62 protein-coding genes and 2 tRNA genes (1 of these 64 cut by a window edge) are annotated in these 57318 nt (G+C 35.2%); 34 read left to right on the top strand and 30 right to left on the bottom strand.

All coding sequences use genetic code 11. The features are described 5' to 3' along the window. Window positions 1-115 precede the first annotated feature (115 nt). The 3 genes from O5637_RS09430 (at window position 116) to O5637_RS09420 (ending at window position 4142) form a co-directional block, all read left to right on the top strand. Window positions 116-340, top strand: a complete 225-nt coding sequence (locus O5637_RS09430; RefSeq protein ID WP_269604487.1) for a hypothetical protein — start codon at window positions 116-118, stop codon at window positions 338-340. Window positions 341-428: 88 nt separating this feature from the next. Next, on the top strand, window positions 429-2846 hold the full coding sequence (locus tag O5637_RS09425) for a UvrD-helicase domain-containing protein (protein ID WP_269604485.1): 2418 nt from the start codon (window positions 429-431) through the stop codon (window positions 2844-2846). Between the two features lie 39 nt (window positions 2847-2885). Then, window positions 2886-4142, top strand: coding sequence for a CCA tRNA nucleotidyltransferase (locus O5637_RS09420; protein ID WP_269604483.1), 1257 nt, complete (start codon window positions 2886-2888; stop codon window positions 4140-4142). On the opposite strand, the gene selD is transcribed toward O5637_RS09420, so the two are convergent. Further along, on the bottom strand, window positions 4139-6316 hold the full coding sequence (selD, locus tag O5637_RS09415; RefSeq protein WP_269604482.1) for a selenide, water dikinase SelD: 2178 nt from the start codon (window positions 6314-6316) through the stop codon (window positions 4139-4141). The two genes, O5637_RS09420 and selD, sit on opposite strands and share 4 nt — an antisense overlap. Between selD and mtnP the strand changes: the two genes are divergently transcribed. Next, complete coding sequence (mtnP, locus tag O5637_RS09410) at window positions 6302-7234, top strand: S-methyl-5'-thioadenosine phosphorylase (protein WP_269606975.1); 933 nt, start codon at window positions 6302-6304, stop codon at window positions 7232-7234. The genes selD and mtnP overlap by 15 nt on opposite strands. Window positions 7235-7307: 73 nt before the next feature. Here the strand turns inward: mtnP and O5637_RS09405 are convergent, their stop codons facing one another. The 5 genes from O5637_RS09405 to O5637_RS09385 all read right to left on the bottom strand — a co-directional run bounded on the left by O5637_RS09405 (window position 7308) and on the right by O5637_RS09385 (window position 9460). Then, complete coding sequence (locus O5637_RS09405) at window positions 7308-7505, bottom strand: photosystem II reaction center protein J (protein ID WP_011294298.1); 198 nt, start codon at window positions 7503-7505, stop codon at window positions 7308-7310. Window positions 7506-7516: 11 nt separating this feature from the next. Then, window positions 7517-7636 (bottom strand): photosystem II reaction center protein L, encoded by a 120-nt coding sequence (locus tag O5637_RS09400; protein ID WP_011294297.1) that lies wholly within the window; start codon window positions 7634-7636, stop codon window positions 7517-7519. A 29-nt stretch (window positions 7637-7665) separates the two neighbouring features. Beyond that, window positions 7666-7914, bottom strand: a complete 249-nt coding sequence (gene psbE, locus O5637_RS09395; RefSeq protein ID WP_011294296.1) for a cytochrome b559 subunit alpha — start codon at window positions 7912-7914, stop codon at window positions 7666-7668. Between the two features lie 107 nt (window positions 7915-8021). Then, window positions 8022-9038 carry a photosynthesis system II assembly factor Ycf48 gene (locus O5637_RS09390; protein ID WP_269604475.1) on the bottom strand — a complete coding sequence of 339 codons (1017 nt, stop codon included), beginning with the start codon at window positions 9036-9038 and terminating at the stop codon, window positions 8022-8024. Then, the gene (locus tag O5637_RS09385; protein ID WP_269604474.1) at window positions 9035-9460 is read right to left on the bottom strand and encodes a rubredoxin; all 426 of its coding nucleotides are present in this window, start codon (window positions 9458-9460) and stop codon (window positions 9035-9037) included. The genes O5637_RS09390 and O5637_RS09385 overlap by 4 nt, the downstream gene beginning before the upstream one ends. A gap of 84 nt (window positions 9461-9544) precedes the next feature. On the opposite strand from O5637_RS09385, the gene O5637_RS09380 reads away from it, so the two are divergent. Genes O5637_RS09380 through O5637_RS09370 form a run of 3 tightly spaced genes read left to right on the top strand, consistent with a single transcriptional unit; the run spans window position 9545 to window position 11187 of the window. Continuing rightward, window positions 9545-9907 carry an NAD(P)H-quinone oxidoreductase subunit 3 gene (locus O5637_RS09380; protein WP_269604472.1) on the top strand — a complete coding sequence of 121 codons (363 nt, stop codon included), beginning with the start codon at window positions 9545-9547 and terminating at the stop codon, window positions 9905-9907. Next, window positions 9898-10647 carry an NADH-quinone oxidoreductase subunit NuoB gene (nuoB, locus tag O5637_RS09375; RefSeq protein ID WP_269604470.1) on the top strand — a complete coding sequence of 250 codons (750 nt, stop codon included), beginning with the start codon at window positions 9898-9900 and terminating at the stop codon, window positions 10645-10647. The genes O5637_RS09380 and nuoB overlap by 10 nt, the downstream gene beginning before the upstream one ends. An 18-nt stretch (window positions 10648-10665) precedes the next feature. Then, window positions 10666-11187, top strand: a complete 522-nt coding sequence (locus O5637_RS09370) for an NAD(P)H-quinone oxidoreductase subunit J (RefSeq protein WP_269604468.1) — start codon at window positions 10666-10668, stop codon at window positions 11185-11187. Between the two features lie 2 nt (window positions 11188-11189). Here O5637_RS09370 and O5637_RS09365 read toward each other — a convergent pair whose 3' ends face one another. Next, entirely contained in the window at window positions 11190-12587 is a 1398-nt protein-coding gene (locus O5637_RS09365; RefSeq protein ID WP_269606973.1) for a gluconeogenesis factor YvcK family protein, read from the bottom strand. 127 nt (window positions 12588-12714) lie between these two features. Here O5637_RS09365 and O5637_RS09360 point away from each other — a divergent pair, with 127 nt between their 5' ends. Together O5637_RS09360 and O5637_RS09355 are read left to right on the top strand one after the other, a co-directional pair. Continuing rightward, complete coding sequence (locus tag O5637_RS09360) at window positions 12715-13500, top strand: ABC transporter ATP-binding protein (protein ID WP_269604466.1); 786 nt, start codon at window positions 12715-12717, stop codon at window positions 13498-13500. A gap of 4 nt (window positions 13501-13504) precedes the next feature. Continuing rightward, on the top strand, window positions 13505-14350 hold the full coding sequence (locus O5637_RS09355) for an MlaD family protein (RefSeq protein ID WP_269604464.1): 846 nt from the start codon (window positions 13505-13507) through the stop codon (window positions 14348-14350). 13 nt (window positions 14351-14363) lie between these two features. Here the strand turns inward: O5637_RS09355 and bchD are convergent, their stop codons facing one another. Next, a complete protein-coding gene (gene bchD / locus O5637_RS09350) occupies window positions 14364-16517 on the bottom strand; it encodes a magnesium chelatase ATPase subunit D (protein ID WP_269604463.1) in 2154 nt (717 codons plus the stop codon). A 47-nt stretch (window positions 16518-16564) separates the two neighbouring features. Here bchD and folK point away from each other — a divergent pair, with 47 nt between their 5' ends. The 3 genes from folK (at window position 16565) to O5637_RS09335 (ending at window position 19253) form a co-directional block, all read left to right on the top strand. Beyond that, window positions 16565-17146 carry a 2-amino-4-hydroxy-6-hydroxymethyldihydropteridine diphosphokinase gene (gene folK / locus O5637_RS09345; RefSeq protein ID WP_269604462.1) on the top strand — a complete coding sequence of 194 codons (582 nt, stop codon included), beginning with the start codon at window positions 16565-16567 and terminating at the stop codon, window positions 17144-17146. 68 nt (window positions 17147-17214) lie between these two features. After that, entirely contained in the window at window positions 17215-17775 is a 561-nt protein-coding gene (locus O5637_RS09340) for an NUDIX hydrolase (protein WP_269606971.1), read from the top strand. Then, a complete protein-coding gene (locus O5637_RS09335; RefSeq protein ID WP_269604460.1) occupies window positions 17772-19253 on the top strand; it encodes a cryptochrome/photolyase family protein in 1482 nt (493 codons plus the stop codon). The genes O5637_RS09340 and O5637_RS09335 overlap by 4 nt, the downstream gene beginning before the upstream one ends. A 1-nt stretch (window position 19254) precedes the next feature. Here the strand turns inward: O5637_RS09335 and O5637_RS09330 are convergent, their stop codons facing one another. Together O5637_RS09330 and O5637_RS09325 are read right to left on the bottom strand one after the other, a co-directional pair. After that, entirely contained in the window at window positions 19255-20424 is a 1170-nt protein-coding gene (locus tag O5637_RS09330; RefSeq protein WP_269604458.1) for a DegT/DnrJ/EryC1/StrS family aminotransferase, read from the bottom strand. A gap of 52 nt (window positions 20425-20476) precedes the next feature. Beyond that, entirely contained in the window at window positions 20477-21097 is a 621-nt protein-coding gene (locus tag O5637_RS09325; protein WP_269604456.1) for a thioredoxin family protein, read from the bottom strand. 120 nt (window positions 21098-21217) lie between these two features. On the opposite strand from O5637_RS09325, the gene fabI reads away from it, so the two are divergent. From fabI to O5637_RS09310, 3 genes are all read left to right on the top strand, one after another. Next, window positions 21218-22000, top strand: a complete 783-nt coding sequence (gene fabI / locus O5637_RS09320; RefSeq protein ID WP_269604454.1) for an enoyl-ACP reductase FabI — start codon at window positions 21218-21220, stop codon at window positions 21998-22000. Between the two features lie 30 nt (window positions 22001-22030). Continuing rightward, window positions 22031-22642, top strand: coding sequence for an imidazoleglycerol-phosphate dehydratase HisB (hisB, locus tag O5637_RS09315; RefSeq protein ID WP_269604452.1), 612 nt, complete (start codon window positions 22031-22033; stop codon window positions 22640-22642). A gap of 89 nt (window positions 22643-22731) precedes the next feature. Further along, a complete protein-coding gene (locus O5637_RS09310; protein ID WP_269604450.1) occupies window positions 22732-24228 on the top strand; it encodes a carotenoid oxygenase family protein in 1497 nt (498 codons plus the stop codon). Window positions 24229-24258: 30 nt separating this feature from the next. On the opposite strand, the gene rdgB is transcribed toward O5637_RS09310, so the two are convergent. Further along, entirely contained in the window at window positions 24259-24849 is a 591-nt protein-coding gene (rdgB, locus tag O5637_RS09305) for an RdgB/HAM1 family non-canonical purine NTP pyrophosphatase (RefSeq protein WP_269604448.1), read from the bottom strand. Next, the gene (locus O5637_RS09300) at window positions 24842-26302 is read right to left on the bottom strand and encodes a phosphoglucomutase/phosphomannomutase family protein (RefSeq protein WP_269604446.1); all 1461 of its coding nucleotides are present in this window, start codon (window positions 26300-26302) and stop codon (window positions 24842-24844) included. The genes rdgB and O5637_RS09300 overlap by 8 nt, the downstream gene beginning before the upstream one ends. A gap of 52 nt (window positions 26303-26354) precedes the next feature. On the opposite strand from O5637_RS09300, the gene O5637_RS09295 reads away from it, so the two are divergent. Beyond that, complete coding sequence (locus O5637_RS09295; RefSeq protein ID WP_269604444.1) at window positions 26355-27809, top strand: TM0106 family RecB-like putative nuclease; 1455 nt, start codon at window positions 26355-26357, stop codon at window positions 27807-27809. Between the two features lie 16 nt (window positions 27810-27825). Here O5637_RS09295 and O5637_RS09290 read toward each other — a convergent pair whose 3' ends face one another. Together O5637_RS09290 and pyrE are read right to left on the bottom strand one after the other, a co-directional pair. Next, window positions 27826-28674, bottom strand: coding sequence for a folate-binding protein YgfZ (locus O5637_RS09290; protein ID WP_269604442.1), 849 nt, complete (start codon window positions 28672-28674; stop codon window positions 27826-27828). Next, entirely contained in the window at window positions 28674-29252 is a 579-nt protein-coding gene (pyrE, locus tag O5637_RS09285; protein ID WP_269606969.1) for an orotate phosphoribosyltransferase, read from the bottom strand. Before pyrE ends, O5637_RS09290 begins: the two co-directional genes overlap by 1 nt. A 108-nt stretch (window positions 29253-29360) precedes the next feature. Here pyrE and O5637_RS09280 point away from each other — a divergent pair. From O5637_RS09280 to O5637_RS09270, 3 genes are all read left to right on the top strand, one after another. After that, window positions 29361-29433 (top strand) — tRNA-Ile (locus O5637_RS09280). A gap of 14 nt (window positions 29434-29447) precedes the next feature. After that, complete coding sequence (locus O5637_RS09275; RefSeq protein ID WP_269604441.1) at window positions 29448-30728, top strand: hemolysin family protein; 1281 nt, start codon at window positions 29448-29450, stop codon at window positions 30726-30728. Window positions 30729-30749: 21 nt separating this feature from the next. Then, window positions 30750-31772, top strand: coding sequence for a Gfo/Idh/MocA family protein (locus tag O5637_RS09270; RefSeq protein ID WP_269604439.1), 1023 nt, complete (start codon window positions 30750-30752; stop codon window positions 31770-31772). A 134-nt stretch (window positions 31773-31906) separates the two neighbouring features. Here O5637_RS09270 and O5637_RS09265 read toward each other — a convergent pair whose 3' ends face one another. Both O5637_RS09265 and tgt read right to left on the bottom strand, forming a co-directional pair. After that, on the bottom strand, window positions 31907-32050 hold the full coding sequence (locus tag O5637_RS09265) for a photosystem II reaction center protein K (RefSeq protein ID WP_269604438.1): 144 nt from the start codon (window positions 32048-32050) through the stop codon (window positions 31907-31909). Window positions 32051-32084: 34 nt separating this feature from the next. Further along, a complete protein-coding gene (gene tgt, locus O5637_RS09260; protein ID WP_269604436.1) occupies window positions 32085-33215 on the bottom strand; it encodes a tRNA guanosine(34) transglycosylase Tgt in 1131 nt (376 codons plus the stop codon). Between the two features lie 73 nt (window positions 33216-33288). Here tgt and O5637_RS09255 point away from each other — a divergent pair, with 73 nt between their 5' ends. Next, window positions 33289-34071 (top strand): adenosylcobinamide-GDP ribazoletransferase, encoded by a 783-nt coding sequence (locus tag O5637_RS09255; protein WP_332299762.1) that lies wholly within the window; start codon window positions 33289-33291, stop codon window positions 34069-34071. On the opposite strand, the gene O5637_RS09250 is transcribed toward O5637_RS09255, so the two are convergent. Next, a complete protein-coding gene (locus tag O5637_RS09250; protein ID WP_269604434.1) occupies window positions 34052-35173 on the bottom strand; it encodes a sensor histidine kinase in 1122 nt (373 codons plus the stop codon). The two genes, O5637_RS09255 and O5637_RS09250, sit on opposite strands and share 20 nt — an antisense overlap. Window positions 35174-35486: 313 nt before the next feature. Between O5637_RS09250 and O5637_RS09245 the strand changes: the two genes are divergently transcribed. Beyond that, entirely contained in the window at window positions 35487-35855 is a 369-nt protein-coding gene (locus tag O5637_RS09245; protein WP_011294267.1) for a DUF3155 domain-containing protein, read from the top strand. On the opposite strand, the gene O5637_RS09240 is transcribed toward O5637_RS09245, so the two are convergent. Next, window positions 35852-36457 carry an alpha/beta hydrolase gene (locus O5637_RS09240; protein ID WP_269604432.1) on the bottom strand — a complete coding sequence of 202 codons (606 nt, stop codon included), beginning with the start codon at window positions 36455-36457 and terminating at the stop codon, window positions 35852-35854. The two genes, O5637_RS09245 and O5637_RS09240, sit on opposite strands and share 4 nt — an antisense overlap. Before the next feature lie 64 nt (window positions 36458-36521). Here O5637_RS09240 and purH point away from each other — a divergent pair, with 64 nt between their 5' ends. After that, window positions 36522-38078 carry a bifunctional phosphoribosylaminoimidazolecarboxamide formyltransferase/IMP cyclohydrolase gene (purH, locus tag O5637_RS09235; protein WP_269604431.1) on the top strand — a complete coding sequence of 519 codons (1557 nt, stop codon included), beginning with the start codon at window positions 36522-36524 and terminating at the stop codon, window positions 38076-38078. Window positions 38079-38140: 62 nt separating this feature from the next. On the opposite strand, the gene O5637_RS09230 is transcribed toward purH, so the two are convergent. The 4 genes from O5637_RS09230 to sfsA form a co-directional block, all read right to left on the bottom strand. Further along, a complete protein-coding gene (locus tag O5637_RS09230) occupies window positions 38141-38674 on the bottom strand; it encodes a DoxX family protein (protein ID WP_269604430.1) in 534 nt (177 codons plus the stop codon). A 62-nt stretch (window positions 38675-38736) separates the two neighbouring features. Then, the gene (locus O5637_RS09225) at window positions 38737-39939 is read right to left on the bottom strand and encodes a 4-hydroxy-3-methylbut-2-enyl diphosphate reductase (RefSeq protein ID WP_269604427.1); all 1203 of its coding nucleotides are present in this window, start codon (window positions 39937-39939) and stop codon (window positions 38737-38739) included. 119 nt (window positions 39940-40058) lie between these two features. After that, on the bottom strand, window positions 40059-41549 hold the full coding sequence (locus tag O5637_RS09220) for an ammonium transporter (protein ID WP_269604425.1): 1491 nt from the start codon (window positions 41547-41549) through the stop codon (window positions 40059-40061). 255 nt (window positions 41550-41804) lie between these two features. After that, a complete protein-coding gene (gene sfsA / locus O5637_RS09215) occupies window positions 41805-42578 on the bottom strand; it encodes a DNA/RNA nuclease SfsA (RefSeq protein ID WP_269604423.1) in 774 nt (257 codons plus the stop codon). 75 nt (window positions 42579-42653) lie between these two features. Here sfsA and murJ point away from each other — a divergent pair, with 75 nt between their 5' ends. Further along, the gene (gene murJ / locus O5637_RS09210) at window positions 42654-44261 is read left to right on the top strand and encodes a murein biosynthesis integral membrane protein MurJ (RefSeq protein WP_269604421.1); all 1608 of its coding nucleotides are present in this window, start codon (window positions 42654-42656) and stop codon (window positions 44259-44261) included. Here murJ and O5637_RS09205 read toward each other — a convergent pair. Together O5637_RS09205 and O5637_RS09200 are read right to left on the bottom strand one after the other, a co-directional pair. After that, window positions 44248-44496 (bottom strand): hypothetical protein, encoded by a 249-nt coding sequence (locus tag O5637_RS09205; protein ID WP_011294259.1) that lies wholly within the window; start codon window positions 44494-44496, stop codon window positions 44248-44250. The two genes, murJ and O5637_RS09205, sit on opposite strands and share 14 nt — an antisense overlap. Window positions 44497-44536: 40 nt before the next feature. Then, complete coding sequence (locus O5637_RS09200; RefSeq protein WP_269604419.1) at window positions 44537-44833, bottom strand: DUF3181 family protein; 297 nt, start codon at window positions 44831-44833, stop codon at window positions 44537-44539. Window positions 44834-44962: 129 nt separating this feature from the next. Here O5637_RS09200 and O5637_RS09195 point away from each other — a divergent pair. From O5637_RS09195 to O5637_RS09175, 5 genes are all read left to right on the top strand, one after another. Beyond that, window positions 44963-45036 (top strand) — tRNA-Arg (locus O5637_RS09195). A 122-nt stretch (window positions 45037-45158) separates the two neighbouring features. Next, a complete protein-coding gene (gene glyA, locus O5637_RS09190) occupies window positions 45159-46394 on the top strand; it encodes a serine hydroxymethyltransferase (RefSeq protein WP_269606965.1) in 1236 nt (411 codons plus the stop codon). Continuing rightward, entirely contained in the window at window positions 46381-47673 is a 1293-nt protein-coding gene (locus O5637_RS09185) for a competence/damage-inducible protein A (protein WP_269604417.1), read from the top strand. The genes glyA and O5637_RS09185 overlap by 14 nt, the downstream gene beginning before the upstream one ends. Window positions 47674-47696: 23 nt before the next feature. Continuing rightward, window positions 47697-49106, top strand: coding sequence for a 3-isopropylmalate dehydratase large subunit (gene leuC / locus O5637_RS09180; RefSeq protein WP_269604415.1), 1410 nt, complete (start codon window positions 47697-47699; stop codon window positions 49104-49106). Window positions 49107-49130: 24 nt separating this feature from the next. Next, window positions 49131-49742 carry a 3-isopropylmalate dehydratase small subunit gene (locus O5637_RS09175; protein ID WP_269604413.1) on the top strand — a complete coding sequence of 204 codons (612 nt, stop codon included), beginning with the start codon at window positions 49131-49133 and terminating at the stop codon, window positions 49740-49742. A 5-nt stretch (window positions 49743-49747) separates the two neighbouring features. On the opposite strand, the gene O5637_RS09170 is transcribed toward O5637_RS09175, so the two are convergent. The 3 genes from O5637_RS09170 to O5637_RS09160 form a co-directional block, all read right to left on the bottom strand. Continuing rightward, entirely contained in the window at window positions 49748-51754 is a 2007-nt protein-coding gene (locus O5637_RS09170; RefSeq protein WP_269604411.1) for a DUF3769 domain-containing protein, read from the bottom strand. A gap of 80 nt (window positions 51755-51834) precedes the next feature. After that, complete coding sequence (locus O5637_RS09165; protein ID WP_011294252.1) at window positions 51835-51963, bottom strand: photosystem II reaction center protein I; 129 nt, start codon at window positions 51961-51963, stop codon at window positions 51835-51837. Between the two features lie 182 nt (window positions 51964-52145). Further along, window positions 52146-52283 carry a hypothetical protein gene (locus O5637_RS09160; RefSeq protein ID WP_269604407.1) on the bottom strand — a complete coding sequence of 46 codons (138 nt, stop codon included), beginning with the start codon at window positions 52281-52283 and terminating at the stop codon, window positions 52146-52148. Window positions 52284-52325: 42 nt separating this feature from the next. Between O5637_RS09160 and psbH the strand changes: the two genes are divergently transcribed. The 4 genes from psbH to O5637_RS09140 all read left to right on the top strand — a co-directional run bounded on the left by psbH (window position 52326) and on the right by O5637_RS09140 (window position 53713). Further along, entirely contained in the window at window positions 52326-52523 is a 198-nt protein-coding gene (psbH, locus tag O5637_RS09155; protein ID WP_011294251.1) for a photosystem II reaction center phosphoprotein PsbH, read from the top strand. 33 nt (window positions 52524-52556) lie between these two features. Continuing rightward, the gene (locus tag O5637_RS09150) at window positions 52557-52772 is read left to right on the top strand and encodes a TatA/E family twin arginine-targeting protein translocase (protein WP_011823102.1); all 216 of its coding nucleotides are present in this window, start codon (window positions 52557-52559) and stop codon (window positions 52770-52772) included. Between the two features lie 61 nt (window positions 52773-52833). Further along, entirely contained in the window at window positions 52834-53442 is a 609-nt protein-coding gene (gene pth, locus O5637_RS09145; protein ID WP_269604403.1) for an aminoacyl-tRNA hydrolase, read from the top strand. Window positions 53443-53455: 13 nt separating this feature from the next. Beyond that, entirely contained in the window at window positions 53456-53713 is a 258-nt protein-coding gene (locus O5637_RS09140) for a DUF3146 family protein (RefSeq protein WP_038651123.1), read from the top strand. Here the strand turns inward: O5637_RS09140 and O5637_RS09135 are convergent. From O5637_RS09135 to ntcA, 3 genes are read right to left on the bottom strand one after another with little or no spacing between them, the layout of a single operon-like run. Continuing rightward, window positions 53697-54134, bottom strand: coding sequence for a hypothetical protein (locus O5637_RS09135; RefSeq protein ID WP_269604401.1), 438 nt, complete (start codon window positions 54132-54134; stop codon window positions 53697-53699). The two genes, O5637_RS09140 and O5637_RS09135, sit on opposite strands and share 17 nt — an antisense overlap. Beyond that, window positions 54135-55061 (bottom strand): DUF3084 domain-containing protein, encoded by a 927-nt coding sequence (locus O5637_RS09130; RefSeq protein WP_269604400.1) that lies wholly within the window; start codon window positions 55059-55061, stop codon window positions 54135-54137. 55 nt (window positions 55062-55116) lie between these two features. Continuing rightward, on the bottom strand, window positions 55117-55848 hold the full coding sequence (ntcA, locus tag O5637_RS09125) for a global nitrogen regulator NtcA (protein ID WP_269604399.1): 732 nt from the start codon (window positions 55846-55848) through the stop codon (window positions 55117-55119). A gap of 319 nt (window positions 55849-56167) precedes the next feature. Here ntcA and O5637_RS09120 point away from each other — a divergent pair, with 319 nt between their 5' ends. Both O5637_RS09120 and dcd read left to right on the top strand, forming a co-directional pair. Further along, the gene (locus O5637_RS09120) at window positions 56168-56764 is read left to right on the top strand and encodes a cob(I)yrinic acid a,c-diamide adenosyltransferase (protein ID WP_269604398.1); all 597 of its coding nucleotides are present in this window, start codon (window positions 56168-56170) and stop codon (window positions 56762-56764) included. Beyond that, a protein-coding gene (gene dcd / locus O5637_RS09115; RefSeq protein WP_269604397.1) for a dCTP deaminase crosses the window boundary here: on the top strand, window positions 56765-57318 show its 5' portion. 40 nt of this gene lie beyond the right edge of the window; only the first 554 of its 594 coding nucleotides appear in the window; it begins with the start codon at window positions 56765-56767; its stop codon lies beyond the right edge, outside the window.

Below are 57318 nucleotides of genomic sequence, written 5' to 3'. Positions count from 1 at the left end.
CGCAATGCTTCTTAACTGTAAAAAGAATTTTCACTAAAATCATTCATAGAGTTATCTCAAAAAGCTTATAAGCAAAGGGGATATCACTAATTTGAGCTATTGTTGAGATAAAAAAATGCAAAGCCCTACAGAAGAAGAGTTGGAAGAATCAATTAAGGAACTAACCGAGTACAAAAATCGTCTAGAAAAAGAAGTGGTAACTATTTCAAATAAGCTGAAAATGCCTCAGAAAAAAATCAACGCAATTATCAAAACTCATTCAGAGCTTAATCAAATCAAGATAATACTTTCCAAACTAAATAAACAAAAAGAAAATATGACTTCTAGCTTGATAACATAACTTTATTTTATCTGCTTAAATAATATAAAATTATCTTTATTAATATAGCTAAAACTAAATTTAAATTAATGTATTTTCAGTCTATAAAATGAAAAAATCAAACAATATATTTTTAAATGGATTAAACCAGGCTCAGTCTCAAGCAGTTGATCATTTTCATGGTCCATTGTTAGTTATAGCAGGGGCAGGGAGTGGAAAAACCAGGGCTCTTACTCATCGAATTGCACATTTAATTATTGAATATAAAGTTGATCCAAGCTCTATTCTTGCAGTCACTTTTACCAATAAAGCTGCAAGAGAAATGAAAGATAGACTTGAAATACTTTTAGCAAAAAGATTAGCAAATGTCATTCATGGCAAGACCTGGTCAGCCTTACAAGTTGCAGAACAAAGACAAATTCGTAATCGTATATACCGTGAAATAAGCCGTGAATTATGGATAGGAACTTTTCACGCCTTATTTGCAAGATTGTTACGTTTTGACATTGACAAATTCAAAGATACTGAAGGATTAACCTGGACTAGACAGTTTTCAATATATGATGAAACAGATGCACAAAGTCTTATCAAAGAAATAGTTACACAAGACCTACAATTAGACCCTAAAAGATTTGAACCCAAAAAAGTCCGCTGGGCCATAAGTAATGCCAAAAATCAATGTTTACTTCCTGATGATTTATCAAAGAGTGAAGAAGGTCAGAGAGGAAAATTAGTCGCTGAAACTTATAGACTTTATAGGAAAGCTTTAGCTGCTAATAATGCATTAGATTTTGATGATCTTCTATTAATACCTGTTCAATTACTAAAGCAAAATGAACAAATTAGAACTTATTGGCACAATCGTTTTAGACATGTTTTAGTCGATGAATATCAAGATACTAATTGGACCCAATACGAATTAATTAAACAATTGGTTACCAATGGTAAAAATCCATCTTCTTTTAAAGATTGGAATAAGCGATCAGTTTTTGTTGTTGGCGATGCAGATCAAAGCATTTATAGCTTTAGAGCTGCGGACTTTAGGATACTAATGGGATTCCAAGAGGACTTTGGGAAGAAAAGCCAGGAGAATACAAATGATTCAACTCTTGTAAAACTTGAAGAAAATTATCGGTCTACCTCTACCATCCTCGAAGCAGCAAATTCACTAATTTCCAACAATAAAGAAAGAATAGATAAAGTTCTTAGAGCTACTAGGGGAGAAGGTGAGCCTATTAAATTAACAAGATGTGACGATGAAATAGCAGAGGCAGAGGCAGTTATTCATAGGCTAAGAATTTTAGATGCCTCGAATCCAGAATTAAATTGGGGAGATATGGCTATTCTTTATAGAACTAATGCTCAATCAAGAGCAATTGAGGACTCATTGGTCCGATGGAGTATCCCATACATAGTGGTTGGAGGATTGCGTTTTTATGACAGAAGAGAAATTAAAGATCTGCTAGCTTATTTACGACTTTTAATTAACCCATCTGACAGTATAAGCCTTCTAAGAGTTTTAAACGTTCCTAAAAGAGGGATAGGTAAAACAACAGTCCAAAGATTGAGCGATGCTGCTAGTCAATTAAAAATTCCTCTTTGGGAAGTTGTTAATGACCCCGAGGCTGTTAGATCTCTCGCTGGAAGATCTGCTAAAGGTCTTTTGATTTTTAGTGAACTTATCAATGAATTACAAAGTCATCTTCTTTCTTCAAGCCCTGCTGAGTTAGTTCAATTAGTTTTAGAAAAAAGTGGCTACTTAAGTGAATTAATTGCAACAGGAACAGATGAGGCAGAGGAAAGAAGGCGCAATCTTCAAGAATTAGTTAACGCTGCTTTGCAATATCAGGAAGAAAGTGAAGATGCAAATTTAGAAGGTTTTTTATCAACTGCAGCTTTATCAAGCGATGCAGATAATAAAGACACTGCTTCAAATCGAGTCACATTAATGACTCTTCACAGCAGCAAAGGTTTGGAATTTCCTGTGGTTTGTCTTGTGGGAATGGAGCAAGGTTTATTCCCAAGCTATCGATCACTTGATGATCCATCTTCACTTGAGGAAGAAAGGCGACTTTGCTACGTAGGCCTAACTAGAGCTAAAGAAAAACTATTTCTATTTCATGCATCAGAGAGAAGAATGTGGGGAGGAATGAGAGAACCTGCTATCGCATCTATATTTCTTTCCGAAATCCCAGAAGATCTTGTTAAAGGCGATATCCCTTTATCTGGTGGAGCCACACTAAGGAGAGAAAAAAATCTAGATAGACTAACTAGAATTGATCGCCAAAGTAATAAAAATTCTTTTCCTAGTGGAGCTGAAAATGGAGTGAGAAAAACATATTCAGGTCCTTATCCAGGTAAAAAATGGTCAGTCAACGATAAAGTTGAACACTCTTCATTTGGAGAAGGAAAAGTAACACATGTATTTGGTTCAGGAGAAAAAATATCACTTGCTATAAAATTCTCAGGAATGGGACCCAAAATACTGGACCCAAGATTAGCTCCATTGAAATTAATAGATGAGTAAAATTTAAACAAAAAATGTAAATTAAAAATCATATATCTCATGGAATTATTTGATAAAGATACAATTGAAAAAAAAATACGAGAATTACCCAATGGAATTCTAACTATTCTATTAGATGTAGCAGTCTCAATAAATATAAAATCTATAGCCATAGTTGGAGGAGTTGTTAGAGACTTAATAACAAAATCTAAAAACCAAGATTATGAAATTATCTTTAATGATCTAGATTTGGTAATAGAAGGTGAGACATCAACTTATGTCAAAGAATTGCAAAAAACCCTTGGGCCCGAAAGAGTAAAAGTAATTCGCAATAATACAACTTATAAAACATCAGAAATAACAATTAATGATATAAAAGTTGATATTGCATCTGCTCGTGAAGAAACTTACCCCATACCTGGAGAAAATCCAATAGTAGAATCATCAACAATCAATAATGATCTAATCAGGAGAGACTTTAATATAAATGCAATGGCAATTGATCTTAAAGGTAATAAAATCATAGATTTATTTTCAGGATTAGATGCTATTTGCAATATGAAAATCGACTTTTTGCATGAATCAAGTGTTTTAGATGACCCAACAAGAATTATTAGGGCTTCTCGCTATTCTGCAAAGTTAGATTTTGATCTATCAAGTCAAGCCTTAAGGCAAATAAAAGATACAATAAATCTTTGGCCATGGAAGTGGCATATTGGAGATAATACTGATTTGGCACCTTCAGCATTATCAATAAGATTAAAAATGGAACTCGAATTACTTTTAAAAAGTGAATATTGGGAGACTGCATTAAAAAATCTACAAACCTGGGGAGGACTAAAAATAGTAGATTCCAAATTACAGAATGATAAGAGACTAATCGAAAAAATAATCATTGCAAAGAAGTCAAATATTGAACCTCTTATCGCATTAGTATATGAATCTAAAAACCCTATAACACTAGCTAAAAGATTACACTTAAATCAACAACAAAAAGAAATTATCCAAGGGGCATTTAAATTAAATAAATATCTTGAACTTATAATCGCTAATGATTTATATAAAAATTGGTCTCCATCAAAATGGACAATAAATTTAGAGGCAATAAATGTTAATGAATCTTGTTTCATGCTTGAAATATGTAAAGAAAACCCTCTAAAAGAATATTTGAAATATTGGCTATTCAATTGGAAGTATATAGAGTCTCCAATAAAAGGAGATGACTTAATTGCTAAAGGTTGGAAACCTGGACCAGAAATAGGAAAAGAAATCAAACGGCAAAGAATGAAATTAATTGATGAAAAAAATATTTATTAAGAAACAAATCCAATTTTAATCCAAGGTCCTTTGACTATAAGTTTTTGTGCATGAATGGGAGAACAACTAACAACCAAGGGTCCACATGTTTGTGGGTCTATTAAAATCTTTAACATTTTATTATAAAACGATTCATTCGAAAAAAAATTATTAGATACAAGATCAAATCTGAGGTTTTTATCTCCATCAATATTTTTTAAAAAAATTTCATTTGAAGGAGCTAAACTACTTTCAAAACCTTGATCTATAAGTTCTTTCACTCCATCATATACTGGTATATTATCCAACTCAAGGATAATTTTTAAGGGTTCTAAATTCTTTTTTAATTTATCGTTATTTGTAGATTCTAACATTTCAGACAAATGACCTAGTAATCCAAAACCAGTTATATCAGTACATGCATTAATAATTTTTGAATGTAAATTTATATTTGTTAATTGATTAATATAATTAACAATATAATGCTGGCTTCTATTCATTTCTTTTAGAACTAAATCAAGTAAATGAGGTTTGATTTGACCATTCATAAATGCAGCAAAAATAATTCCAGTTCCCAAAGGACGACTTATCAGAATTTGATCTCCCTTTTCCATTCCTCCCTTAGACCAAAAATATTTCTTTTCATCAATAATTCCATTTACCATTAATGAGCTTTCAATATCTAGAGAGAAAGGCTCTTCAGATATTTTTCTTGATTCTAATGTATGCCCACCTATAAGTTTTGCCCCCTGAATAGTCAAAGCAGAATTAATGCCTTCCAATAATTGAAATAACAATTCTTGCTGCAAATGATTTTGTAAAGATGGTAATTTAACAACAGATTGTGCAGAGATTACAGACCCTCCACATGCCCAAATATCAGAACAAGAATGAAAAGCCAAAAGCCTACCGTTTAACCATGGATCACTAACTAAAGATGGGAATCCATCGACACTTTGTATCAAAGTCTTGCTTGATTTTAATATTCCTATATTAATAGAATCATCTGTTGAAGTTTCTATTAAATCTAATTTATTCAATGCTGACTTTAATGGAATAAAAGCTAATTTTGCGGCACATCCTCTACACTTAATCATCTCTGTACCAGAGAACATTTCTGAATCTATTTTTTTAATAAGATAAAATTTAGAGATAAATTTTTTATCAATTAATTCTTTCAATCTTGATAGAAAATTATAAGGGCCCATAACAACCCCCCCCCAAGAGATAAAAGCTTTAGATTCTTTATTTGCAAAGTTAATATCTAAAAGTTGTATTGCTTTTCTTTGAGGTTTCCATTCCTCAAGCTTTAAACCTTTACTGATAAGCTCTAAATTTTTCGCAAGTGGTTTTGCCGAACGAACTGCCCACACTCCAGATGAAGGGCGAAAATGATGCTTAATTACTCCACAATCTCCTACAGCAAATAATTCAGGATAATTAAGGACTTGGAGAGTTTTTTTTGTTAATACCCTCCCATTCTTATCTATAGGCAAACCACTATCTTTTATCCAATCATATGATTTATTACCAGTGCATATTAGTCGTGGATATGAAATAGATGGATTCTTTTGTGTGATCTCAATATTTAAATCCTTTAAATATCTTAATAGATTCTTATTGATTTTTCTTCCCGATTTGACTTTTAATAAAATAGATCTTTTTGGCCATCTTTTTCTTAAAGAAAAAGCTATTTCTATTCCAGCAAATCCACCACCAATAATTACAAATGGTTTTGCCAAAGAATCATCCTTATGAATATCTTGGGCAACAATAAATTTATATGATTCGGAAAAAGGTTTAATTGGAACAACTAAATCTTTATCCCGCCTAATTAAAGATCTAGAATTTAAGTTAGTTTTTGTTCCGATATTTAAGGATAATAAAGAATATTCAATTTCAGGACGTCCTACTAAAAGTAATTTTTTTTTCTTAAGATCAATCCCCTCAATTTCTGCCATGACAAATGAAACGCCGGCTTTTGAAGCAATAGTCCTCAAATCAATTAGTATTTTATCAATCTTGTATTTACCTGCCAGGACCCCTGGAAACATCCCAGAATAAATGGTTGTACTTTCTTTATTAACTAAAGTAATCATTCCAGCAGGCTTCAATTTTGGATTCATTGCCCATCGGAGCAACACAAGGGCATGAGTATGTCCACCACCAGCCAAAACGAGATGATCAGTGAACATGATTTTTTGAATATTTCTGGAACACAATCAGATGCCTATGATTTCAAAAAAGCAAGATTAGGAATTATTGGAGGGAGCGGACTATATAGGATTGAAAATCTTAAAAATATAGTCGAGTTAAGCTTAGACACTCCATATGGAAAACCTTCTAATAAGTTACTAATAGGCAATCTATTTGGAATAGAAATTGTTTTTCTAGCTCGCCATGGAGAGAAACATACTTTAAACCCAAGCGAAATTCCATATAAAGCAAATATTTGGGCTATGCGCTCTCTAAACGTGAGATGGTTAATCTCCGCATCAGCTGTGGGATCATTAAAAGAAGATATCAAACCTTGCGACATTGTTATTCCTGATCAATTTATTGACCGAACTCATCAAAGACCATTGACTTTTTTTAACAATGGAGTTGTAGCTCACATAAGCATGGCAAATCCTTTTTGCGAAATTCTTTCTCAAATACTTTCGCAAGAAATAGAAAAATTGTTAACCGAAGAAAAAAAAATACACACTGGAGGCACATATCTTGCTATGGAAGGACCAGCATTTTCAACAAGAGCAGAATCAAATTTATATAGAAATTGGGGATGCTCAATAATAGGTATGACAAACCATACGGAAGCTAGATTGGCAAAAGAAGCCGAAATCGCTTACTCAAGCCTGTCCATGGTTACTGATTATGATTGCTGGAATCAAAATTGCGAAAATGTATCTGTCGAGATGGTCATTGAGAACCTTCAGGAAAATGCAAATTTTGCAAAATTAATAATCTCTGCTGCCGCTAAAAGAATCTCATCATTAAGGCCTTCAAGCTCTTTTCATAATGCATTAAAAAATGCGTTAGTTACTCCAAAAGAGCATGTACCAAATAAAACTAGAGAAAAGATAAAATTATTTACAGATAAATATTGGCTCTAAAAAAACCAACTCACATTAAATGTAAGTTGGTTTTTTTAGTTATTTCAAATAAATAGTATTTTTCTAGTTAAAATTAACCAGCGTTACCAATACCAGTGTATGAACCGTAGAAGAAAATACCAAGAACAAAAATAACAGCTGTTCCACCTGCAGTAGCTACTAACCACAAAGGAAGTGCTCCCTCTGTCCAACGTCTTTCCCAGGAGACTGCAGGCATACCATTTGGCAGACGATCTCCTGCTCGTCCATCAGGTCCTTTTAATTTGCTCATGATAAAGAGATTTAGTTAAAGAAGTAACTGGAAAAAAGAATTCCCATTACAAAAACAAGTAAGAGTCCAAGATAAAGACTTGTTCGGTTTAATTCAACCGGAACTTTATTTGGATTTGGATTGACTTGCATGGATAATAAAGCAATCAGATGAAATTTGTTTATTTCAGACGCGTGTCAAGTTCAGCCTTGGAATCAAAGCGCTGAACAACAACAGGAGCTTTGCTTTCTCCAGCCTGAAAATACGTATCTGGTCTAGGAGTTCCAAAAGCGTCGTAGGCAAGCCCAGAAGACACAAATAAAAATCCTGCCACGAAGATCGCAGGAAGTGCAACCGCATGGATAATCCAATAGCGGACACTAGTAATGATCTCAAAAAACGGGCGTTCCCCGGTAGAGCCGGCAGCCATAGCCTCACTTAATCAGCTCAGTGATCTTATCAAGCGAAATCAAAAGAATGGGGCTCTGTTGCAAGGTGGTTACACAGAGTTATGGAAATCATCAAAAATTTATGATTTCAACCCTGCCATCGCAGTAAATTGCCCCTTTCTCCGAAAACAAATCCCTTTGGACTGTCACTATTAGAATCGTCCACAAATAAAATTCTGATGAAATTTGTTGGAACAGATTCACCAACTGGGTCTTTTCCCCAAGTTTTTCCATTATCGTTGCTTACTAACAATGTTCCATTTCCACCCGCTGCCCAAATCGATTTAGATGGATCCCAAACAAGATCTTGATAGTTATAACCGTTGACGATTGGGATTATTGGCTTTGACCAGGAGTCAACATCATCAGGGTCTGCATTAAATCTGATTTCAGCTCCTCTTGAAAGCATCCATAAATCGCCATTTGGCTGTTCACCAACGCTTTGAACTCTCTTACTACTTGCTCTTTGATGAGGCTCCCATGACTCCTCTCCTGGAATTAGAAGCGAGAAGAAGTTACCAAGGCTACTAACACTTATATAGCCACCATTATTTGTACGTCTTAATTCTCTAATACCTCCAGAGCCTGAGGTATCAACAACTATTGCTTCCCAATTTGTACCAGCATCTGTTGTTTTATAAATTGCTCCAGCAGTAGTTGCTAACTCAGCAGAATCAGTATCAATTGTTGTTATCAAATATGGATCTCCTGGCAACTTATTTCCCAAATCGAGACGAGTCCAATTTTTCCCTCCATCAGTTGTGTGAAGAATCAATCCTGGTTGTCCTGCAATCCAACCTTCTTGGCCTTTAAAATCAATACTTATCAAACGAAAGTTGCCTTCGCTTGGAATATCTAAATTTCTTTCTTTCCAGGTAATTCCCGCATCATTTGTCTCAAGAATCAACCTGTTGGTGCCAACTAAAAACCCATTTTTGTCATCGACGAAGTCAACATCAAGTGGATTTGCCTCAGTATCGAGATCGATTAGTGACCAAGGGCTAGATGAACCAATGGAAGCATTGCTAACAGTACAACCACTAAGAGCTACTCCGACTATTAAGACAAGGGTCAAATTAATGACATTTGAAAGCAGACGTTTCATTTCAAAGAATAAAGAGAGAGAAAACAGGCAGCGGCTAAAGCCAGGCTTCCAAAAATAAGAACGTTTTTCTGGCCTGAAGGCAGTTTATTAAATCCAAAGCCATAAGTAAGGTTTTCTTCAAATCCACTAGGCTTTGATTTAGGTCCAATATCCTTATATCCACCAAATCCTACTCGACAGACTGGACATCTAAACTTCTCTCTATCTATATCCAAGAATGCCGTCCCTGGTTCAATATTTAGCTTTTTTATACCCTCATCAGGATCATAAATAAAACCACAACTCATACACTCGAAGCGATTTAATCTTGGATCAAACTCCTCGGTTGAGTTTTCTAGTTCCATTGAAATCACTTGATTCTGTTTTTCATCAGAATTCGAATTTCCCAAAGGATTTGATTTTGTTTTGATGTCTTCACTCACAGTTTTCACCTTCACACAGAACAACTCTATGGCACTAATCTAGAAAATGACTGTCAGACTGATATTGAAATCAGTAATTCATTCATGTTTTCCCTTCAGGGTTATGAGTATTTTTTAGGATTTCTTCTTATTTCCGGAGCAGTTCCCATTCTTGCTCTCACAACAAATAAGTTAATTTCTCCTAAAAGCAAAGCAGGAGAAAGGCAGCTTACATATGAATCTGGAATGGAACCCATTGGAGGAGCATGGATCCAATTTAATATTCGTTACTACATGTTTGCACTTGTTTTCGTTATCTTTGATGTCGAGACGGTGTTCCTTTACCCATGGGCAGTTGCATTTCACAAACTTGGGTTATTAGCATTTATAGAAGCACTTGTTTTTATCACAATATTGGTTGTGGCATTAGCATATGCATGGAGAAAAGGTGCCCTTGAATGGAGTTAAATCCCTTGAATAAATCTCCCTCCTCTGAAGCCGTAAGAAATCTCAGAGAATCTTCATGTGGCCCTGTTGGGACTCCAAAAGTAACTAATGATTTAAGCGAAAATATAATCCTCACGAGCCTTGAAGATCTTCACAACTGGGCAAGATTAAGCAGTTTATGGCCTCTTCTTTATGGAACTGCTTGTTGTTTTATTGAATTTGCTGCTCTAATCGGTTCGCGATTTGATTTTGATAGATTTGGATTAGTACCACGAAGTTCTCCTAGACAAGCAGATTTATTGATAGTGGCAGGTACGGTCACAATGAAAATGGCACCAGCTCTTGTAAGACTTTATGAGCAAATGCCAGATCCAAAATATGTAATAGCTATGGGGGCTTGCACTATTACTGGTGGCATGTTCAGCGCCGATTCAACCACGGCAGTTAGAGGTGTTGACAAATTAATACCAGTTGACCTTTACCTTCCTGGATGTCCTCCAAGACCAGAAGCAATATTTGATGCTGTTATCAAATTAAGAAAAAAAGTTGCTAACGAATCAATCTCTGAGAGATCAAAAATGACTCAAACTCATCGTTATTTAACTATTCCTCATAAAATGAAAAGATCAGAGTCAAAAGTTAATGGTAAATATCTAAACGCAAAATCCCAACTAATTGCATTAAATCCTTCCTTATCTGAAGAATTTGATCAATCTTTAAAAGAGGTTCAAAAAATATCTGAACAACTTTCAAGTAATTAAGCATCTCCTATTAAAAAAATGACAAATGAATCTGAAATTGTAGTCGAAGAAAAAATCTCAGGTCCAATAAGCGATTGGCTATCTAAAAATGGATTTGAAAACATTCCTCTCCAAGATGACCACTTAGGAGTTGAAGTAATAAAAATCACTCCAAAAAATATTTTATCAGTAGTTGAAGCGTTAAAAAATGATGGATTTAACTATCTTCAATGCCAAGGTGGATACGATGAAGGTCCTGGTTTAAATATTGTTTGTTTTTATAATTTAATAGAAATGAATGAATTTAAGAAAGATTTTTCTCCTCGCGAAGTAAGATTAAAAGTATTCCTGGATAGAGATGGAGACTTAAATGTTCCTAGTTTATACAGTCTTTTTAGAGGAGCAGATTGGCAAGAAAGAGAAACATTCGATATGTATGGTGTTAACTTTACAGGCCACCCTCATCCTAAAAGACTTTTAATGCCTGAAGACTGGAAAGGATGGCCACTTAGGAAAGACTATGTTCAGCCAGATTTTTATGAAATGCAGGATGCATACTGAATTTATTTACCTTTTTTGTATCTTCTATAAAATCTCATTATTGCTAAAGCTAGACTCCTAGGATCATGCCTCAAAGTCGGAGTAGCCTTTGAGCCCTGAAGAGAAGCTAAATAAACCTTATAACCTCTAGACAAAAGATCAACCTTGTTGCATTTGACGGGTTCAGCCCCTTTTGATTTGTAATAATCAACCAATGGGGAGGGTTCTAATTCATCTTGAGCAAGTATTGAACTAAATATTTTCCTAGTAATTCCTCTAGAGGCCAGTTGCGCTTCTATAGCCCTCACATGACCAGTAACGTCAAGTCCATCAGTTTCACCTGGTTGAGTCATTAAATTACATATATATAGCTTTGGAGCTTTGCTCCTCTCTATAGCTTCGACTATTTCAGGAACAAGTAGGTTTGGAAGAATTGAAGTGTATAGGCTTCCTGGCCCTATCAAAATAATTTCAGCATTTCTTATTGCTTCCAGTGCTCTTGGCAAAGCTGGAGGTCGAGAAGGATAACAACCGATTCTAATTATTGGTAAGCGCGCATTACCAATAGCTGATTCTCCATCTATTCGATCACCATTCTCAAGTTCGGCCCATAACCGGACATCTACATTTGTAGCTGGTACAACTTGACCCTGAACAGCAAGAACCCTGCTTGATGCCGTGATTGCTGTCTCTAAGCTTCCAGTTATTGCCGTTAAAGCCGAAAGGAAAAGGTTTCCAAAGCTATGTCCCTCAAGTCCACTTCCTGAAGGGAAGCGATATTGAAAAAGCCCTTTTATTAGTGGCTCTTCTGTTGCTAAAGCTGCCAAACAATTTCTTATGTCTCCTGGAGGCTGGACACCCAGTTCTCTTCTGAGCACTCCACTACTTCCTCCATCATCTGCAACAGTAACTATTGCTGTTATTCGACTGCTATATCTTTTTAAGCCTTTTAATAATGATGATAATCCTGTACCACCTCCAATCGCAACAATATTCGGACCTCTATTTAATTTTTGCTTAGCTCTTAATGCATCAACTAAAAAAGTATCTTTTTTGGAACCTAAGGCTTGCCTAATAGATTCAAAACTTCTTCCTTGCCCCCAAACCAAAAGAGATATCCCTATCAAAAAAACTATTGGTCCAGAAATATTTCTAGGTACAAAAGTGGTAATGAATCCTAAAAACCAAAAAAGTATTTCAACCACCCAATAAATTGGACGTAAATCAGCCCAAATTGAGGCTCCAATCAAAGCAATTAATAAACCCAATCCTGATGTCATCATCCACCTTTTGACTACTAGGCCTGGCAAAAGCCATCTAATGCCTCTTTTAAAGCGTGAGTAAAGATGAAAAGACAAACTAGCGAAAAAACTTTTTCGCAAAGTAGATCTTCTTGATTTTCTTTTCCTTCTTTTGTTCAATGGATTCAAATTAGATAAGATTTCAACAAACAGACCTAAATAATTAATTCATATAAACACTACTTAAACTTCCCAATTCACCTATCTCATACAAAATGAGATAGGTAAACAAACATTAGGAGAGAGTGTGCCAAAAAACACTCAAGTAATGTTGATGAAAGATCTCAGTGTTCAACTGGGATCAAATAAAATTCTCAATGAAGTCAATCTTGACATGCGTGCGGGAGAGAGACTGGCAATTGTTGGTCCGTCTGGCGCAGGCAAGTCAACAATACTTCGCCTACTAGCTGGCTTGCTATTACCTTCTAAAGGAAGTCTGCAAATATCAGGTATAGAGCAAAATTATTTAAGGCTTGATCAAAACGACCCTCCCGACGTGAGATTAGTTTTTCAAAACCCAGCATTATTAGCATCATTATCAGTTAGAGAAAATGTAGGTTTTTTGCTTGAAAAGCAGAAACTTTTTTCCGAAGAAATTATCAATAAAAAAGTCATAAATTGTTTACAGAAAGTAGGCTTATATGATGTAGCAGACAAATTTCCAAATCAACTTAGTGGAGGAATGCAAAAAAGAGTAAGTTTTGCTCGTGCATTAATTAGTAACTCCAAGAAAGGAAAAGACTCTATCCCTCTTCTTCTATATGACGAGCCAACTGCTGGTTTAGATCCAATAGCTAGCACTCGTATTGAAGATCTAATTATTAAGACAACCGATGCAGCGGAAGGCTCTTCAATCGTTGTAAGTCACGTTTCCAGTACAATTGAACGAACAGCTAATAGAGTTATCTTGCTTTACGATGGAAAGTTTAAATGGGATGGATCTATAGATCAATTTAAACAAAGTGAGAATTCCTATGTAAAACAATTTCGCACAGGTAATCTTCAAGGACCAATGCAACCTGAGGACTTATAAATTTATGCGTAGAAGTTTACGAGATGCGTTTGTTGGATTTTCACTATTAGGTGGATTAATTATCTTTTCAGGAGCAATGCTTTGGTTAAGAGATTTTCGTTTAGGGTCTAAAACCTGGGAGGTATCTGCAAGCTTCAAAGATGCAAGTGGTCTTGCGAAGATGTCTCCGGTAACTTATCGGGGAATCATTGTTGGCTCTGTTCAAAAGATAAATTTCACCCCAAACACTGTTGAAACTAAAATCAAATTAAACAATGATAATCTAATTTTACCAAAACCTGTAATTGCAAAAATAGTTACAAGCTCTATGCTTGGAGGAGATGCTCAATTATCGCTAGTCTCATTAGGCAAATCATTCAATAGTAACGAAGTAATTACAGTCAAAAAAGATTGTCCCAATAAAAAAATCTTATGTAGTGGAGATAAGATTAAAGGTGTAGAAATGGTTAGCATATCTGGCTTGACAGAGGGTATAAATGGAATTATTGACGAAGCAGATAGACAAGCAATAGTAAATAAAGTATCAGAATCTATTCAACAGTTTGATAGAACTCAAGCCAATCTTGATGAACTTGTCTTATTATCTAAATCAGAACTTCTAAGAGCAAAACCTATAATTTCTGAATTAACAAAAGCTTCTATTCATTTAAATAATATTCTTGAAAGCCTCGACAATCCTAAGACTCTAAAAGACATTCAGGAACTTGCCTCAACATCTAGTTCACTTACAAAGAAAATAGACCAAATGAGCTCAGACATGGGGAATATTATGGAAGACAAAGAACTGTTAGATGCTCTAAAAAGAGTGACTATAGGCCTGAGTAAATTATTCGATGATATATATCCTTAAAAAACAAACAGTTTTAGGTCACACTATTAATTGCATCCATTGCTATTGAAGCAATAGCTTTATCACTTGCCTTAGGCAATTGAACATATTTACCTCCTGACGCTTCAGCCAAGTCTTTACCCATACCACTTGCAATAAACTTTCTTTCTGTATCAATAACAAGTAATTTGATACCAAGCGCTCGATAGCGCGAAGCAACATCAAGAACTTCCTGCTTCAAGTCAGGTGGTGTCTCTCCTTCAAGAACTGGTTGGCCTAATGAAGTGCTCAATGGAACGTTTCCTCTACCATCTGTAATTGCCACTACAACAACTTGACCGAGATCTCCTGTTGCCAAAGCATTTGCTCCTACTCTTGCAGCTTGAGTTAATCCATGAGCAAGTGGAGATCCACCACCACATGGCATTGCCTCAAGTCGCCTTTTCGCAGCAGTGATTGATCTTGTTGGAGGAAGCAGAACTTCTGCTTGATCTCCTCTGAAAGGTATTAGGGAAACTTCATCTCTATTTTCATAAGCTTCGGTTAGCAAACGAATAACAGCTCCCTTTGCACTTTGCATTCTATTGAGAGCCATTGAACCACTTGCATCAACCAAGAAGATCACAAGTGCGCCTGCTTTACGCTGAAGTAATTTTGCGCGCAAGTCCCCTTCCTCAACAATAACTTTTCTATTAGGTTCTCTTTCCCTTCTAGCTTTCTGGTAAGGCGCAGCAGCTCTTAAAGTTGCATCAACTGCAATTCTTCTAACAGGACCTCTTGGAAGAATTGGCTTTACATATCTTCCCCGGTTATCACTTAAAACAGCTGACCTACTTCCGCTATTTCCACTTTTTGATTTAGTGGATGAAAACAGTAACAGATCAGGATCAACAGCACATGCTTCTGGATCAAGCATAAATTCCTCAGGGATTGGAGGTGATGACTCTTGGTCTTGGTCCTCTTCCTGATCTTCTTCTTGATCTTCTTCTTGATCATTATTTTCATCAGAGTCTTCAGGAGGCGGAGGGGGAGGCTGCTGATCTTCTGGCGCCGGAGGCTCCATCTCCTCTTCTGAAGGCATTTGCATAGCCCTGGGAGCAATTACAAGTCTTACTGCAGCCTTTAAATCTTCAGCGTCCACTGAATCCCTACCGCATAAAGCAGCATGAGCCTTTGCAACTCTTACTGCATATAACTCTGACCTATGTCCTTCTACACCTCCTCGAATAGCTTCTAGAACTAAGTATTCAATTTGATTCTCACTAATTTGAACATCTGGAAGCCATTGCCTTGCCAAAAGCAATTGCGTTGAAAGCGATTCTGTTTCTTCTGTCCATTTCTTAGAAAAAGCTTCACTTGATTGACCATGAGAAATGGCAGCTTGGGTTATTTCAACTCTTTGCTCATTTGTAATTAATTGATCAGCAGACAACACAATTGCAAATCTGTCTAAAAGGTGATCCCTCAATGCCCCCTCTTCAGGGTTATAAGTAGCAATCAATAAAGGACGGCATGGGTGACTGAGGCTCAAGCCTTCTCGTTCGACTCTATTTTCACCTGCCCCTACTGAAGCCAAAAGAAGATTAACAATTCCATCATCCAACAAATTCAATTCGTCTATGTACAAAACTCCTCTATGAGCTTCAGCTAGTAATCCTGGCTGAAAAACCGGCGCTCCACTTGATAGTGAAGCAGCAACATCAACAGCACCAACAAGCCTATCCTCTGTTACTCCTAGGGGAACCTGAATAAAAGGGGCGGAAACAACTTTCTTAGGGATATTTTCTAAGTCATCAATATTCTCAAGACTTCCTATGTTTTTTGTGAATAGCTTTTTAGTCAAATCATCCCACTCGCCTGAAAAAGAAGGATCTAAATTCCTACCTGCTGGATAAATCAATGAATCATTATCACCTTCATTGTTAGCTAATTTTTCTAAATCAATTATTTCAATCGGAGGGAGAAGGGCATGTAAACCTCTAGCCAAAACAGATTTACCAGTACCACGACCACCAGCAATTATTACTCCTCCCAAACCTGGATCGACTGCAGCAAGCATTAAAGCAAGCTTTAAAGTTCCATGGCCTGTAATTGCAGCCAAAGGGAAAGAACGATTAGCTCTATCCATAACAGCAGTGTCTTTTGAAGCCGAAGACATATTGTTGTTATTCAATCCACTGGAAACCATAGGCTTGGATAAATCAAGCAAATTTTTAAAAGTCTTTTAATATTCGCATGACTTATGCAAAACAAAAAACAGAATTGAAACTAGTTATCTCAATAGGCGCAAATATCCCTGGCATTCTTGGAGATCCCATAAGAACAATTGCTGCCATGAGGCCGCTCATTGAAAAAAGCATACTTGATTGGATTGTTGCTTTAAATTGTCCAAAAATCGACTCTCAAAATATTGATAAGTCTTTATCTTTTCAATGGGCGCCTTTATTTGAGACTGAACCTTTAGGTGGGCCAATTGATCAACCAAAATTTATTAATACCGTACTGGTTGTAGAGGGTAAGGATTTTAGCTCAGTAACCCCAAATGAAAAAGCAGCTATCTGTTTAATGAAAAAATTTTTAGATTTAGAAAAAATCGCAGGGAGGGAAAGAGAAAATACAGAAATTTTTTTGGGGCCAAGATCTTTAGATATTGACTTCATTTCCTGGGGAGGACTGCAAATAAATACAGAAACTCTAATTTTGCCTCATCCAAGATTAAGTGAAAGAAACTTTGTTTTAATTCCCCTTGCAGAAGTTTTATCAAAAGATCAAGGGAAACCAAAACAAATTAATTCTCCAAAAATTTGGCCTGAATAAAACTCCTAACAAAAATCACCAAACTTTTCTAAAAAAATCAGCCATCCTATATGAATATAAAAAAAAGTATGTCTATTCCAGGACCGGAACCATCAGAAATAATCGAGACAAAAGATTGTCTTGATGCAAAAAAAATTCGTTTTGAAATTAATAAGTTTCTTTTACCTAATTCAATGGAGGGTGAATTTGGGATTATTCGTCATCCAGGAGCTGCCTTGGCAGTACCAATAACAGATTCAGGAGAAGTCATTATTCTTCGTCAATACAGATTTGCTTGCTCGAGAAGAATTCTCGAGTTTCCAGCTGGAACGCTAGAACCAGGTGAAAGCCCATCTGAATCAATTAAAAGAGAAATTCAAGAAGAAAGTGGTTACTCTGCAAAAAGATGGAACTCTCTTGGAGAGATGCTCCCTTGTCCTGGATATTCAGACGAAATAATTCATCTTTTCCTTGCAAGAGATTTAACTAAACTTGAACATAAGCCTGAGGGCGATGCAGATGAAGATATTGAAGTATTAAAAATTGCCCCCAAAGAGTTAAATGAATTGATTGCAAGCGGAGAAGAATCACTTGATGGTAAAACTATTACTGCATGGTTCAGAGCATGCCAAGTCTTGAATAAAAAATGACTAAGTTTCGATCAATATTTTGGCATAGAAGAGATTTAAGAATAGAAGACAATATAGGTCTATATGAAGCATCTAAAAATTCAAAAAATTTAATTGGAGTATATATTTTAGATCCCAATCTTTTAAATCTCAGTAGAACTACTTCTGAGGCAAAAAATTGGTTTTTGGGCGAAAGCCTTTTAGAACTCCAAAAGAATTGGGAAAGGAGAGGAAGTCGTTTATTAATCCTGAATGGAGACCCTATTAGATTAATTTGTAAATTAGCGGACTTAGTTAAAGCTGAATGTATTTACTGGAACGAAAATATTGAGCCTTATGAAATCAACAGAGACAAACAAATATCAGAACAATTTTCTAAAGAGAAAAGGAAAATATATACATTTTCAGATCAATTAATTGTCAATCCAAGAAACATAAAAACGAACAATAATGACCCTTACAAAGTGTATGGCCCTTTTTATCGAAAATGGATTGATATAATCAACAGGACAAAAATATCAAGTGATAATTTAATACAAATATCAAGGACACCTGAAGAGATTATAGGTTTTAATGAAAGAGATTTATCATTAATTCAAAACTCTGATTTAAACTATTGTATTTCCAGAGAAAGAAAACCTGTAGATGATTTACTTACTTCAAATATATTTAATAATACTAACCGCTGTCCTTGCCAGCCAGGAGAATCAGAGTCAATAAAACAATTAAACTTTTTTATCAATTCAGGAGTTATACATTCATACAACCAAGCAAGAGATGTTCCATCTTTAGAATCAACTTCTAATCTAAGTGCGGCTTTAAGTTTAGGGACAATAAGTTGTAGGGCAGTTTGGAATGGGGCTCAAATCTCAAGAAATATGGCGACTAATGGATATCAAATAAATTCTATTGATACTTGGATAAAGGAACTTGCCTGGAGAGAGTTTTATCAAAATGCTCTCATTAATTTTCCAGAGCTAGAGAAAGGTCCATATAGAGAAAAGTGGTTAAAGTTTCCATGGCAAAATAATCATGATTGGTTTAAATCCTGGGAGGAGGGATTAACTGGTATCCCCATAATTGATGCTGCGATGAGACAGCTTAAGCATTCTGGATGGATGCATAATCGATGCAGAATGATTGTTGCTTCTTTTCTAGTAAAAGACCTTTTAGTTGATTGGAGATGGGGAGAACTTTTCTTCATGAAAAGCTTAGTTGATGGTGACTTAGCATCAAACAATGGAGGGTGGCAATGGAGTGCTAGCAGTGGAATGGATCCAAAACCGATGAGAATATTCAATCCTTTTAGACAAGCTTCTAAATTCGACGAGAATGGCAACTATATACGAAAATGGATCCCAGAGTTAACACATGTCTCAACTCCTAATTTGCTGTCCGGTGAAATAAATTCTGCGGAGAGAAACGGCTATCCAAAACCTATTGTAAACCACAAAAATCAAACATCTATCTTCAAAGAATTATATTCAAGTATTAATTAGATTATTTTCCAAATAATTCCTTTATTGTATCAATAACATATAATTGCTGAATAGATTTAAATTCAGGGAAAATGGGTAAACTAATTACCTGACTACATACCTTTTCAGTAATAGGAAGAGAACCTTCTTTATAACCTAACTCTTTATATGCTGGTTGAAGATGTATGGGTACTGGATAATAAATAATTGTATTAACTCCAAGGCTATGAAGTTCAGTTTGAAACAGATCTCTATTTGAAATATCAGAAACATTCTCTGAAGTAGATTTTAGATTTTCAACAAAAGAATTGTTCATTATTCTTATTACAAATTGATTCCAAGAATGACCAGAATTGTTGATCAAAGTATTAGATGGCAACTTAATTCCTTCTATCATTGATAGCTTATTTATATAATTAATTGCTATAGCTTTTCTTTGCTCTATCCATTTGTTTAATCGTTTTAATTTAACATTTAAGATTGCAGCTTGTAAGGAATCAAGTCTACTATTATATCCAATATTTGTATGTAAATATCTCTTTGGCATTCCATGAATAGCTAATTCCCTAATTATTTTTGCCAGATCAAAATCATTAGTAGTTACAGCTCCTCCATCTCCTGCTGCACCTAAGTTTTTAGTAGGGAAAAAGCTAAAGCAACCTACATCTCCATAACTTCCTACAGGTTTACCTCGCCAATGGGCACCAGCCGCTTGAGCACAATCTTCTACAACCTTTAGATTATTTTCTTCAGCAATTGCCATTACTTTATCCATATCTAGTGGATGACCAAACAAATGCACAGGCAAAATAGCTTTTGTTCTAGAAGTTATTGCTTTTTCTATTAGACCCAGATCCATAAGATAGTTTTCAGGCTCAATATCTACAAAAACAGGCCTAGCACCAACACTGGTAATTGCTTCTGCAGTAGCAAAAAAACTAAATGATGAGGTGATCACCTCATCACCTTGACCAATATTTAGCGATCTTAAGGCAAGAATTAATGCATCTGTTCCACTATTACAACTAACTGAAAAAGAAGTTTCTATGGCTAATGCAAAAGCTTTTTCAAATGAAGCTACTTCCTCTCCACCAATATATTTTCCGCTTCTAAAAACTTTAATTAAAGCTTCTTCAATCTCTTCTCCTATTTCAGAAATTTGAGCTTCAAGGCTAAAAGGAGGTATTTGCATAACTATTTAAATTAAGTTGAAACGATGAAAAATCAAAAAGGCACTTATTAATTCATCCAAACCACTCAGGCTCCATACCAGGATGCCATTTAATGTTGCAACCAATAGAAGGTTTTTGATTAGCTGAAATATCTTCTCCCTTTAATAATGATCTGAGTGCTAGACGAATATCATCGCCAGAAACAGGTGTTTCATTGCCAGGACGGCTTTCGTCCATCTGTCCCCTGTATCTCAGTTTTGATTCTCCATCTGAAGAAGGCCAAAAAATATAAAAATCGGGAGTACATGCCGCTTTAAGCGCTTTTGCTAATTTTTGATCAGCATCAAATAAATATGGAAACTTCCATCCCAATTTATTAGCTTGAGAGGCTAAGAATTCCGGCGAGTCTTGCGGATGTGTGATAACGCTATTACTAGAAATAGCCAAAAATTGAACATCCTCTCCAAAAGAATTGAACAAATTTGTGATTCCACTTTCTACATGTTTAACAAATGGACAATGAGCGCATATAACCATCAAAAATAATGGTCTTTTTGTTAAATCAAAACTTCTAATTTTACTAAAGCCTTTTAAAGAATCATCAGGAGCAAGGTTCACGCCTGAAACTACACCTAACTCAAAATCAGGTAATGGAGTTCCTAATGGAAGCATTGTTGACGCTGTTCGAACCATGATTCTTATGATTTGAGGGGTTTAATGGATTACAGAACTTTTAACTATATATTCATTTAACTATGAGTCTTAGCCCTAAATAAGGGACAATTAGTAATACTAACCAAATGAGTCCGAAAGATGCTTCTCGATCTTAGTGGCAAAAAAATCCTTGTTACAGGAATAGCAAACAACAGATCAATTGCCTGGGGCATTGCTCAACAGTTAAAAGCAGCTGGAGCTGAATTAGGAATTACATACTTGCCCGATGAAAAAGGTAGATTTGAAGCAAAAGTAAAAGAACTTACTTCTCCTTTAAATCCAAGCTTGTTTTTACCACTTAATGTTCAAAACACTTCTCAAATTGAAGAAGTTTTTGAAGCCATTCAAAATCAATGGGGACAGCTTGACGGATTAGTTCACTGTTTAGCCTTTGCAGGGAAAGAAGAATTAGTTGGTAATTACAGTGCAACTACTTCAGAGGGATTCTCAAGAGCCCTAGAAATTAGCGCTTACTCACTCGCCCCACTATGTAAATATGCAAAACCTCTTTTCAGCAAAGGTGCAGGGGTAGTCACCTTGACTTATTTAGGAGCAGAAAGAGCAATTCCTAATTACAACGTAATGGGAGTTGCTAAAGCAGCTTTGGAGGCATCAGTTAGATATCTTTCGGAGGAACTTGGGCCTGAAAATCAGGTTCGAGTTAATGCCATCAGTGCTGGGCCAATAAGAACTCTCGCCAGTTCAGCTATTGGAGGAATTCTGGACATGATTCATAACGTCGAGGAAAAAGCTCCGCTGAGGAGAACCGTTACTCAAATCGAGGTAGGTAATACCGCTGCTTTCTTGCTTAGCGATCTTTCGAGTGGTATATCAGGACAAACTGTTTATGTTGATGCAGGTTATTGCATAAATGGAATGTAATTTTAAGCCAATTTAAATTGCCAATTAAATATGAAGAAAACTAGAGAAGGAGAGATTAGCCGGATAACTAAGGAAACGGACGTTTTTGTCCAAATTAATCTTGATGGTTCTGGCAAATGCAATGCAAATACAGGTATTGGTTTTCTAGACCATATGATCCAACAATTATCTAGTCATGGATTATTTGATATTGAGGTAAGAGCAAATGGAGATACTCACATAGACGATCATCACACGAATGAAGATGTTGGGATTGCAATTGGACAAGCGTTATCAAAGGCATTAGGTGATCGATTGGGAATAAAACGCTTTGGTCATTTTTTAGCTCCTCTTGATGAGGCCCTTATTCAAGTTGTGGTTGATTGCTCAGGTCGACCACATTTAAGTTTTAATTTAGATATTCCTTCTCAAAAAGTTGGAACTTACGATACGGAGTTGGTTAAAGAATTCTTTGGTGCTGTTGTCAGCAATTGTGGTTTAACTCTCCACATAAGACAACTGGAAGGAAATAATACTCACCACATAATTGAGGCTACTTTCAAATCTTTTGCAAGAGCTCTTCGCATGGCTACTGAAATTGACCCAAGAAGATCAAGTCAAATACCCAGCAGTAAAGGAGTTCTTGAACAAGCTGGTAGTTAAATGCTCCATATTCAAATAAATAATTTTGAGCTGGAGCTCGCAAAAATCATAAGTTTAAGCGAAAATCAAGTTCCAATTTAATAAAAATAGTGGCCGTTAGTTATTTAAGAAGAGGAACATCACCACAGCAAACAATCTTCAGCCAAGAGGATTGGTCAAGTGCATATTGCAATGTTGAAAAAGAACTCGATCACGCTGAACTAAAACTTGTAGAAGGATCTATTCCTAAACAAATTTCTGGTACCTTGTATCGAAATGGTCCAGGAAGACTAGAAAGAGGAGGAAGATGGGTTCACCATCCATTTGATGGAGATGGTATGATTGCCGCTTTTCAATTTGAAAACGGAAAAATAAACCTGACTAATCGTTTTGTTCGAACAAAGGAATGGGTAGAAGAAGAAAAATCCCAGAAATTTCTGTATAGAGGTGTATTTGGAACTCAAAAAGAAGGCGGCATCTTAGCTAATGCTTTTGATGTAAGGCTAAAAAATATTGCCAATACTCACGTAATAAAACTTGGGAATGATCTATTAGCCCTATGGGAAGCATCTAGTCCATATTCACTCAATCCAAACACTCTAGAAACCAATGGTTTATCTAATTTAAAAGGAGTTTTAAAAAAAGGAGAAGCATTTAGTGCTCATCCTCGATTCGACCCTGGCCATCACAAAGGTCAAAGAATGGTTACTTTTGGAGTATCTACTGGTCCTAAAAGCACAATTAGATTGATGGAATTCTCTACAGAGGGAGAAAATATTGGTTCTCTTGTAAGCGATAGAAAAGATTCTTTTAATGGATTTGCTTTTTTGCATGATTTTGCCATCACTCCAAACTGGGCAATATTTCTACAAAATGCGATAAGTTTTAATCCTCTCCCATTCCTTCTTGGACAAAAAGGAGCAGCACAATGCTTAGCTTCCAAATCTTATGGGACTCCAAAATTCTTATTAATTCCAAGGGATTGTGGGAAATTTGCTGGTCAACCTCCAAAATCAATTGATGCGCCAAAGGGTTTTGTTTTCCATCATCTAAATGCTTGGGAAGATGGTGAAAAAATAAATATTGAAAGCATTTTTTATGATGATTTTCCTAGTATTGGTCCCGAGGATAATTTCAGAGAAATTGATTTTGATCTTTTACCAGAAGGAGTTTTAAAAAGAAGCGAAATCAATCCAATAGATAATTCATTTACCTGCTCAACCATAAGCAATCAATGTTGTGAATTTGCAATGGTCAACCCTAATTTTGAAGGACTGAAGGCACGCTTCAGTTGGATGGCAACTGCAGAACGAAAGGAGGGTAATGGCCCACTACAAGCTATAAAAAAAATCGACTTAGCAAACAATAAAGAAATTAGTTGGAGTGCCGCCCCAAGAGGTTTTGTAAGTGAGCCAATATTTATTCCTTCCCAAGAAGGATCCAAGTCTCAAGAAGACAATGGGTGGGTTGTTGTATTGGTTTGGAATAGCATTAGATCTGGAACTGATTTAATAATCCTTGATTCGAAAGATCTTACTGAACAAGCTATTCTTGAAGTTCCTATTTCCATACCCCATGGATTACACGGAAGCTGGGTTGAAAACTAAAAACCAAAAAAGTTGATTTGCAAAACAAAACTAATTTTTTATAAAATTCAATAGCTTTTTCAATTCAGGTTTTAGCAATTTGAAAGCGCTCCCCCTATGACCAATCTGCTTCTTTTTTTCGTGCTCCATTTCAGCAAAAGTCTCACCTAATCCAGAAACTTCAAAAATTGGATCATAACCAAACCCGTTTTCCCCTTTTGGAAAAAACGTTATTAGACCTTCGCAAAATCCTGAAACTTCTATCAAAACTTTTTCTCCACTAGCAATACATAATGCACACTCAAATTTAGCTTTTCTATTTGGAAAAGGTTTTAACTCCGTCAATAGTTTTTCAATTCTTTCCTTGTCTGATCTTGCGTACCTAGCAGAATAAATTCCTGGAGCTCCTCCAAGCGCCTCAACACTTAATCCAGAGTCATCTGAAAGAGACAATTGGCCCGTTGCTTTACTAACAGCAATAGCCTTGATTCTTGCATTTTCGATAAAAGTCTTTCCTGTTTCCTCAATCTCAAAACCAACAGGTTGAGTCAACAAGTCAAATGGGAAATCAGCCAAAAGTTTTTTAAATTCTCGAATTTTACCTTCATTGCCACTAGCAATTACTAGAGGGAGATTATCCAAAACTATTATCTATAAGTTGCTTTGCATAATACAAAGTTGAAGTAACTTCTTCGATTGATGGAGCTTCACAATAAATTCTTAAAAGAGGTTCTGTTCCAGAAAAACGGAACATCAGCCAATGACTTTTATTAAGTACAAGTTTTATTCCATCAGTTGAAATAACCTCTAAAACGGATTTATGACCAATTGAGGATGGGGTCTTCTGATTCAAAAAATTTTCCAAGTCACTTCTCATTTCCATATCTTCGAGAGTTAAATCAATACGTTCAAAATGACTCTTACCAAAACGAGCATGAAGAGAATCTATTTTCTCACCTAAACATTTACTATCAGCAACTATTGACTCCATCAAAAGCAAAGCAGTAAACAAAGCATCACGTTCTGGCAGATGATGACCAAATCCAACTCCCCCGGACTCCTCTCCTCCAATGAGAACTTCTCTTGAAAGCATTTCCTCAGCTATATATTTAAACCCAACAGGCTTTTCGATAACTTCTCTCCCCAAATCCTGCGCAACCAATCGCATCAAGTCCGAACCACTTACAGTTTTAACAACACAACCTGCCATATTTCTGACTCTTGCTACATGGTCTATCAGGACAGGCATTAATAACTGCGTATTGCAATATCTACCTTTTTCATCTATTGCCGCAATTCGATCTCCATCTCCATCAAAAACCAAGCCCATGGACAACTTACCTGCTTGAAATTCATCCTGAACTTCTTGAATTAATTGCGAAAGGTAAGCCTTCATAGGTTCTGGAGGATTCCCACCAAAACATGGGTCTCTTTTTGTTCTGATTTCATAAATAAGCCCTTCACTTGCAGAACCAAATAATTCAGATATGCAGCCAGCAGCAGATCCATGCATTGAATCAACAAATATTTTCAGACCTAATTTTCTCAAGCCATTAGAAATTAAAGGTATGTCAAATTTCTGACTAATACCCAAAAGATGTTGTTTTCTAAAATCAATTCTCTCGGTTTCATCTTCAATTGGGATTGATATTCCTCCAGCATCTAATCTTTTTTGAACGGAATCGGTAAAAGAGCTATCAACTGAGCCTCCAAAAGGACCTTTGATTTTTAAACCCAACCATTCACAAGGGTTATGACTTGCTGTGATTACTAGTGCACCAAGTGCATTTTCTTCAATTATTCCCCAGCTACAAGAGGGAGTTGGGAGCGCGGAAGATGCCAACAAAGGCACTAGACCTACTCCTCTAACTGCAGACGCAACTGCCTCAGCCATCTCCTCTGCAAGAAAACGACGGTCAAAACCAATAATTATTTTGTTATTTTTTTTCTCCTTCACATACGCAAGCTCTTGTGCAGCAGCAGCAGATACTTTAAGCAATCTTTCCAATGTGAAATCAACTCCTAATATTCCTCTCCATCCATCTGTTCCGAAATAAATTTTCTCATTAGTCAGATTTAACTTTTTCTTTTTCATCTTTATATTGGAGAAACTTTGTTCTTAAAGAAATGCAGATTATTCTCTAAGTATGAAATGTAATGAATCCAAACCAATTAACGATCACCTTTTAAGGAGTTGGATTCGATGCAGAAGAAAAGCTTGGCTTGAAATCTATGGTGATAAACAAAAAAAATTGTGGACAGCTCATAGCACCCTTCAATTAAATCATCAAATCGACTGCTTTCATAATCTCGCACAAAAAAGTTATGGGATAGGAATTCAAGCTTGTGAAGAGGGCAAAAATATCGTTTATGGAATCAGGCTTAAATTTCCTTTAATAAAACATAGAATTATAAAAGGAAATTTACCGATTCTAAAAAAGACATCAGGAGATAGTATTTGGGGTAATTTTTCTTACCAACCTGTGTTAGCAAGACAAGGTAAAAAAATCACAAGAGAGCACAGATTAATACTTTCTATGACAGGTTTATTGATAAATAATTTACAAAAATATCAATCTCAAAAGGGTTTAATACTACATAAAGAAAATGACATAATAAAAGTCGAAAAGATAAGATTAACCAATAAAATGAACACAGAGTTAATAAAATCATTATTAAATCTAGAAAGAGATATTGAATCCAAAGATCCTCCACCAATAACTTCTAATAGAAAAAAATGCACAATATGTTCTTGGAGAAAATATTGTGATTCCGTATCTATTCAAGAAGGCTATCTGAGCGAAGTTAGCGGAATAGGAGCGAAAAGAGAACTTTTATTAAACAAGATTGGTATCAACAATATAGAGGATTTAGCGAAAATTAAGCATTATAAACTTAAGGCAAAGCTTGATAAATTTGGCACACAGCATGGTGATATTTCCAAACAACTTATTTCACAAGCGCAATCTCAATCAAATAATAAGGCTATCAAGCTAAATCCAGAAGAAGAGCTAAAGAACCTAAAACAAGCAAAAGGTTTTTTAATTTACGATATTGAATCTGACCCAGATATTAAACATGATTTTTTACACGGTTTTATTCGAATACCAAACAATTTAAATAATGAGATAAATTTCAAAAAAATTAAATATTCACCATTACTTAATCTTGAAAAGAATACAGAAAATTCCCTATGGGAAAGAATAAAGAGAAAATTAAATCGTCATAAAGATCTCCCAATACTCCATTACGGTGAAACAGAGCCTATATCTTTACTAAAACTAGGATTACGGCAAGGCGCTAGTACTCATGAAATTGTTGCGATAAAAAAAAGATTTATTGACATACACCTATTAATTAGAGAAAATTGGCGACTTCCTGTAAGGAATTATGGACTTAAATCAATCGCAGAATTCATAGGATTCGAATGGGAACAATCCAATATTGATGGAGCTAGAGCTCTTTTATGGTGGAGGCAATGGAAGAAATCGCGTAGATTAAATAACGTTTACTCTAAAAATTTAAATTCAATCTTTAAATATAATCGTGATGATTGTATTGCCACTTTAATGATCGCAAAGTGGTTAATAGATCAAGAATGAAAAGTATCTTAATAGCTTAAAAAGCCTGAACGAATGAGATTGGCTTTTTAAAAATTATAGATTCTTCTTTTTCAGAAAAGCAAATATCCTTATTAATAAAATTATTTTTGATTAATGCAAGTCCACAAAGAAAATTATCGTTGATCTTCATTGAAGATGTAATAACTCCTACTTTTTTTCTTAATTCGTTATCTTTAATTGTATTAAAAAAATTTTTACCAATATCTAAATTATCAGCTTCACCAAAAGCTTCCCAATAACGAAGTTGATATTTTACAGATTTACTTCTATAAAATCTTGCAATTGCTTCTTGTCCTAAATAACAACCTTTATCAAGCTTTATAATATCTCCTAAACCTAATTCATAGGGATTTGTTTCTCCATTCATCTCTCTATCAAAAGCAGGTATACCTTGTCTTGTTTTCCATATTTGCAACTCTTCTTTTGTTGCTTTAGTGTACTTAGAAATTTCACTTTCAATTAACTCACTATTACGTATCCAACTAGAATTTAACTCCTTCCATGATTGATAATTATTTATTTTTTGAATTCTTCTTATTGGTTTTAGAACTTCTAACTTTACTTTATCAGCTGGAAATATAACTGATTCAAATCCTTCAATTATAGAATTAATTTCACCAGCGATTATAACTATTTCAGCCATATTCTTTGAAATTCGAATTTCCAATAAAGCTTTTAAACTTCCTTTAGTTGACAACCAACAGCTCAAAAATACTCCTTCTAGTTGTTGCTGAGCAAAAATATCTGCAGTCGTTTGACCATGTAAAAAAGCAGCAGTCCCATTCCCTTTGAGAAGTAATGAAGGAAATGTTTCATCCCAGATCAATGATTTAGTTTCTGTCATTACATTCTTTTAGCTCTTTCTACAATCTCTTTTAAACAGAAAAGGCTATTCAAATCCAAATCAACTTTAGACATGGCATCTGCTCCTCCTTCTTCTCTATCGACTATTGCTAGTACTTGGTTAACTAAATAACCTTGATTTCTAAGTTGTTCAACAGCTCTTAAAGAAGAGCCACCAGTTGTCACAACATCTTCTAGGACAGTAATCATAGAACCCTTAGGAGGCAAAGGTCCTTCTAACCATGCTCCAGTGCCATGACCTTTAGCTTCTTTTCTTACTATTAAACCGCTTAAATCAATATCTGATTGAGCAGCCAACATTACAACGCCACTAACAAGAGGGTCAGCACCCAAAGTTAAACCAGCTACGCCGCTATCACTTTCATTTATTTGTCTCAGAAATAGGGAACTGATCGACAAGAGGCCTGGACCTGAGAGAGAAACTGGCTTGCAATTGACATAATGAGAACTTTTTTTCCCAGAAGCCAAAGAAAAATCGCCAAACCTATAAGCTTTTTGAGCTAATAAAGTTAAAAGATTTTCTTTCATTCCCTCTAAAGAAGAATTCAATGGGTTCATATCTTTATATGCAAGTTTAATTATTAAACATCTTGGTGGGATTAGATATATATTTACTTTAGGCAAACTAATTAACTATTATCAAAAAAAGTTTTAGTTCTGCTTTTTGGGGGTGTAGCAATCTGGTGAATGCAGCGAACTCATAATTCGCCTTAGGCGAGTTCGATCCTCGCCACCCCCATAGAAAAATTATTAATGAGTTTATTAATTCTTTGTATATTGCTTGTGATACCAGCGTTTTTCAATGCAGGTCAATTTGCCATTTTGCGGCTTCGTTCAACTAAGGTTCAAAGGTTGGTTGAAGATGGACTTCCTGGTTCCAATTCTATAATTCGTCTGCAGAAAAGGCTTAGAAGAACCCTCTTAATAGCAGAGCTAGGAATAACTATTTCATTAGTTTCAATTGGTTGGATCTGCAAAAATTTCGCGCTTCAATGGTGGGGAAATAATGGTCAAATTAACTATTTTTTAGATATAGGACTTTTTATTATTGTTGTACTTTTAGCAACTCTGATATCTGGTCTGCTTCCAAAAGCACTTGTTCTAAATCAACCAGAGGCTTCTGCCCTAAAACTATCACCTCTAATTGAAGCAGCAATAAAATGGATGTCACCATTTCTTTCTTTGCTAGAAGGACTTGCTTTATTAATACTTAGATCATTTGGACTCAATACTCAATCAGAAAGTCTTACAACAGCTGCATTCTCTGCAGGAGAATTAGAAAAATTAATTGAAACTGGTGGCGTAACAGGATTAAAACCTGACGAAAGAAACATACTTGAAGGTGTTTTTGCACTCAGAGACACACAAGTCAGAGAAGTAATGGTTCCAAGGTCAGGGATGGTTACCCTTCCAAAAGAGGTTTCCTTCTCACAAATGATGGAAGAAGTTCACAAAACTCGTCATGCAAGATACTTAGTAATTGATGATTCACTTGATAATGTTCTTGGGGTTTTGGATTTAAGGCAACTTGCTGATCCAATAGCTAATGGAAAAATGCAAGCCAACACATCATTAGAGCCCTATATAAATCCAGTTGTTCGTGTTTTAGAAACTTCTACTTTGGCCGAATTATTACCCCTTATCAAAAATGGGAACCCACTACTTTTAGTTGTTGATGAATATGGAGGAACTGAAGGATTAATAACATCAGCAGACTTAACAGGTGAAATTGTTGGCGATGAGATTCAATTTGATAATAAAGAATCTGAGCTAAGACCTATTGATGACTTAAAAAAAATATGGATTACTTCGGGGGATATAGAAGTAATAGAACTAAATAGAGAACTTAAACTAGAACTACCAGAAGCAGAAGATCATTACACTCTTGCTGGATTTGTTTTAGAAAAACTCCAAGAAATACCTAATACAGGAGAAACTTTGGTTCATAATGAAATCGTATTTGAAATCATCTCCATGAAAGGTCCAAGAATAAATAAAGTAAAAATAACCCTTCCGAAATTATTAAAAAATTAAATTTCTTAATAACAAAAAAATATGAAAACCAACTCCAAGATTAATAAAAATATTATTCCCGTAAAAGTTGGTGTAATCGGAATTGGGAATATGGGGTGGCACCACGCAAGAGTATTAAGTCTTCTCAAAGATGCTGAACTAGTAGGAGTTGCAGATTTAGACAAAGAAAGAGGGAAATTAGCAATGGAACAATTTAATTGTAATTGGTATAAAAATTACAAGGATCTATTACATCAAGTAGAAGCAGTATGTATAGCTGTGCCTACTTTATTTCACCAAGAAGTAGGCCTAGAATGTCTAAACTCCGGAAAACATGTGTTAATTGAAAAACCAATAGCTGCAAATAAAGAAGAAGCCTCATCTTTAATTAATGCCTCAAACAATGCGAAAAAATTATTACAAGTTGGCCATATAGAAAGATTTAATCCTGCTTTCAGAGAATTAACAAAAGTAGTCGCTAATGAAGAAGTTGTAGTTCTTGAAGCCAGAAGGCATAGCCCTCATCCCGAGAGAGCTAATGATGTTTCAGTCGTATTGGACCTAATGATTCACGATATTGATTTAGTTATTGAACTTGCAAATTCAAAAGTTATAAGGCTTGCTGCAGTTGGAGGATGCAGTGGAAATGGACCCATGGATTACGTTAATGCGACACTAGGTTTTCAAAACGGGGTGGTAGCAAGTTTGACTGCAAGCAAAATGAGTCACAAAAAAATCAGAAGCTTGAGCGCGCATTGCAAACAAAGTCTTATAGAAACAGATTTCCTAAATCACAATATTCACATCCATAGAAAAGCTCATGAGTGGTATTCAGCTGATCATGGAGAATTACTTTATAGAAATGATGGTTTTATTGAAGAAGTAAGTACAACATCAATTGAGCCTCTATATGCAGAGCTTGAGCATTTTCTACAATGCGTTAGAGGGAAGGAGAAACCAGCAGTTGGAGGGCTTCAAGCATCTAGAGCGCTACACCTTGCTGATTTAATTGAGAAAGCTGTATCAATGCCAAGCGAAGACATTTTGCTAAAAAAAGGTATTTAAAATAAGACTTATCGATTCTCTAAAAAAAGCAAAAATTTTGCCCAATGTTTTAATTCGGGCAAAAGTTTTACTTTGTTAAGAAATTCTAAGAGATTACTTAATTTGTAAAAGAACAAGAAGAAAAAACTTCTCTTTTAACGAAAGCCAACTGCCGCTTGCCAAACAAAAACAAGCAGAAAGAAGAAAAGAGGTATAAGCGGAAGTACATCCACTGTTGGTGCAAAAGCCTGGTAAGCAACCGGAAGTTCAGCAAGTAAGTCGAGATTAATCAGTGCCATCCCTAATAAATAATGGACGTATTAAGCACGCACGCTACCACGTATGACGCGCTTTAGAGTCACTCTGCCACGGAGCGAAATCCTCTGAAAAAGAACCTTCAAGGATTGCTTTCCTCATAGCGCCTGTAAAACGGATCAAATGAGTGAGATTATGCAAGCTCAAAAGTGTCAGACCTAGCAACTCTTTGTTGCGAATTAAGTGATGTATGTATGCCCTTGTGTATCCAGTACAAGCTTCACAAGGACAAGATGAATCCAGTGGCCTGTAATCGTCTTTAAAGCGTGAATTTCTTAAGTTCCATGTCTCACCGTTCACCAAAGCACTACCATGCCTTCCCAAGCGCGTAGGGATTACACAATCAAAAAGATCAACTCCATTTGCCACTGCTACAGCCATTTCTCGCAATGTCCCTATTCCCATAAGATATCTGGGTCGATCTTCAGGTAATAGAGGACAGATTTCTCGTACGATTTTATGCATTTGATTTATTGGTTCACCTACACTCACACCTCCTATAGCGATCCCAGGCAAATCAAATCCCGAGACGATTTTTGCACTCAATTCCCTTAAATGAGGAAAGCAACCCCCTTGAACTATTCCAAAAACTGCTTGATCCTCTTTTTCATGGGCATTTATGCACCTCTCTAACCAATGGTGAGTCCTTTTACAAGCCTCTTCAACGTCCGATTCGCTCGCTGGATAAGGGGGGCATTGATCAAAAGCCATTGCTATATCGGAGCCTAAAGCCATTTGAATTTCTATAGCTTTTTCAGGAGTTAAAAAAATATTTCTACCATCTCTTGGACTTTGAAACGAAACACCTTCATCATCAATTTTATTTAACTTTGCCAAACTAAATACTTGAAAGCCGCCTGAGTCAGTAAGTATTGGCTTCTTCCAGCTCATAAATTCATGTAGTCCCCCTGCCTCTTGAACAATCTTTTCCCCAGGTTGCAGATGAAGATGAAAAGTATTTGCAAGAATCATTTCTGCTCCTGTTTTCTTTAACTGATCAGATGTAACGCCTTTGACTGTTCCTAAAGTCCCTACTGGCATAAATCTAGGAGTATTTACAATGCCATTTGGCGTTTTAAAAGAACAGACACGAGCTAATGTCGACTTACATCTGCTTTTGATTTTGAAATCAAATAAGGGCTTTTTCAATTATTCCTAAATATTCCATAACTTAAATTAGTTATATAACTAATTTGGTAACTAAGAAACAGTTGAGGTTGTAATTCTGATTTTTAAAAGCTGGCTAAATGACCTTGCAGGTGCATGGGTTTTCTACACAATTTTTCCTCAATGGCCAAAAATTAAACCTAAATTCAAAAGAATTGCTCGTTTTGCGCCTTTAATAGGAGTATTAATTGGCTTTTCACAATCATCTTCTTGGCTTTTATTGAGATACTTTAATTGGCCAAATATTTCTGTCGCTTTGATATCTATTGCAATCAGCATCTTCATAACTGGTGGACTTCATATTGACGGTTTAATGGATACAGCCGATGGCATGGGTGCATGTCCATCAAAACGAATAGAAGCAATGAAAGACAGCAGAGTTGGGGCGATAGGTGTGCAAAGTTTAGTAATCATTTTAATTCTTCAAATAGCAGCAATTATCAAACTTAGTTTTTATGCTCCTTTTGCCTTCCCTTTAGCTGCCTTTTGGGGAAGAATTTCCCAACTTTTTGCAATTGAAAATTATGAATATCTTTTCAAAAAAGAATCAACTTCAATTCATCATGAATACTGGAGAGGCCTATCTAAAGAAATAAGACCATCATTGGTAATAATTTCTATAGGCATAATTCTTTTTTTATCGCTAAATAGTTTAAGTATATATAATACTTTTTTATTAACATATTGTATTTTATCAGGTTTAATCACATCCATTTCAATCCCACACTTAATAAACAAATATTTAGGTGGGCATAGTGGTGATAGCTATGGAGCAAGTTTAGTCATAACAGAAACAACTAATTTATTACTATTAAGTATCATTTTGGCTCCAAATTAAAAATGAAAGCATTGCCTGATTTAGGCAAAGAACTTTTGAATATGTTCGGATTGACAACTAGTTTTAAATCTCCACCTAATTGTCTAGCCAAATCTCTAGCTAGAGCAAGACCAATTCCACTTCCAGACATTTTCGCACCACTTTCACCTCTAAAACCTTTCTCAAAAATCTTTTCTCTTTCTTCCTCCTTTATAGGGATACCTTCATCCCAAATACAAATACCCTCTTCAACTAATTCTATTCCTATGGATGATTGAGGAGGGCTATAACGAAAAGCGTTTTCAAGCAGATTTGCAACAATTTCAGCAATAACACCCTCTGAAATTGATTTTGATTCCATCCATGTTGGCCATTCTGCAGGACTAAACCATTTTCTACCTTGCAAATTAGCTCTGGCTTTCGCTCTTTCAATCAAAGGTTCTATTAAGCTTTTTACAGTGATATTTGCCTCAGTTGGCAAAAGTGGAGGCAAGAGCAATCTGTTTGATCCATCATCAGCTTGAGGTAGTTTCACTTGACTCAGTTGATCTAGCGCCGAAAGATATTTATTAACTTGTGCTTGTTCTGAAATCAGTCCTTTTACAAGGTTTTCATGTTCACTTTCAGGGCCTATTTTTCTCAAAAGAAGTTTTGCATATGTTCCAAGAGCAGCTAATGGATTTCTTAATTGATGAACCATTAATGATATCTGCTCCTTTTGATCATCCAATTGATCTAACAACCTTTTTCTATCAAGTTCAGAGGCAAGAGAATTAGCCAATAAGATTGACATTGATTGCAATCGTTGGTCAACGAATTCAGGCCATTCCTCCTCAGAAGCAATTCGCTCCGCGCGAATAACACCCAATAATATTGATCCCTCTTGTAGCGGGTACCATCTTCTATTTGAAGATGGAGTACGAAGAGCTATATCAGTTTCTACAGGCTGTAATATTTTTTCTGACTTCGGCCATTGTCCTACTACTTCCAAAGTAGGGGACCCACTATCTCCAGATCGGGCTACATAAACAACAACATGCTCCAACAGTTGATCAGCTTGAAAGCTCATCAACTGTTGTTGAACAAAATTCAAAAACCTTTCTGAATACTGTATTGCGCTCATTATGCAATTTTAGAGAAGGGAAAAGAAGTATTCAAAAACTTGAAAAATTTGAAAAAAGTATTAAGATGTGGATAAAGATTTTAGATCCCTAACAGGAGGTTATCTCAAATTTAATTAAAAAGTGATCACTTTGAGTGACTTTTATTCTGCGGAAGAGATTGATGGGTAACCTCCGTAGTTCACTTTGAATTATTTGAGAATAGCTTTCTAATTCAATTTCAAATCTATTTTTCTAAAAAAACTAGCTTCAACCAGAGCTAATACAAAAGAAAAGTCCCTATCCCTCTCATCCCCAATAAAGGTAATTTTTTTCATGTCTAAGAAGCGTAAAAGAATTAGCAGACGCAGACTTGCAGGCCAGCGAGTTATGTCCCATGTTCCTATTTTTCATTTAGGAACAGGTCAACATAAGCCTGTAACTGCAGCAAGACGATTTATTGCTGAGGAGGGTTTATATGCACCAGCAATACTAAATGTGCGTCGTAATGAACATACTACTGATCGCTTCTTCTGGGGAGAAAAAGGTTTGTTTAGCGCTCAGTACGCTGAGGAAAATCACTTTCTTTTCCCTTCCCTTAGAGTTATTGTTGAATTTCTTGGTGAGGACAAAATTTTTGCTGGCTTAGAACTTACAGCAGATGATTGGGAAGAAATCGAAGAGTATGAATATGCTTTTGTTTAACTTAAAAATTTTTGTTTAATCTTTTCTCGGCAATATTCAATTAGATCATTCGTTATTTCGTGGCCTCCATCAAAAAAATATAATTCTGATTTAACTCCATTTTTTAATAAAATATCAAAACTTTTTTGAGAAGCGGCTTTGGGAACTACTTGGTCAATAATTCCATGGCAAAGGAAAATAGGTGGCATATCTTTTAAAGGTCTCCACTCAGGATGTGGATAAGAGCTAAGTGCAAACACTCCCTCAAAGTCATTTCTTATGGCAAGCTCTAATGCCATTGCACCGCCTTGAGAAAAACCAAGTAGCAATGTTTTATTTAAAGGTATCTTTTTAAAGCAAAGATTATTTAAACGCTTTTCAAGATCTAATACTGCATTTGGGACCTGTTCCCATTCATGAGGATACAAAGGATACCATTGTCTACCTGATCCACTTGGATGAGGCTGAGGAGCTGAGAAAGAAACTATTTCAAAACGCTCGTTTAAACCGTCAGTTAATAATTTTCCAAAAGGTACAAGATCATTTGCATCAGCTCCCCAACCATGAAGTAAAACCAATCTATTTGTTGCGAATTCAGAATTTAATAAGATTAGTTCAGTCATCTTGAATGCAATATGAGTCTTTGATGCGTAGGTTATCGATAAGAATCGATTTCAAACAATAAAGATGTCACCCATAGCTCTGCTAAGCGTCTCAGACAAAACTGGTTTAATTCCTCTCGCCCAAGCATTAGTTAATGAATTGGGCTTCAAAATAATTTCAAGTGGAGGAACTGCAAAGTTAATTGAGAGTGAAAATCTTCCTGTTACACGAGTCGCAGATTACACAGGATTTCCAGAAATTCTTGGAGGAAGAGTAAAAACACTAAACCCTAAAATCCATGGAGGAATATTAGCCAGAAGAGATAAACAATCTCATCTGGATGATTTACAGAACCAAAATATCAATCCAATAGACTTGGTGGTTGTGAACTTATATCCTTTTGAAAAAACAATTTCAAAAGACAATGTTTCATGGGAGGAAGCTATCGAGAATATTGATATTGGCGGGCCAACAATGATCCGAGCAGCAGCAAAAAACCATCAAGATGTTCTTGTAGTTACTGATCCAAGGCAATACTCAAACTTAATTAATGCCTATAAATCAAAACAGATTACTACTGAATTACGAAAAAACTATTCTCAACAAGCTTTTGAGCATACTGCAACCTATGACCTAACAATAAGTAAATGGATTGCCAACCAAAGTTCCTCTCAAGAGGCTTCTTGGTTGCAAAGATTGCCATTAAAACAAGAACTTAGGTACGGAGAAAATCCCCATCAAAAGGCCTCATGGTTTGGAGAGCCTGAAAAAGGATGGAGTGGAGCTAATCAATTACAAGGGAAAGAATTAAGTACTAATAATCTTCTCGATCTGGAGGCTGCTTTATCTACTCTTCGTGAATTTGGATATGAAAATACTATTAGTAGTCCTTCATATGAAAAAGCAGCGGTAGTAATTAAACATACAAATCCTTGCGGAGTAGCAATTGGAGATTCTCCATACTTAGCTCTTAAAAGAGCATTAGATTGCGATAGAGTGAGTGCTTTTGGCGGAATTATTGCAATAAATTGCGCTGTTGATGAAGCTGCAGCTAAAGAACTAGAAAATATATTTATTGAATGTATTGTAGCTCCATATTTTGATAATAATGCAAAAAAAATACTTTCAAAAAAGAAAAATCTAAGGCTACTAGAATTAAAAGCTGAGTCTATTCAAAAAGCAGATAAAAATCATATAAGAAGCATACTTGGTGGTTTATTAATTCAAGATTTGGATGAACCCATTATTAATCAAGGAGAATGGGAGAATGTTACGACATTAATCCCAACAGAAGAAGAATTAAAAGACTTGTCTTTTGCTTGGAAAATTGTAAAACATATACGATCAAATGCAATAGCTGTAGCATCTAATCAGCAGAGTCTAGGGATTGGAGCTGGTCAAATGAATAGAATAGGTTCAGCAAAAATTGCATTAGAATCTGCTGGTAATAAATCAAAAGGTGCTGTTCTAGCTAGTGATGGTTTTTTCCCATTCGACGATACGGTAAAGATGGCAGCTGATTACGGTATTCGTTCAATTATTCAGCCGGGGGGAAGTATAAGAGACAAAGATTCTATTAAAGCATGCAATGACTTAGGAATAAAAATGGTTCTCACTGGTAAAAGACACTTTTTACATTGATATTAATAATAAGTAATTTTGAATTTAAATATTTTTATCTAACCTTAGAAATTACTCGTAACTTACGTACCTTTTGGATAATAAGTTATTTTATTTGATTTCCTAAAGAGTGAAAGCCTTCCTGGACCAGCACATAAAAAATAAAATGAGATTGCTGCATAAATGGCTGACAATTCAAATATGTAATTGTGATTTTCTACTACAGCGAAAGGGAATCCTTCTAAGCCAGTATCTATAAAGTGGAAATATAACGCAAATACCATAGTTGATAACAAGCCCAATGAGGATAATCTTGCCAACACACCAGTAGCTAAACCAATTGGACAAACTATTTGAGTAACTGCAGCCATATATGTCCAAATCACAGGATCACCAGGAAGAAAACTGAAGTATTTACCCACAACAAATTCAGCGAACCCTCCTGGATCATTTAATTTCTCCAAGCCATGATGAACCATCAACAAACTAAAACTAACCCTAAGAACTAATATTGAAAGTTCTCCAAAAATATTTACTTCTCCTTCAGGACTCTGCACAACGACTTCAACCTTTTGTGAGTCTGAATCTTTAATATTAGAACTGGTAGGTTGAGCCATCTTCGACAAATATTGATGATTTATCTTACGAGAAATTGGGTCAAAATTGTGATTTATCCTAATTAATCTTTTTCACTTATTTTCATAAGCTTGTGAATAACATGCTCAACCACTCGATCAGGAGTAGAGGCACCAGAGGTAATACCCACTTTAATTTTGCCAGTTGGAAGAAATTCCTTCTCAGTAATTAATTCACCTTCAAGTGGCATATGAGTAATAGTATTTGTCTCTTCTCCAATTCTCTCTGGAGTATCAATATGAAAAGAGCGAATACCCCTACTCACGGCTATTTCTTGAAGATGAGTAGTGTTTGAAGAGTTGTACCCACCAATAACAACCATAAGGTCAAGAGGTTCATCAACTAGAGAAAACATTGCTCCTTGTCTTTCCTCAGTGGCATCACAAATAGTATTGAAAGCTAGAAAATGTTCATTTAATTCAGCTGGACCGTATTGTTTTAGCATCGTTTTTTCGAACAATTTACCTATCTCTTCGGTTTCACTTTTAAGCATTGTTGTCTGATTCGCGACCCCAATTCTTTTCAAATCCTTATCGGGATCAAAACCAGCAGAAGATGCTTTAGCAAAACGCTTTAAGAATTCCTCTCTATTTCCATTACCAAGAATATATTCAGCTACATAATTGGCTTCATCCAAGTCAAATACAACAAGATAAGTTCCCGCGAAAGAACTAGTCGCAAGGGTTTCTTCATGCTTGTATTTCCCATGAATAATGGAAGTAAATGTATGTTTTTTATGCTTTTCAACTGTATGCCAAACTTTTGAAACCCATGGACAAGTGGTATCAATAATATGACAGCCTCTATCGTGAAGCATTTTCATATCTTGAACAGTTGCACCAAACGCAGGAAGAATTACAACATCTCCATCTTTTACGCCTGAAAAATCTTTGATTCCTTTCTCCTCAGTAATAAAAAGTACATCCATTTTCCTAAGCTGATCATTAACGGAAGGATTATGAATAATTTCATTAGTAATCCATATCTTTTCATTCGGATAATGCTTTCTAGTCTCATAAGCCATTGCTACAGCCCTTTCTACTCCCCAACAAAAACCAAAAGCCTCTGCAATTTTAACTTTGAGTCGACCATGCTCTAATTCATTTCCATTATCTCTGATTGATCCTATTAGTCCACTTTGATAAGCCTCTGCCAAGGCCTGAGCTCGTTTATTGGCAGAGCCAAATCCTCTCCTGTTATATCTATCTGATTTATGAAGAGTTTGCTTGAATGCTTGAGTATCCATTTCAATTAAAAGGTTATAAACAAATTGATAGGATTCCCATCACTATTAAACCACACTAAAAAAGCCCGGAATATATCCGGGCTTTTTTAGATTTAATGTAAGACAATTAAACAAGGTAACTAACTAGAAGCAAAGTCAGGATAAGCCTCCATTCCATGCTCACCGATATCAAGACCTTGGGTCTCTTCTGCTTCGCTAACTCTGATGCCACCGAAGAAGCCACCAATAACTTGCCAAGCAATCCAGCATGTAACAACAGTCCAGATACCATAAGCAGCAGCACCTAATGCTTGAATTAAGAATTGGTTAATGCCTCCTCCATTGAGAAGACCAATTCCCGCAGCACCTGGGTCCATGCCATCAACGCCCCAAAGGCCGATAACGACAGTTCCCCAAACACCACAAACACCGTGAACTGAGAATGCACCAACTGGATCATCAATACCTGCAGAATCTAAAGCAGCTACTGCAACTACAACGATTAATCCACCCGCTGCGCCAGCAAGCCAAGATCCAGCAAAAGTCATATTCCCACAACCAGCAGTAATACTTACTAATCCAGCAAGTATTCCGTTGATGATCATGGTTAGATCAGGTTTACCAGAGGTAATGGTAGATAAAACTGTAGCTGCGATTGCGCCACCAGCTGCTGCCAATGTTGTTGTTACGGCAACATAAGCAACATATTGATCCATTGCCAATTCGGAGCCAGGATTAAATCCATACCAACCAATCCAAAGAATTAGCGCTCCTAAAGTTGCAATAGCCATATTGTGACCAGGCATAGCTTGAGCTTTTCCATCTACAAATTTGCCAATACGTGGTCCAAGTAGCATTGCCCCAACGAGACCTGCCCATCCGCCAACAGAGTGGACGATAGATGAACCAGCAAAATCAATAAAGCCCAGTTCAGAAAGCCATCCTCCATTCCACTGCCAGCTACCAGCAATTGGGTAGATGAAAGCAGTTAAAACTATAGAGAAAACGACAAATTCACCAAATTTGACTCTCTCAGCAACTAATCCAGAAACGATAGTTGCAGCAGTACCAGCGAAAGCAGATTGGAAAAGGAAATCAACTGCTGGAACTAGACAACCTGTATCACCAGCAGCTGCACACTCTAAGGCACCGGAAGGATCAGGATCAACAAATAAGCCTTGAAAATAAAGCCATCCATCAATTACTGAACCGCCATACATTAGAGAATATCCAATTACCCAATAGGCCGTAACCGCAAGAGCAAAAACAAATAAGTTTTTAGCTAATATGTTTACCGCATTTTTTTGGCGACACATACCAGCTTCAACCATTGCAAATCCAGCGTTCATAAAAATAACGAGGATTGTTGCTATGAATAACCAAAGGTTATCTGCCAAGAATGCAGCAGCTTGAGGTCCAGTTAAATCAGAAAGTGCAACCTCAGCTCTTGCAGAGAAAGTGAATACACCTAATCCTAAAAGTGCCAATGGGACAGAGGCTAGCCATGCCCAAGATTGACTTCTTCTAAAACCTTTAATGCTTCTTAGAAGAAGCATTGGCCCGTTCAAAAGACTTGCGTCTTGAAGACGAGAAGTACTTCGCCTTGGAGGCGATTGCAAAGCAGTGGTCATAAATGATGCTTACTTCGAAAAAAAGAAATGGATAGTTAATCCAAAATTTATACAATTAATAATATGAATGCAACTGATACTTAAAAGATGTAGGTGTTGATACAAAAAAAGACTTTGGCACTACAGATATGTCCTTATTTACACATTTTTCATATGAATTGATTAGATTTTCAAATCGATATAAATCTCAAAGTTAAAAATCAAAATAAAAAACTAGTTCAACTAGCCAAAATAGATATACATAACTATTTTTTTCTAGAAAACTTTTTTTTGCGACATCTTAAAGGGTTTAATACCTTCCCAAGTTATATGGTCTACAAAGAAACCAAATGCACATGGAATAACTTCTACTCCCTTAGATATTGCCTCTCTAAATAATTTTCCATACAAGTGATCTGCCAAATCACAAGGGGCAAAAATTTCCATATCACTTCTACTAATACAGGGAATCAATACTGCTCTTGAATTGGTACAAATACTCATTAACTCCTTCAAATGTTTTTGACCTCTTGTAGTTACCGTATCCGGGAACAAAGCCAATGTTTTTTCACACCAAGTTGTATTTTTAACCTCTATATAAATATTTCTACTATCTGAATTTCCTTTTTCTGGTCTCAGTAATAAATCAATTCGGCTTTTACCTTCTAAACCATATTTAACTTCGGGCTTGATATTTGCAATTAAACCCAATTGCTTCTGTAAACCATTCGCCTCAACCAAATTCCTAATCAATTTATTAGGTAAAGATGTATTGATACCAACCCAGCACCTCCGCAACTCATTATGACTGGGCACCTCAGCTTGCTCCCAAGACCAATCTAATTTACGTTTAGGCGAAGGACAGTACTTAAGTCTGACTCGACCACCAGGCCACAAGACCCCTTTCATTGGTCCTGTATTCGCACAATGAGCGGTAACAATTTGACCATCAGCCAACTCAACATCAGCCAAAAACCTCTTGTATCTCTTAATTAAGATTCCCTCTACAAGAGGTGGAAACTTAATAATGGTTTTCCCAATCTCAATCACTTAAATAACATCAAATTAATACAAGAACTACAAAATATTCTAAGAAAATGAAAGCTCTTTTTTTTCAAATCTAACATGACGAAAACAATCAAAGAAATTGCTTTCGTCGTAAGTTTAGGAACTTTATTAAGCAAATTTGGAGGGATGGCAAGGCAATTAGTTATTGCTGGTGCTTTTGGAATTAGTGCTGCATATGATGCATATAATTATGCTTATATTATACCTGGATTTTTCTTAGTTCTTTTAGGAGGCATTAATGGACCATTACATAACTCAATGGTTACACTATTAGCAGACAAGAACAAAGTTGATAGTAGATTATTTATAACTTCAATCAATACTATTTTATCGATAATACTATTAATAATAAGTTTATTTGTTTTCTTTTCATCCGACTTGTTGATTAATTTAGTTGGACCAAGTTTAACTACTGAGATCAAAGAGATAGCATCTTCTCAATTAAAAATAATGTCTCCAATTATATTCTTATCTGGACTAATAGGCCTAGGTTTTGGATCTCTAAATGCAAAGAAAGAATTTTTCATCCCTTCTATAGCTCCATTACTTTCAAGTCTAATAATTATAATTGCTGTATCAAACTTTTGGATCAACAAAGAAACCTCAGCTGATATATATAAATTAAATTTAGGTGGAGGAGTTATTCTTGCAAAGGCTACATTTATAGGGTCTCTATCTCAATATTTAATCCAAATACCTTTTCTAATTAAGAAAGGAATATTTACTATAAATTTCTCAATCCAAACACAATATTCAGAACTAAAAAGAGCCTGGAAAATGATTGCCCCTGCGTCACTTTCTTCAGGAATGATGCAAATCAATGTTCTTACTGATCTATTCTTTGCATCAAAAATAGTTGGAGCTGCAGCTGCACTAAGTTACGCAAACTTCTTAGTTCAAGCGCCTCTTGGAATAATATCAAATGCTATTTTAATTCCATTATTACCCGTTTTTGTAAGCTTAAGAGCTCGAGAAAATCATTTAAAATTGATCAAAAAAATCCATCAAGGATTAATCATTTCCTCTTCTTCGATGGTATTTTTAGGTTCAATATTCATTTCACTGTCTGCTCCAATAGTAATACTAATCTATGGCAGAGGTTCATTTAATCAAAATGCTATAGATGTTGTAAGCAAACTATTGATTGCATATGGAATAGGTATGCCTTTTTATCTATTAAGAGATCTATTAGTTAGAGTATTTTATGGTATTGAAGATTCAAAAACACCATTTAAAATATCTACTATAGCAATATTGTTAAATTTATTCTTTGACTGGTATCTAATAGGAGGAACTAGTCCATGGGGTGAACTATCTCCAATCAACTTAGGAGTCAATGGGTTAGTATATTCAACTACTTTTGTTAATTTATTTGCTTGTATACTTTTACTATTAAAATTAAACAATAAACTAGAAAACCTGAAACTGTTAAAAATAGTATCTCAAAACCTTAGAATAATTTTAATTGGTTTAATTTCTGGTATTAGCTCATTTTTTATTTTTAAATTAATATCTTTACCCTATAATTTCTTTAATGTATTATTTAAAATAATAACGTCATCTGGAATTAGTCTTGTTATATTCTATTATCTAGCAATTATTCTTAAAATTGATGATATTGATATTTTAAATAAGTTTTTAAAAGAGAAATTCATTCGTCTTTAAGAAAAACATCTTTTTCTGATCTAACTTTAAGTGGGATTTCTAAACAGTTCATTTCATCAGTTTTCACTCCACTGACTGAGAGAATTCTTGCTTCAATACCAAACTCTTGAAAAGCTATTTCCATCTCTTTCATTAATTCCTTTTCAACCTGTGCATCAGCATCAGCAACTTTGCCTATAAGTCTTTCTCCTAAGCGACCAATTCGCTGCCTTACAACCTCTCTAGCATTTGTCACCTGAATGATTAGCAAGAATAACAAAGCAATTGATTAAATCTTATCTGCAATAGGGTTCTAAAATCTCCTCAAGGTCAAAAAATTGATTTGGTGGAATTAATTTTGATAATGGCAATCTAGTTTTACCCCCACCAAGTTTTACTTGAATGCCTTCAAGACCTTTGCTAGCTGCAACATTTGCACCTTGATCAAAGTAAGCCTGACATTCAATAGCTAAGTCCTTTGCAAGGCCTGCATCGCCTAGATAAAGGTTCCAATTTCCAACTTGAATAAATAATCTGTCAGCTATTGACACCACTAGCTCATTAATTTGTGATGAATCGATAGAAGTGGACATGAAAAAATTTTTTTCTATTATTAATGACCTTAGATTGAGATGGTTTCTATATAAATAATGATTTTTCAAGGGATAGATACAAACATATTTCCCTATTCTTTGGGAGTCAATCTGATATTGTTTTTTTATGCGCCTGTAGCTCAGCGGATTAGAGCATCTGACTACGGATCAGAGGGTCGGGAGTTCGAATCTCTCCAGGCGCGTTTAAAAAATTTGTAAATCCATATATAACCAGAAAATAAGAGAAGGTTTTTTCTCATTAGACTAAACATATGCCTAATATCACATCAAAATAAAGAATAAAGTGACTATCAAATCTTCCTTGATGGAATGTGATCCAAGTATTGCGAAATTAATAAATAATGAATTATCAAGACAAGAAACTCATTTGGAACTTATTGCAAGTGAGAATTTCGCCTCAAAGGCAGTAATGGAAGCTCAGGGATCAGTCCTAACAAATAAATATGCTGAAGGTCTTCCCAACAAACGTTATTACGGAGGATGTGAGTACATTGATGGAATTGAGCAATTAGCAATAGATAGAGCAAAAAACCTTTTTGGTGCTAACTGGGCAAATGTCCAACCACACAGTGGAGCACAAGCAAACTTTGCAGTTTTCCTAAGCCTTCTTAAGCCAGGTGACACAATAATGGGAATGGACCTTTCTCATGGTGGTCACCTCACTCATGGTTCACCTGTCAATGTCAGTGGCAAATGGTTTAAGACATGCCACTACGAAGTTGATAAAACGACTGAAAGGCTCGATATGGATGCAATTAGAAAAAAAGCAATTGAAAATCAACCAAAACTAATTATCTGTGGATTCTCTGCGTATCCAAGAACAATTGACTTCCAAGCTTTTAGATCAATAGCTGACGAAGTCAAGGCTTTTTTATTGGCTGATATTGCTCATATCGCTGGTTTAGTGGCAAGTGGTCTTCACCCAAGTCCAATACCATATTGTGATGTAGTTACTACAACCACTCACAAAACTCTAAGAGGGCCAAGGGGAGGACTAATTCTCTCAAAAGATGAGGAGCTTGGGAAAAAGCTTGATAAGGCAGTATTCCCAGGCACCCAAGGAGGTCCTTTAGAACATGTAATAGCTGCCAAGGCTGTGGCATTCAAAGAAGCTTCTGAATCCGCATTCAAGCTCTACAGCCAAAGAGTAATCTCAAATGCACAAGTTCTTTCCAATCAACTGCAAAAAAGAGGTATTTCTATTGTAAGCAAAGGTACTGATAATCATATTGTTCTTCTTGACCTGAGAAGTATTGGTATGACAGGCAAAGTTGCTGATCAGTTGGTTAGTGATATCAAAATAACCGCAAACAAAAATACTGTACCTTTTGACCCCGAATCCCCATTTGTTACTAGTGGGCTAAGGCTAGGTTCAGCAGCTCTTACGACTAGGGGTTTTGATGAACAAGCCTTTAAGGATGTTGGGGATATCATCGCAGATAGACTGCTTAACCCTAACGATGAAAAAATAAAGGAAGAATCAATCAAAAAAGTATCTGAACTTTGCAATAAGTTTCCTTTATATAGTGAAAACATTTAAAGAAATCAATCTTAACCATAAAAATAAATTTGGAGCAGAGGTCTTATGCATTGGAAGTGAAATACTTCTAGGAAATATTGTTAATACTAATTCGCAATGGATAGCTGAACAACTAGCAATTTTAGGTATCCCACATTTCAGACAAACCGTTATCGGAGACAACTCCGCCAGATTAAAAGAAGCAATACTTGAGGCATCTAATCGATCTGAAATTCTAATAACAACTGGTGGTCTTGGACCCACACCTGATGATATAACAACACAGGTAATTGCTGATACTTTTAACACACCACTAGAACAAAGAAATGATATTTTGATTGATTTGAAAAATAAATTAAGAAATAAGGATCTTAAATTATCTCAAAGTCAAAAGAAGCAATCCTTAGTTCCAAAAGGTTCTAAAATAATAAACAATTACTCTGGCACTGCACCAGGTATCATATGGAGTCCAAAGAATAATTTTACAATTCTTACTTTCCCTGGAGTTCCAAATGAATTAAAAGAAATGTGGATTAACGAAGGTGCGAAATGGTTAATTAATAATAATTTCTCAAAAAAAATTATCTCTAGCAAAGTTTTACATTTCGCGGGTATAAGTGAATCATTACTAGCTGACAAAATCACACATTTACTTAAAGCAAAAAACCCTACTGTTGCTACTTATGCAAGCACCGGAGAAGTAAAGGTACGCATTACAGCAAATGGAGATAATTTAGAAGAAACTAATAAATTGATACAACCCATTGAAAAAGAGCTAACTCAAATCACAGGATTAAAATGCTTTGGGGTAGATAATGTAACTCTTGAAGAAATAGTATTTAAATTATTGCTGAAAAGAAAAGAAACAATTGCTGTTGCAGAATCATGCACCGGAGGAGGAATAGGATATCAACTTACAAAAATTCCTGGATCTTCAAAAATTTTCCATGGAGGTGTTATTGCATACAACAATTTGATCAAGCAAAGAATATTAGGTGTACCTGAGGAATTAATTAATACCTATGGTGCAGTCTCAAAGCCAGTAGTTGAATCAATGGCAGAAGGTGTTCAAAAAAAATTCAAAGTTAACTGGGCAATATCTGTCAGTGGCATTGCAGGGCCGACAGGAGGAGACAAATCAAAACCAGTTGGTCTAGTCAATTTTTGTATTAAGGGTCCAAAGGCTCTCATCACATGGGAGGAAAGATTTGGATCTAATAAGACAAGAGAAGATATTCAAAAATTAAGCGTTTTAAATGCTCTTGATAGATTACGTTTATCTATAATCATGGACAACTAAGTCCTAATTGTTGGATTTGACAGTTGAGTTCTGGAACCCTCTACGACAAAGTTTGGAACTTCCATCAGGTGAAAGAGCTACCTGGAGGATCAACGCAACTTTTTGTTGGTCTTCATTTAATTCACGAAGTTACAAGCCCACAAGCATTCTCTGCTCTTAATGAAAAAAATCTTGAAGTAAAATTCCCTCATCTAACAGTTGCTACTGTCGATCATATAGTTCCAACATTAAATCAGAAGCGTCCTTTTAGTGATCCTCTCGCAGAGGAAATGCTGGTTACTTTAGAAAAAAATTGCAAAACATATGGAATAAAATTTCATGGAATTGGAAGCAATTCCCAAGGCATAGTTCATGTTATGGCTCCCGAATTAGGACTAACCCAACCTGGGATGACGGTAGCTTGCGGAGATTCACATACCTCAACGCATGGAGCATTTGGAGCAATTGCATTTGGCATTGGAACAAGTCAAGTTCGAGATGTTTTGGCAAGTCAAAGTTTGGCGATGAAAAAATTAAAAGTAAGAAGAATATGGGTAGATGGTTCATTGCAAAAGGGAGTTTATGCAAAAGACCTTATTCTTCACATCATCCGTTTGCTTGGAGTCAAAGGAGGAGTCGGATTTGCCTATGAATTTGCTGGCCCTGCCATAGAAAAACTTTCAATGGAAGGAAGAATGACCATATGCAATATGGCCATTGAAGGGGGTGCAAGATGTGGATATATCAATCCAGATGAAACTACTTTTGAATATCTTAAAGGGAAAGAGTATTCTCCCAAAGGTCAAGAATGGGATAACGCTATTAAGTGGTGGAAAAGTTTAGTTAGTGATTCAAAAGCCAAATTTGATGATGAGATTAAAGTAGATGGATCATCTATAGAACCCACGGTCACTTGGGGTATAACTCCTGGCCAAGGTATTTCAATCAAAGAAAAAATACCAAATCCTAAATTACTACCAAAAAATGAACAACAAATAGCTAAAGATGCATGCAAATACATGAATTTAGAAGCAGACCAACCTATAGAAGGAACATCAATTGATGTTTGCTTTATAGGTAGCTGTACGAATGGAAGGTTAAGTGATCTCCAAGAGGCATCAAAAATTGTTAAAGGTAGGAAAGTCTCTGATGGAATTAGAGCTTTTGTCGTACCCGGTTCCCAAAAGGTTGCTAAAGAGGCCAAGCAAAAAGGAATAGATAAAATTTTCCTTACAGCAGGTTTTGAATGGAGAGAACCAGGTTGTTCAATGTGCCTAGCAATGAATCCAGACAAGTTAGAAGGAAGACAAATAAGCGCTAGCTCAAGTAATCGAAATTTCAAAGGGAGGCAAGGGTCTGCAAATGGAAGAACCTTATTGATGAGTCCAGCAATGGTTGCTGCTGCTGCAATCAATGGGAAGGTTACGGATGTAAGAAAATTACTAAAAGAATAAAACTACAAATAACGTTATCCATCAATGAAACAGGAATTCCCAAAAGGAGAAATCAACGCAATTACAGGCCGCAGCTTGGTAATTAAAGGCGATGACATTGATACTGACAGAATTATTCCAGCAAGATTTCTCAAATGTGTAAGTTTTTCCTCATTAGGAGAACAAGTCTTTGCAGATGACAGAAAAGAACTACAAGGCAAACACCCCTTTGATCTAGACCAGAATCAAGGAAGCAATATTCTTGTTGTTAATGATAATTTCGGCTGTGGTTCAAGTCGCGAACATGCCCCACAGGCTCTTATGAGATGGGGAATTAGATTAATTATTGGTGAAAGCTTTGCCGAAATTTTCTTTGGGAATTGTCTTGCACTTGGCATACCTTGTATGACGGCTTCAAAACAAGAAATCACTAAATTACAAAACCTAGTTAATGAGAACTCCAATCAAATTTGGGATTTTAATCTTAAGGAACTTTCAATTTCCAATCAAAAAGAAAGCTTTAGACTCGATCTGGAAGGAGGAGCGTACAAAATGCTTTATTCAGGGAAATGGGATGCCACTTCTCAACTATTAGATGCAGAGGAAAAAATCAATAATACAGTCAAAAATCTACCTTATTTAAATAATTTCAAATAAGAAATCTAAAATACTGGATTTACAGAATTACCAAATTTAAACCCATTTATACGGAAATATATTCCTCCGGCATCATTATTGGGATGATAGTAAATTCCACATTCGTAAGATCTTTGATGCAATAAAAGGCCTAACTTTGTATCAAAATATTCTCCATAATTTTTCGAACCATTATCAATATTTAAATTAGATACCACATCAAACATTAAAGGTCCATACACTTGTTGCATTAAACTTATACTTAGCGTTTTCAAATCAATAGCGTTATCAAACTTAAATGGACTATTTCCAAACTTAATTTTCACACCTGGCATAACCGAGATTTTTGTATAATCAAGAAAATTTCTCTCTAAAGTTCCTAGTCTAATTTCAGGACCAAGACTAAGCTGAAGGAAGCCTTGATCGCTAACATTATCATAATTAAAATAGGCTGAATTAATATTAGTTCTGAATACTAATTCAGGATTAATTAAAACAGGAGATAAAAGCAACTCATTCTTTTTATCAAGATTTTTTGGATTACTCTTCCAAATTGAATATTCACTAAATAAAGAAGCAAAAATACTAGAACGCCAAAGACTAATTATTTCACTATTCTCCAATTTTTCTGCCTCATATTTAGCGGATCCTATTCGAATATTTAAGTTATTTTTCACGTCAACAGTTTTAAAAAACTTAGTCTTTTCAATAAAGCCTCCAAATGCAGATTTAATCTCTGTTTCACCAATTGTTCCATTCCAAGCTCTAGATCTATAAGTGGTAAAAACATTAAAATTTGAGTCTTCTAAAATAGGCATTCTAAAATACCTTCTGAAAGAACTTGAATGCCTTAAGCCACTGAAGAATCTAGAATTATTCAATGTACTTAAATCATTTTGACTTTCTAAGCTCCAATTTTTATTAATTGCTTTTAGCTTTATATTCAAACCAAATAGATCAGAAAATTTTATATTTTTATTCTGACTATTTTCATAACTATAAGTTTTACCTAAAATAGCTCTATTAATTAAAAACTGAGGTTGAAAGTCAAGTTCTATATTATTAATAGTTTTGGTATTAATTCTTCTTGCCAAAACTAATCCATCACGATCTTTACCATCAAATATAAATTTGAATTTACTTTTCTTTTTCTTTTTATCGCCAAAGATTCTTTTACCTAAAAAAATCTTTGTTCTATTCTCAAGAATTAAATTAGTTTTAGAACTTGTAATAAGTAATGTACCATCATCATCTTCTTCTGCGATAACATCAATCCCCTCAAAAGAGATTTGATGAGGGTCAAATGGATCATTCGTAAAAATAATTCTATTAGAGCTCCATCCACTCTCCTCAATATTTATTAAATTAGATTTAAATCTCCAATTATTTATTGAACCTATCGACTTATTAGATCTCGTAACTTTATTTTCTAGTAATTTTATATTTCCAAAAGCAAATTCTATTCCATCATCATAAGTATTTTTTCCTTTATAACTAGTTATATTTCTAGATTTAATCTTATTTGAACTAGCATCAATTTTTAAATCATTTAATACATTTCTTACATCTAAAATCCCGTATACATCTTTAATAATTCCTTGTTTATTTAATAAATTAAATTTAAATTCTTTAGCCATAAAATATTGTTCCCCCTTTCTGAATCTAATATCACCCTCGGCAAATAAAATACCTGTTGATTTATCATAACTTAATAAGTCAGATCTTAAAATTCCACCATTTATTAGAGCCTTGACATTACCCTCAGCTAAATAAATATTTTGATCGTAATCATATTGCTTATCAGCAAAGATCTTAAGAGTTAAAGATGTAACATCATTATGTTCTAATCTTCTAATAGGTGCATTTTTATAGGTTTCGCCTAAATTACCTATAGAAAAATTGTGATTTTTGTATTTAAGGGATTTTTGGAGAAAAGGCTCCTTTCCTCTAGAGGTCTCAAATAAAGACAGTAAGATGCCAAACCCCAGCAGTCCAAGGTTTATAGCAAATAGATATTTTCTCTTCGCCGCCAAATTAATTAAGCCGACGAAAAGATATTACCGAACAAAGAAATTACAGGAGCTTATTTAGTCCAGTAATTAGCGTGTCATTTTTAGTCCTGTGGACTTTCCAAATCCTTTCTGTTGGGTGTCCTTGTTGGATCACTTGCCAAGAAACCAAATAAAAAGATACCGACAAAGAAAAAGACGACCGTATAGACGGAAATCTTGAGGGCAAGCATGAATCCGAACCAACTAAATAGAGATTCAACATATCCTATGAAGTCAAGAACTCCAATGAAAAAAACAAAGGTGTTACAGACTTTTGGAAATGAATAAAATTTTTATCCCTCAGTAATATCCAAGAAAGCCAATAAAACAAGGAAAAAATAGAAAGCTCAACTTTTTTTCTCATGTCATTGCCTTAAATCATTAATTTATTTTTTTGTGAATTTGCTAGTTTTTCAGCTTTTTTAAGACCACTTTTATCAAATATCATATTTTTTTGGTTCATTCCATCACAAGTTTCTACAGTCTCTTCTTCTTTTGGACAAGTTCTCATACAATATCTTGACTCATACAAATCTGAGCTTAGAGAAACGACATGGGACAAAAAACAGCACTTGGATCTTTGCTTAAATCCATTGGCAATTCTGGACAAGGAAAAGTTGTTCCAGGCTGGGGAGCAGTACCCGTAATGGCCTTTATAGGAGTTTTATTACTGGTTTTTCTAGTAATCATGCTTCAAATTTATAACCAATCACTTCTTCTACAGGGTTTTTCCGTCGACTGGAACGGCTAAATTGGTTAGATTTTGACAAGTTGAGATTCGCCCATGAATATTTTCGGGGTTGGTTTGCCAGAAATAGCTGTTATTGCTGGTTTAGCGTTAGTTATTTTTGGGCCAAAACGACTTCCCGAACTTGGGCGAACTATTGGAAAAACTCTAAAAGGTCTTCAAAGTGCCTCTACAGAATTTGAACGTGAAATCAAAAACGCCATGACTGAAGAAGAGTCTGCAAATGAAAACATTGTGGACAAAGAAAATTAATTTGCCCAAAACTAAATAAATATCTAACTATTAAAAACAACAACGATTAAGTTTGATTGGTATGTTGTCAGATAACTTGAGATTATTAGTCGGATTAGGAAATCCTGGGACTGAGTATAAAAAAACTCGTCATAATGTTGGATTTATGGTGTTAGAAGAAATCGCAAGAAAAAATAATTGTAGCTTTCGTGAAAGCAAAAAACTTTTTGGTAGAACTTGTGAATACGGCACAGGTATAGAGAAAACAAGACTTTTAATGCCCAACACATATATGAATGAAAGTGGAAAATCAGTAAGATCAGCAAAGGATTGGTTTAATTTTCAAAATAATCAATTAATAGTCCTAGTAGATGACATGGATCTACCCCTGGGAAAAATAAGAGTCCGATCTAAAGGGAGTTCAGGAGGTCATAATGGATTAAAAAGCATTATCAACCATCTTGGTACTGCTGAGTTTAAGCGATTAAAGATTGGAATAGGAGCGCCAAGTAAAGACCAACAAGAGAGAAAATCTAAAACTGTTTCTCACGTTTTAGGAAGATTTTCAAAAGAAGAATTCATAATATTAAATTTCATCATTCAGGAAATAATTAGTTCTATTGAATCAATCACATCTAATAATTGGGAAAAGATAACTACTCGACTAAATTCTTACAAACCCAAAAATTAATAACTTTAGAATCATGTACAACAAGCCATCAACTACTGCATATCTTCAGATTCATAAGCAATGCTTTAATCAAAAAAAAGTTGAGGGTATTGTCCGTGCAGGAAATTTTGAATGGAGTTTTATTTGGGCTTTTAACCAGGGACAACTTTTTGTCGAACCACCCCTAGGTAGAGCTCTTATAAAAGATGCATTAGAGCGCTATTTAGTTAAAGCTGATTATAAACTTGAGTCTGGAGGAGATTACATTTTTACAGTTAGAGCCAAATTTTAATACTTACTTTATCTGACCAAATGAATCTATAGTTTAAAAAATCTTCCAATAAAATCAATGCGACAATTGCATCAAGATTTGCAGGAGGGAAAAGAATTTCTTTTGGAAGCCAACGAATAAAATAATTTGGAGGCCAAATTTCCCAATATCTAAATCTTGCTCTTAATGTTGATCCTCTTTCATTCACATAATTTATATTTAAAAAATTTTTTCGCTTTAATTTATTCTCTATATACTTAGAATTAGTCCCATCACCAATTATTATATTAATAATCTCATAATCTTGATTCCATAGAGAAACTAAATCAGAAAATTTATTTAATGAAGCTACACCTGCCTCAATAACTTTTCCAGATTTCATATCAGCCAATAATAAGCCACATTTTTTTATTCCAGGATCTATCGATATATAAAAACTCATTTAATTACTGTTTGGTATAGATTTTTCTAGAGATTTCAATTCCAATGTTACTGAGACTTTATCTGCACTTTGACTATCATCAAGAGCTCTTGCAATAATTTGGAAATCTCCCTTTTTTTTACTAACTAGATATTTTCCTAAATTATTCACTTGATTAGCATTAATTTTCAACTCAGAACTTAATGATCCTCTTCTCCTAACCTCAGCCAAAGTTGAAGCCATTAAAAGATTAATCTTTCTAATAATGGATTCAGAATCAGACTGTAATAAAGATATATTCTCTATTGCAATAACTTCACCTTTCTTTGTAATCATTTTATTTAATGTGACCTCAGGAAATGCATAAACATAATTTTCACCTCTCAGTATATTTCCTGCTGATTTAATCCTAACTACCCAACTTCTATTATCAGCTATTTTCTTTTCAAGCTTCTCAATATCATCTTTACGAACTAACAATATTCTTCTATATTCAGATTGATTTGTTTTTACTAAATTAAAAGCATAAAAATTTGCTTGCTGTAATATGCTTTCTATATTTTTTTTAATATCATTAGTTTTATTTAATTTAATAGTCTTAGTTACTAAGGTTTGCCCACTACTTATTACTACATTTCCACTCCTAAAAGCATACAAATTTTTTTCTAATTTTTTTAATTCTTTTTCACTAGCGGTGATCTTTTCTCGAATATCCTCTAACTGAAATAATCCAACCCTTAAATCTCTATCAAATACAACCATAGTTGCAAATGAAATAGCACTAATAATACTTCCAGTAAAAACAGTTATTAATACAGCTGTACTTTTTGGTCTTAATTTAAAAATACTTAAACGCGCTTTTCCAACTCTAGTACCTAAGCGATCTCCTAGAGTAGAAAGTATTCCACCAAGGATTAATAATAAAAGAATTTTCAGCCAGGCAGCCACAGAGAGAAAGAAGAAGAATTAATCAAACCTCTTAAACCTTAGTATGTAATGGCCTTCAATTAAATCTTTTTGCTAAAGCTATTGGATCGAAGATGGTTATTTTTTTCCTATCTATTGCCAATAATGAGGAACTTTTCAACTCACCTAGTAGTCGTGTAATAGTAACTCTGGTTGAACCTATTGCTTCAGCAATGGCTTGATGAGAGAGTCTTAAGTCAATTGTGACTCCTTTTTCCCCAGGCACGCCAAAATCTCTACACAATACAAGCAAAAAGCTTGCAAGACGAGAAGACATATCTCTATGAGTTAATGTTTCAATCATTGTTTCAGTTTGAAGCACTCGACTTGATAAACCTTGTAAAAGCAGCAAACCAACAGAGGCATCTTGCTCAATTGCATTCCTTACTGATGTGGCTGGAGCAGAAACGAGTTCCACACGAGTAAAAGCAACAGCATGATAAAAACGATCTGATCTATGGCCTGTCAATAAAGATAAAACTCCAAAAAGACTATTTTCTCTCAATAAAGCAACAGTAATTTCTTCACCCGTTTCATAGACTCTGCTCAGTCGAACTGCACCACGTCTTATTAAATAAACCCTTTCAGCAGGATCACCAGGGAAAAAAATAGTTTTTGACCTATCTACAGTTTCAGTAGACACTCCCTCTAAAGATTTAAGTACATCCAAAAGAGTTGTGTTTGGCGGCAATGGAGATGACGAATTACCAACCATCTGACTATTTTTTGATTGGTTGAAACGAGTAAAGCCACGATAAGAAGTGACCATATTTAATTAATTGTTCAAAGAACATTAATAAGTCGAGAAAAAACGATATGTAGCCATGGCGACTTTTTTGAAGCTAAGTCTCTAATCCAAGCCTGTTCTTTCTAGAAAATTCTATCTTTTTCCGTTCACAAAATTACGATGCTATTTCAAAAAGTATTACTAACTACATTTCTATGGGTTTCTTGAATCAATTTCTGGACCTTAAATATTTTTCAAAACAAAGTATTTTTATTCCATTACACCACAGATAGTGTTGAATTGGTTGTTTAGAAATTTTATGCCGCTAGATTAGTTTCAAGACATTCTGATAAAAGTCAAGATGAATGCACAAGTGAGCATTAACGCTCAACAGAGGGGTTCATCGCCATCAACAGAGACTTCCCTAAGGCCGAACCCCATTAGAAAGCCTTTACAACTAGTCGCGACACAAGGTCAAGTTCAAATCCATACTGCTACCATTCGAGGTAGTTTTTCTGTTGTTCTTAGTGAGGCAATTAGATCTGCAGGATTGGGAAGCCAAGTTTTAATAGCTCAATTTTTGAGAGGTGGAGTCAATCAAGGACCAAATGGAGCTATCAATCTTTGCGGACGACTTGAATGGCTAAGACCAGCCATTGAAACGTGCTTACCAGAACAAATATCGGAAGAACATTTATCTTTAAAAAGAAAATATGAAGAAAAAGCGATCAAAGAACTTTGGGAATTTTGTAAAGCACGTTTAATAGAAAAAAAAATAGATAAAATCGTTCTTGATGAAATAGGAATGGCTATTAGCCTTGGTTTCATCGAAGAAAATGATTTAATTTTAATGATAAATAATCGACCATCATCCACAGATATTATTCTTACAGGACCATCAATCCCTCCTAAAGTAATTGAAATGGCTGATCAAATCACTGAATTACGCTGCAATTAAATGTTAAAAAACGATCGTTGGATTTCTGAACAGGCTTCACTTGGAATGCTTGAACCTTTTCAAGAAAAGCTAATAAGACATCTTGAGCCTGAATCAGAAAAGTCTCCGGTTTTAAGCTTTGGTTGCTCATCGTATGGATATGATTTGCGTCTCTCTTCTAAAGAGTTTTTGATTTTTAGGCATGTCCCAGGAACAGTAATGAATCCGAAAAAATTTAATCCTGCCAATTTAGAACCTACAGATTTAGAAGAAGACGAAGATGGTAAATATTTTATTTTGCCTGCACATTCTTATGGCCTTGGTGTTGCATTAGAAAAAATGAAAGTACCACCAAACATTACTGTTATTTGCCTTGGTAAAAGTACTTATGCCCGATTAGGAATAATCGTAAATACAACTCCTGCTGAAGCAAGCTGGGAAGGTCATCTAACCCTGGAATTCAGTAATAGCTCTGGAGCAGATTGCAGGATTTATGCGGATGAAGGAATTTGTCAATTACTTTTCTTTGAAGGAGATCCTTGTGAAACCACTTACAGTGATAGGAAAGGTAAATA

Origin of the sequence: Prochlorococcus marinus str. MIT 0917 (assembly GCF_027359575.1) — a bacterium.
Taxonomy (GTDB): Bacteria; Cyanobacteriota; Cyanobacteriia; order PCC-6307; family Cyanobiaceae; genus Prochlorococcus_B; species Prochlorococcus_B marinus_D.
Note: the sequence above shows the minus strand (reverse complement) of the source record. Positions and strands in the feature narration are given on the sequence as shown.

Bases quoted from the DNA above. Each gene is read 5' to 3' on its own strand.
- O5637_RS09290 (WP_269604442.1), bottom strand. From the start codon at position 28,674: ATGACAGAAACTAAATCATTGATCTGGGATGAAACATTTCCTTCATTA.
- O5637_RS09430 (WP_269604487.1), top strand. From the start codon at position 116: ATGCAAAGCCCTACAGAAGAAGAGTTGGAAGAATCAATTAAGGAACTA.
- O5637_RS09275 (WP_269604441.1), top strand. From the start codon at position 29,448: ATGAGTTTATTAATTCTTTGTATATTGCTTGTGATACCAGCGTTTTTC.
- ntcA (WP_269604399.1), bottom strand. From the start codon at position 55,848: ATGGTCACTTCTTATCGTGGCTTTACTCGTTTCAACCAATCAAAAAAT.
- O5637_RS09405 (WP_011294298.1), bottom strand. From the start codon at position 7,505: ATGAGCAAATTAAAAGGACCTGATGGACGAGCAGGAGATCGTCTGCCA.
- psbE (WP_011294296.1), bottom strand. From the start codon at position 7,914: ATGGCTGCCGGCTCTACCGGGGAACGCCCGTTTTTTGAGATCATTACT.
- purH (WP_269604431.1), top strand. From the start codon at position 36,522: ATGTCACCCATAGCTCTGCTAAGCGTCTCAGACAAAACTGGTTTAATT.
- O5637_RS09120 (WP_269604398.1), top strand. From the start codon at position 56,168: ATGAATGCACAAGTGAGCATTAACGCTCAACAGAGGGGTTCATCGCCA.
- O5637_RS09335 (WP_269604460.1), top strand. From the start codon at position 17,772: ATGACTAAGTTTCGATCAATATTTTGGCATAGAAGAGATTTAAGAATA.
- O5637_RS09165 (WP_011294252.1), bottom strand. From the start codon at position 51,963: ATGCTTGCCCTCAAGATTTCCGTCTATACGGTCGTCTTTTTCTTTGTC.
- psbH (WP_011294251.1), top strand. From the start codon at position 52,326: ATGGGACAAAAAACAGCACTTGGATCTTTGCTTAAATCCATTGGCAAT.
- hisB (WP_269604452.1), top strand. From the start codon at position 22,031: ATGAAGAAAACTAGAGAAGGAGAGATTAGCCGGATAACTAAGGAAACG.
- O5637_RS09300 (WP_269604446.1), bottom strand. From the start codon at position 26,302: ATGAAAAAGAAAAAGTTAAATCTGACTAATGAGAAAATTTATTTCGGA.
- O5637_RS09135 (WP_269604401.1), bottom strand. From the start codon at position 54,134: ATGAGTTTTTATATATCGATAGATCCTGGAATAAAAAAATGTGGCTTA.
- glyA (WP_269606965.1), top strand. From the start codon at position 45,159: ATGGAATGTGATCCAAGTATTGCGAAATTAATAAATAATGAATTATCA.
- O5637_RS09325 (WP_269604456.1), bottom strand. From the start codon at position 21,097: ATGGTTCGAACAGCGTCAACAATGCTTCCATTAGGAACTCCATTACCT.
- O5637_RS09400 (WP_011294297.1), bottom strand. From the start codon at position 7,636: ATGCAAGTCAATCCAAATCCAAATAAAGTTCCGGTTGAATTAAACCGA.
- folK (WP_269604462.1), top strand. From the start codon at position 16,565: ATGACTTATGCAAAACAAAAAACAGAATTGAAACTAGTTATCTCAATA.
- O5637_RS09240 (WP_269604432.1), bottom strand. From the start codon at position 36,457: ATGACTGAACTAATCTTATTAAATTCTGAATTCGCAACAAATAGATTG.
- selD (WP_269604482.1), bottom strand. From the start codon at position 6,316: ATGTTCACTGATCATCTCGTTTTGGCTGGTGGTGGACATACTCATGCC.
- pth (WP_269604403.1), top strand. From the start codon at position 52,834: ATGTTGTCAGATAACTTGAGATTATTAGTCGGATTAGGAAATCCTGGG.
- O5637_RS09200 (WP_269604419.1), bottom strand. From the start codon at position 44,833: ATGTCCACTTCTATCGATTCATCACAAATTAATGAGCTAGTGGTGTCA.
- O5637_RS09160 (WP_269604407.1), bottom strand. From the start codon at position 52,283: ATGAGAACTTGTCCAAAAGAAGAAGAGACTGTAGAAACTTGTGATGGA.
- O5637_RS09380 (WP_269604472.1), top strand. From the start codon at position 9,545: ATGTTTTCCCTTCAGGGTTATGAGTATTTTTTAGGATTTCTTCTTATT.
- O5637_RS09295 (WP_269604444.1), top strand. From the start codon at position 26,355: ATGAAATGTAATGAATCCAAACCAATTAACGATCACCTTTTAAGGAGT.
- O5637_RS09330 (WP_269604458.1), bottom strand. From the start codon at position 20,424: ATGCAAATACCTCCTTTTAGCCTTGAAGCTCAAATTTCTGAAATAGGA.
- bchD (WP_269604463.1), bottom strand. From the start codon at position 16,517: ATGGTTTCCAGTGGATTGAATAACAACAATATGTCTTCGGCTTCAAAA.
- pyrE (WP_269606969.1), bottom strand. From the start codon at position 29,252: ATGAACCCATTGAATTCTTCTTTAGAGGGAATGAAAGAAAATCTTTTA.
- O5637_RS09220 (WP_269604425.1), bottom strand. From the start codon at position 41,549: ATGACCACTGCTTTGCAATCGCCTCCAAGGCGAAGTACTTCTCGTCTT.
- O5637_RS09150 (WP_011823102.1), top strand. From the start codon at position 52,557: ATGAATATTTTCGGGGTTGGTTTGCCAGAAATAGCTGTTATTGCTGGT.
- mtnP (WP_269606975.1), top strand. From the start codon at position 6,302: ATGATCAGTGAACATGATTTTTTGAATATTTCTGGAACACAATCAGAT.
- O5637_RS09250 (WP_269604434.1), bottom strand. From the start codon at position 35,173: ATGAGCGCAATACAGTATTCAGAAAGGTTTTTGAATTTTGTTCAACAA.
- O5637_RS09140 (WP_038651123.1), top strand. From the start codon at position 53,456: ATGTACAACAAGCCATCAACTACTGCATATCTTCAGATTCATAAGCAA.
- O5637_RS09225 (WP_269604427.1), bottom strand. From the start codon at position 39,939: ATGGATACTCAAGCATTCAAGCAAACTCTTCATAAATCAGATAGATAT.
- fabI (WP_269604454.1), top strand. From the start codon at position 21,218: ATGCTTCTCGATCTTAGTGGCAAAAAAATCCTTGTTACAGGAATAGCA.
- O5637_RS09355 (WP_269604464.1), top strand. From the start codon at position 13,505: ATGCGTAGAAGTTTACGAGATGCGTTTGTTGGATTTTCACTATTAGGT.
- O5637_RS09340 (WP_269606971.1), top strand. From the start codon at position 17,215: ATGTCTATTCCAGGACCGGAACCATCAGAAATAATCGAGACAAAAGAT.
- O5637_RS09175 (WP_269604413.1), top strand. From the start codon at position 49,131: ATGAAACAGGAATTCCCAAAAGGAGAAATCAACGCAATTACAGGCCGC.
- O5637_RS09370 (WP_269604468.1), top strand. From the start codon at position 10,666: ATGACAAATGAATCTGAAATTGTAGTCGAAGAAAAAATCTCAGGTCCA.
- murJ (WP_269604421.1), top strand. From the start codon at position 42,654: ATGACGAAAACAATCAAAGAAATTGCTTTCGTCGTAAGTTTAGGAACT.
- O5637_RS09245 (WP_011294267.1), top strand. From the start codon at position 35,487: ATGTCTAAGAAGCGTAAAAGAATTAGCAGACGCAGACTTGCAGGCCAG.
- O5637_RS09230 (WP_269604430.1), bottom strand. From the start codon at position 38,674: ATGGCTCAACCTACCAGTTCTAATATTAAAGATTCAGACTCACAAAAG.
- O5637_RS09420 (WP_269604483.1), top strand. From the start codon at position 2,886: ATGGAATTATTTGATAAAGATACAATTGAAAAAAAAATACGAGAATTA.
- O5637_RS09265 (WP_269604438.1), bottom strand. From the start codon at position 32,050: ATGGCACTGATTAATCTCGACTTACTTGCTGAACTTCCGGTTGCTTAC.
- O5637_RS09270 (WP_269604439.1), top strand. From the start codon at position 30,750: ATGAAAACCAACTCCAAGATTAATAAAAATATTATTCCCGTAAAAGTT.
- O5637_RS09425 (WP_269604485.1), top strand. From the start codon at position 429: ATGAAAAAATCAAACAATATATTTTTAAATGGATTAAACCAGGCTCAG.
- O5637_RS09390 (WP_269604475.1), bottom strand. From the start codon at position 9,038: ATGAAACGTCTGCTTTCAAATGTCATTAATTTGACCCTTGTCTTAATA.
- nuoB (WP_269604470.1), top strand. From the start codon at position 9,898: ATGGAGTTAAATCCCTTGAATAAATCTCCCTCCTCTGAAGCCGTAAGA.